General features: G+C 56.4%; 44 protein-coding genes and 1 pseudogene (2 of these 45 running past the window's edge). 23 read left to right on the forward strand and 22 right to left on the reverse strand.

What is annotated here, in order from left to right:
* Together LAC65_RS17095 and LAC65_RS17100 are read left to right on the forward strand one after the other, a co-directional pair.
* A protein-coding gene (locus LAC65_RS17095) for a phenolic acid decarboxylase (RefSeq protein WP_040113491.1) crosses the window boundary here: on the forward strand, positions 1–314 show its 3' portion. It extends 214 nt beyond the left edge of the window; the window shows 314 of its 528 coding nt (coding positions 215–528); its start codon lies off the left edge, out of view; it ends in the stop codon at positions 312–314.
* Positions 315–512: 198 nt separating this feature from the next.
* The gene (locus LAC65_RS17100) at positions 513–1,244 is read left to right on the forward strand and encodes a YoaK family protein (protein ID WP_040113492.1); all 732 of its coding nucleotides are present in this window, start codon (positions 513–515) and stop codon (positions 1,242–1,244) included.
* Between the two features lie 474 nt (positions 1,245–1,718).
* Here the strand turns inward: LAC65_RS17100 and LAC65_RS17105 are convergent, their stop codons facing one another.
* The 3 genes and pseudogenes from LAC65_RS17105 to fdhA all read right to left on the reverse strand — a co-directional run.
* Positions 1,719–2,024, reverse strand: coding sequence for a HigA family addiction module antitoxin (locus LAC65_RS17105; protein WP_040113493.1), 306 nt, complete (start codon positions 2,022–2,024; stop codon positions 1,719–1,721).
* On the reverse strand, positions 2,024–2,302 hold the full coding sequence (locus tag LAC65_RS17110) for a type II toxin-antitoxin system RelE/ParE family toxin (RefSeq protein WP_040113494.1): 279 nt from the start codon (positions 2,300–2,302) through the stop codon (positions 2,024–2,026). The genes LAC65_RS17105 and LAC65_RS17110 overlap by 1 nt, the downstream gene beginning before the upstream one ends.
* Before the next feature lie 257 nt (positions 2,303–2,559).
* Positions 2,560–3,624, reverse strand: a pseudogene (gene fdhA / locus LAC65_RS17115) (formaldehyde dehydrogenase, glutathione-independent); the annotation flags it as partial.
* Positions 3,625–3,679: 55 nt separating this feature from the next.
* On the opposite strand from fdhA, the gene LAC65_RS17120 reads away from it, so the two are divergent.
* A protein-coding gene (locus tag LAC65_RS17120; protein WP_223429336.1) for an IS1 family transposase occupies positions 3,680–4,377 on the forward strand; the annotation gives its coding sequence in 2 pieces (ribosomal slippage) (positions 3,680–3,929 and positions 3,929–4,377; 699 coding nt in all).
* A 99-nt stretch (positions 4,378–4,476) separates the two neighbouring features.
* Here the strand turns inward: LAC65_RS17120 and LAC65_RS17125 are convergent.
* From LAC65_RS17125 to LAC65_RS17145, 5 genes are all read right to left on the reverse strand, one after another.
* Positions 4,477–4,899 (reverse strand): thiol-disulfide oxidoreductase DCC family protein, encoded by a 423-nt coding sequence (locus LAC65_RS17125; protein ID WP_040113881.1) that lies wholly within the window; start codon positions 4,897–4,899, stop codon positions 4,477–4,479.
* A 53-nt stretch (positions 4,900–4,952) separates the two neighbouring features.
* Positions 4,953–7,214 (reverse strand): xanthine dehydrogenase family protein molybdopterin-binding subunit, encoded by a 2,262-nt coding sequence (locus LAC65_RS17130; protein ID WP_040113495.1) that lies wholly within the window; start codon positions 7,212–7,214, stop codon positions 4,953–4,955.
* Between the two features lie 12 nt (positions 7,215–7,226).
* Entirely contained in the window at positions 7,227–8,219 is a 993-nt protein-coding gene (locus LAC65_RS17135) for an FAD binding domain-containing protein (RefSeq protein WP_040113496.1), read from the reverse strand.
* Positions 8,216–8,704: a (2Fe-2S)-binding protein gene (locus tag LAC65_RS17140; protein WP_040113497.1), complete on the reverse strand. Its 489-nt coding sequence runs from the start codon at positions 8,702–8,704 to the stop codon at positions 8,216–8,218. Before LAC65_RS17140 ends, LAC65_RS17135 begins: the two co-directional genes overlap by 4 nt.
* A 185-nt stretch (positions 8,705–8,889) precedes the next feature.
* Entirely contained in the window at positions 8,890–9,864 is a 975-nt protein-coding gene (locus LAC65_RS17145; protein WP_040113498.1) for an XdhC family protein, read from the reverse strand.
* Between the two features lie 183 nt (positions 9,865–10,047).
* Here LAC65_RS17145 and LAC65_RS17150 point away from each other — a divergent pair, with 183 nt between their 5' ends.
* The 7 genes from LAC65_RS17150 to mqo all read left to right on the forward strand — a co-directional run bounded on the left by LAC65_RS17150 (position 10,048) and on the right by mqo (position 23,331).
* Positions 10,048–10,380, forward strand: coding sequence for a gamma-glutamylcyclotransferase family protein (locus tag LAC65_RS17150; RefSeq protein WP_040113499.1), 333 nt, complete (start codon positions 10,048–10,050; stop codon positions 10,378–10,380).
* 34 nt (positions 10,381–10,414) lie between these two features.
* Positions 10,415–11,200, forward strand: coding sequence for an MBL fold metallo-hydrolase (locus LAC65_RS17155; protein ID WP_040113500.1), 786 nt, complete (start codon positions 10,415–10,417; stop codon positions 11,198–11,200).
* 107 nt (positions 11,201–11,307) lie between these two features.
* Positions 11,308–12,108, forward strand: coding sequence for a MetQ/NlpA family ABC transporter substrate-binding protein (locus LAC65_RS17160; RefSeq protein ID WP_040113501.1), 801 nt, complete (start codon positions 11,308–11,310; stop codon positions 12,106–12,108).
* 550 nt (positions 12,109–12,658) lie between these two features.
* Positions 12,659–18,718 (forward strand): autotransporter outer membrane beta-barrel domain-containing protein, encoded by a 6,060-nt coding sequence (locus LAC65_RS17165; protein WP_040113502.1) that lies wholly within the window; start codon positions 12,659–12,661, stop codon positions 18,716–18,718.
* Between the two features lie 267 nt (positions 18,719–18,985).
* A complete protein-coding gene (kup, locus tag LAC65_RS17170) occupies positions 18,986–20,854 on the forward strand; it encodes a low affinity potassium transporter Kup (RefSeq protein WP_040113504.1) in 1,869 nt (622 codons plus the stop codon).
* A gap of 226 nt (positions 20,855–21,080) precedes the next feature.
* A complete protein-coding gene (locus LAC65_RS17175) occupies positions 21,081–21,389 on the forward strand; it encodes a YdgH/BhsA/McbA family protein (protein WP_040113505.1) in 309 nt (102 codons plus the stop codon).
* Between the two features lie 295 nt (positions 21,390–21,684).
* Positions 21,685–23,331: a malate dehydrogenase (quinone) gene (gene mqo / locus LAC65_RS17180; RefSeq protein ID WP_040113506.1), complete on the forward strand. Its 1,647-nt coding sequence runs from the start codon at positions 21,685–21,687 to the stop codon at positions 23,329–23,331.
* 45 nt (positions 23,332–23,376) lie between these two features.
* Here mqo and LAC65_RS17185 read toward each other — a convergent pair whose 3' ends face one another.
* Entirely contained in the window at positions 23,377–24,303 is a 927-nt protein-coding gene (locus LAC65_RS17185) for a LysR family transcriptional regulator (protein ID WP_040113507.1), read from the reverse strand.
* A 118-nt stretch (positions 24,304–24,421) separates the two neighbouring features.
* Between LAC65_RS17185 and LAC65_RS17190 the strand changes: the two genes are divergently transcribed.
* From LAC65_RS17190 to LAC65_RS17200, 3 genes are all read left to right on the forward strand, one after another.
* Positions 24,422–25,552: a M20 family metallopeptidase gene (locus tag LAC65_RS17190; RefSeq protein WP_040113508.1), complete on the forward strand. Its 1,131-nt coding sequence runs from the start codon at positions 24,422–24,424 to the stop codon at positions 25,550–25,552.
* Positions 25,549–26,943, forward strand: a complete 1,395-nt coding sequence (locus tag LAC65_RS17195) for a YfcC family protein (protein ID WP_040113509.1) — start codon at positions 25,549–25,551, stop codon at positions 26,941–26,943. Before LAC65_RS17190 ends, LAC65_RS17195 begins: the two co-directional genes overlap by 4 nt.
* Positions 26,944–27,197: 254 nt before the next feature.
* Entirely contained in the window at positions 27,198–29,123 is a 1,926-nt protein-coding gene (locus LAC65_RS17200) for a methyl-accepting chemotaxis protein (RefSeq protein WP_040113510.1), read from the forward strand.
* 97 nt (positions 29,124–29,220) lie between these two features.
* On the opposite strand, the gene LAC65_RS17205 is transcribed toward LAC65_RS17200, so the two are convergent.
* The 5 genes from LAC65_RS17205 to LAC65_RS17225 all read right to left on the reverse strand — a co-directional run bounded on the left by LAC65_RS17205 (position 29,221) and on the right by LAC65_RS17225 (position 38,084).
* Positions 29,221–31,338, reverse strand: a complete 2,118-nt coding sequence (locus LAC65_RS17205; protein ID WP_040113511.1) for a TonB-dependent siderophore receptor — start codon at positions 31,336–31,338, stop codon at positions 29,221–29,223.
* 213 nt (positions 31,339–31,551) lie between these two features.
* Positions 31,552–32,787 (reverse strand): MFS transporter, encoded by a 1,236-nt coding sequence (locus LAC65_RS17210; protein WP_040113513.1) that lies wholly within the window; start codon positions 32,785–32,787, stop codon positions 31,552–31,554.
* 84 nt (positions 32,788–32,871) lie between these two features.
* Positions 32,872–35,226: a GNAT family N-acetyltransferase gene (locus LAC65_RS17215; protein ID WP_040113514.1), complete on the reverse strand. Its 2,355-nt coding sequence runs from the start codon at positions 35,224–35,226 to the stop codon at positions 32,872–32,874.
* 1 nt (position 35,227) lies between these two features.
* Positions 35,228–36,520 carry a lysine N(6)-hydroxylase/L-ornithine N(5)-oxygenase family protein gene (locus tag LAC65_RS17220; RefSeq protein WP_040113515.1) on the reverse strand — a complete coding sequence of 431 codons (1,293 nt, stop codon included), beginning with the start codon at positions 36,518–36,520 and terminating at the stop codon, positions 35,228–35,230.
* Between the two features lie 10 nt (positions 36,521–36,530).
* Entirely contained in the window at positions 36,531–38,084 is a 1,554-nt protein-coding gene (locus LAC65_RS17225) for a pyridoxal phosphate-dependent decarboxylase family protein (protein WP_040113516.1), read from the reverse strand.
* 606 nt (positions 38,085–38,690) lie between these two features.
* On the opposite strand from LAC65_RS17225, the gene cspE reads away from it, so the two are divergent.
* Positions 38,691–38,903, forward strand: coding sequence for a transcription antiterminator/RNA stability regulator CspE (gene cspE / locus LAC65_RS17230; protein ID WP_040113517.1), 213 nt, complete (start codon positions 38,691–38,693; stop codon positions 38,901–38,903).
* Between the two features lie 262 nt (positions 38,904–39,165).
* Here the strand turns inward: cspE and yajD are convergent, their stop codons facing one another.
* Positions 39,166–39,513, reverse strand: a complete 348-nt coding sequence (gene yajD, locus LAC65_RS17235) for an HNH nuclease YajD (RefSeq protein ID WP_040113518.1) — start codon at positions 39,511–39,513, stop codon at positions 39,166–39,168.
* Between the two features lie 112 nt (positions 39,514–39,625).
* Between yajD and LAC65_RS17240 the strand changes: the two genes are divergently transcribed.
* The 5 genes from LAC65_RS17240 to yfiB all read left to right on the forward strand — a co-directional run bounded on the left by LAC65_RS17240 (position 39,626) and on the right by yfiB (position 44,393).
* Positions 39,626–40,323 (forward strand): IS1 family transposase gene (locus tag LAC65_RS17240; protein WP_223429336.1). Its coding sequence is split into 2 segments (ribosomal slippage): positions 39,626–39,875 and positions 39,875–40,323, totalling 699 coding nucleotides; the frame shifts between segments, so codons are not numbered across the junction.
* 81 nt (positions 40,324–40,404) lie between these two features.
* Positions 40,405–42,018, forward strand: coding sequence for a hypothetical protein (locus LAC65_RS17245; RefSeq protein WP_040113529.1), 1,614 nt, complete (start codon positions 40,405–40,407; stop codon positions 42,016–42,018).
* 212 nt (positions 42,019–42,230) lie between these two features.
* Complete coding sequence (yfiR, locus tag LAC65_RS17250) at positions 42,231–42,710, forward strand: regulatory sequestration protein YfiR (protein WP_158530711.1); 480 nt, start codon at positions 42,231–42,233, stop codon at positions 42,708–42,710.
* Between the two features lies 1 nt (position 42,711).
* Positions 42,712–43,926, forward strand: coding sequence for a diguanylate cyclase DgcN/YfiN (gene dgcN / locus LAC65_RS17255; protein WP_040113532.1), 1,215 nt, complete (start codon positions 42,712–42,714; stop codon positions 43,924–43,926).
* Positions 43,927–43,943: 17 nt separating this feature from the next.
* On the forward strand, positions 43,944–44,393 hold the full coding sequence (gene yfiB, locus LAC65_RS17260) for an outer membrane lipoprotein YfiB (RefSeq protein WP_040113887.1): 450 nt from the start codon (positions 43,944–43,946) through the stop codon (positions 44,391–44,393).
* On the opposite strand, the gene LAC65_RS17265 is transcribed toward yfiB, so the two are convergent.
* Positions 44,380–45,357, reverse strand: a complete 978-nt coding sequence (locus LAC65_RS17265) for a UV damage endonuclease UvsE (RefSeq protein ID WP_040113534.1) — start codon at positions 45,355–45,357, stop codon at positions 44,380–44,382. The genes yfiB and LAC65_RS17265 overlap by 14 nt on opposite strands.
* Before the next feature lie 105 nt (positions 45,358–45,462).
* Positions 45,463–47,493, reverse strand: coding sequence for a choline transporter (locus LAC65_RS17270; protein WP_040113536.1), 2,031 nt, complete (start codon positions 47,491–47,493; stop codon positions 45,463–45,465).
* Positions 47,494–47,742: 249 nt separating this feature from the next.
* Between LAC65_RS17270 and betI the strand changes: the two genes are divergently transcribed.
* From betI to betA, 3 genes are read left to right on the forward strand one after another with little or no spacing between them, the layout of a single operon-like run.
* A complete protein-coding gene (gene betI / locus LAC65_RS17275; RefSeq protein ID WP_040113539.1) occupies positions 47,743–48,339 on the forward strand; it encodes a transcriptional regulator BetI in 597 nt (198 codons plus the stop codon).
* Positions 48,340–48,352: 13 nt separating this feature from the next.
* Positions 48,353–49,825, forward strand: coding sequence for a betaine-aldehyde dehydrogenase (gene betB / locus LAC65_RS17280; protein ID WP_040113541.1), 1,473 nt, complete (start codon positions 48,353–48,355; stop codon positions 49,823–49,825).
* 24 nt (positions 49,826–49,849) lie between these two features.
* Positions 49,850–51,529, forward strand: a complete 1,680-nt coding sequence (gene betA / locus LAC65_RS17285) for a choline dehydrogenase (RefSeq protein ID WP_040113543.1) — start codon at positions 49,850–49,852, stop codon at positions 51,527–51,529.
* Positions 51,530–51,669: 140 nt separating this feature from the next.
* Here the strand turns inward: betA and LAC65_RS17290 are convergent, their stop codons facing one another.
* Positions 51,670–52,596 carry a LysR family transcriptional regulator gene (locus LAC65_RS17290; RefSeq protein ID WP_040113544.1) on the reverse strand — a complete coding sequence of 309 codons (927 nt, stop codon included), beginning with the start codon at positions 52,594–52,596 and terminating at the stop codon, positions 51,670–51,672.
* A gap of 98 nt (positions 52,597–52,694) precedes the next feature.
* Here LAC65_RS17290 and aptA point away from each other — a divergent pair, with 98 nt between their 5' ends.
* Positions 52,695–54,026: an omega-aminotransferase AptA gene (gene aptA, locus LAC65_RS17295; RefSeq protein ID WP_040113546.1), complete on the forward strand. Its 1,332-nt coding sequence runs from the start codon at positions 52,695–52,697 to the stop codon at positions 54,024–54,026.
* A 4-nt stretch (positions 54,027–54,030) separates the two neighbouring features.
* On the opposite strand, the gene LAC65_RS17300 is transcribed toward aptA, so the two are convergent.
* From LAC65_RS17300 to LAC65_RS17315, 4 genes are all read right to left on the reverse strand, one after another.
* Positions 54,031–54,897 carry a DMT family transporter gene (locus LAC65_RS17300; RefSeq protein WP_040113890.1) on the reverse strand — a complete coding sequence of 289 codons (867 nt, stop codon included), beginning with the start codon at positions 54,895–54,897 and terminating at the stop codon, positions 54,031–54,033.
* 31 nt (positions 54,898–54,928) lie between these two features.
* A complete protein-coding gene (leuE, locus tag LAC65_RS17305; protein ID WP_040113891.1) occupies positions 54,929–55,567 on the reverse strand; it encodes a leucine efflux protein LeuE in 639 nt (212 codons plus the stop codon).
* A gap of 223 nt (positions 55,568–55,790) precedes the next feature.
* Positions 55,791–57,188, reverse strand: coding sequence for a purine-cytosine permease family protein (locus LAC65_RS17310; protein ID WP_040113548.1), 1,398 nt, complete (start codon positions 57,186–57,188; stop codon positions 55,791–55,793).
* Between the two features lie 183 nt (positions 57,189–57,371).
* Positions 57,372–57,671, reverse strand: partial view of an aldehyde dehydrogenase gene (locus tag LAC65_RS17315; protein WP_040113550.1) — the final stretch only. It continues 1,167 nt past the right edge of the window; 300 of the gene's 1,467 nt are visible here — the last part of the coding sequence; its start codon lies off the right edge, out of view; its stop codon occupies positions 57,372–57,374.

A 57,671-nucleotide genomic window follows, 5' to 3' on the forward strand; every position in this document is an offset into this window, starting at 1 on the left:
AGGTTGACTGGCATGAACCCACCGGCACCTGCGTAAGCCTGCTGTTTGATCTCGAACGTAAACTTATTCACGGTACGATTTTTTTCCCGCAGTGGATCGCCGGGGAGGGGCAGCATCCGGAAAAAACGATCTGTTATCAGAATGAATTCATTGAAGATATGCAGCGTTTTCGTGACGAGGGACCGGCCTATCCCTATATTATTATCCCGGAATTTGCTCAGGTCACTTATATGAAAAATGAGGGGCCGGACAATGACGACGTGATCAACATGGCACCGGGACAGATGCCGGCAAATTACTTTGAAAATAAATAACGCTATAACCGGAATCTCCCACTTTAAGTGACAGCGTCACTTACTGCGGGTTGTTCCGGTTATCAATATAAGTTTTCATTTCCTGACATTATTAACTATTAAAAGCAGTTGGTTACAGGCATCCTTGCCAGACTTCGCTATGCTCAATAGTGCGCTACGCTAACATTATGTGCCTTTACGCTGCGAGGTAAGAGAAGGATGCTGCTGAGAAAAAAGAAGTTACGTTCGCACAGCGAAGATCGCCTGCTGGCGCTCACGCTGGCGACCACTGCAGGTATACTTAACGCCATGGCATTCGGTGCTTTTGGTTTTTTCCCCTCCCATATGACCGGTAACACCTCCCAAATCTCCGCTGAAGTTTCAGGCTCCGATCTGCAGGATCTGCTGTTTCTGGCCGGCTTAATTCTGGCATTTGTCACCGGCTCAATGATCGCGCGCCTGACGGTTGCCTGGGGGCTTAAACGCAATATCAGGACCATTTTTTGTCAGGTGCTTTTCATTGAGGGACTGCTTCTGCTACTGACGTCAGTGGTGGAGATCCTGTGGTACTCAGAACGTAACAACGGTGAAATCCTTGTCACGCTCGGCCTGCTGATGGGGATCCATAATTCCACCTCGACACAGCTCTCGTCTGGTCGCGTACGCTCAACGCACGTAACCGGTACGCTGACCGATGCCGGTATTGCGCTGGGCTCGTTTCTGCGGGCAACGTTCAGCAGCAGCGAAGCGGGGGAGCGCCATCTGCATCGCAAGCTTCTTTATACCCACCTTGTAACCATCTTCTCTTTTCTTACCGGCTGCGTGGCGGGCTATCTGCTGTTCCGGCACTTTGGCTTTAACGCAATGGCTATGCTGGGAATCGCGCTTTCGCTGATTGCAGCAGGCGGCATCGCCCGTACGCTGCATCTTACCGGCGTACGTTTCTGGTAACCCGACAAACTACACAGCACTCCGGTGCTGTTTTTTGCTGATAAAACCGGCAACGCTGGGTGAATTCTGCAGGGTAACCAGTGCTGCAATACCTGCAGAATTCACGTAGCGACGCCGGTTTTTTGAGCTGAAGCACCACGCCCATCATCACAATTCCCGTCAATACCCTCTTTATAAGTTCATATAAGCCCCATTATATGAACTTATGTACATAAAAGATCATTAGCAGTGACAGCCGCTGTTCTCACTGAGCACTACGCGGGGAGTAAACAAACATAATCGCTAAGGTATTGGGATATGCACGCCGTGCCCGAACAATTTTCTCTGCAGCGTTTATCCGCAGGCAGGTTGCAGCAGAAGAAAGATATCGTGTTTCACTCATTTCTGCTTAAGCTCTTGCCTTCAGTGAAACGACGCGCGTGATAACGGAGTGAATGAGCAATTAACACCAGCTGCTCACGTTGCCCACAGGCTTCAGTTGACACCCTGCAGCGGGTCAGGCTTGAAGCTGGTATTCAGAACCGAGAGGTCAACAGTTTTGGCTGCCCGCTCTAAATCATAAGCGGCCTGAATGCGCAGCCACATCGCAGGCGTACTGCCAATCACGGCCGATAATTTGATCGCCATCTCTGGCGTTACCGCTGTTGCTCCCGATACTATTCTTGAAGCAGTAGAGGGGGCTACAGCTAAAGCACGTGCCAGTTCTCTGATACCGATCTGAAGATCTTCCATAATATCGGCAATGATTTCACCCGCGTGCGGGGGGTTGTGCATAGTCATTAATGATAATCCTCATAATTCAGAATATAGGCGTCACCATCTTTGAATTCAAAAGTGATTCGCCAGTTTCCTGTCACCGTGATAGACCAGATACCTTGTCTGTCACCTTTAAGAGGATGCAACCTGTAGCCACTAAGGTTCATATCCTCAATTTTCTCAGCCAGGTCAATTACCCTCAGGCGCATACGTAGCCGCTTCTCATGAGCTGCGTTAATCTTGCGGGTAGAGCCGGTTGTATAAAATTCTTCAAGTCCTTTATGTAGCCAGGTTTTGATCATCCTTGTATCCCAGTGTTGCTTAACAGGGAACACTATAGCATGTGTTGCATGGTAAGCAACATCTCATGGCGTGTAATTTAAGAGATGAACGTTAAGATAAAAAGGGAGAATAATTGTCTGGACTAGCGGGGCTACAGATGAACTAGAAAGATAGTGCATTTAACATAATCATGATTATGCGCACTTAAACGCGTGTAAGGCACAGCGCATATTCGCGCGTGCCTTACACCTTGCCGGATAAGTTTATCTGCACCAGACTATTTTGCCGTCAGCATGCCGTGCGGATCCAGCACATATTTGGCGGCAACGCCGGCGTCAAACTGAGCGTACCCCTGCGCCGCTTCTTCAAGCGGGATCACTTTGGCATTAACGATTTTCGCAATCGGCAAACGATCGTGCAGGATGGCGTTCATCAGCTGCCGGTTGTAACGTACCACCGGGGTTTGCCCGGTATGGAACGACTGCGCTTTAGACCAGCCGAGACCAAACTTCAGGCTCAGGGAGCCTTCCTGTGCTGATTTATCGTGCGCGCCCGGATCTTCCGTCACATACAGACCCGGAATGCCGATATTACCGGCCACGCGGGTGATCTCCATCATCTGATTCAGCACCACCGCCGGCTGCTCCTTGCCGGAATGGCCGCGCGCTTCAAATCCGACGGCGTCGATAGCTGAATCGACTTCCGGCGTACCAGTGACCTGCGCAACCATCTCTCCCAGGCGGTCATGCTGACTCAGGTCGATCGGCACAAAGCCCATTTTCCTGGCGTGCTCCAGACGCTCTTTGTTGAAGTCACCTACCATTACCACCGCCGCACCGAGGATCTGTGCTGATGCCGCCGCGGCCAGACCAACCGGACCGGCGCCTGCAACATAGGTGGTTGAGCCGACGCCCACACCCGCATTGATCGCACCGTGAAACCCGGTCGGTAAAATGTCTGACAGCATGGTCAGATCCAGAATTTTCGCCAGTGCCTGGTCACGGTCAGGGAATTTCAGCAGGTTAAAGTCCGCATAGGGCACCATCACATATTTCGCCTGCCCGCCTACCCAGCCGCCCATATCAACATAGCCAAACGCGCCGCCCGCGCGTGCCGGATTGACTGTCAGGCAGACGCCGGTATCGAGTTCACGGCAGCACCGGCAGCGCCCGCAGGCAACGTTAAACGGCACAGAGACAATATCACCGACGTTAAGCATCTCAACGTCAGCGCCCTTTTCGATAATTTCACCGGTAATTTCATGGCCGAGCACCATACCCGCAGGCGCGGTGGTACGTCCGCGCACCATATGCTGATCTGAGCCACAGATATTGGTGGAGAGGGTGATGCTGCCAACTTACTGATTTAGTGTATGATGGTGTTTTTGAGGTGCTCCCGTGGCTTCTGTTTCTATCAGCTGTCCCTCCTGTTCAGCTACTGACGGGGTGGTGCGTAACGGCAAAAGCACTGCCGGACATCAGCGCTATCTCTGCTCTCACTGCCGTAAAACATGGCAACTGCAGTTCACTTACACCGCTTCTCAACCCGGTACGCACCAGAAAATCATTGATATGGCCATGAATGGTGTTGGATGCCGGGCAACCGCCCGCATTATGGGCGTTGGCCTCAACACGATTTTACGTCACTTAAAAAACTCAGGCCGCAGTCGGTAACCTCGCGCATACAGCCGGGCAGTGATGTGATTGTCTGCGCTGAAATGGACGAACAGTGGGGCTACGTCGGTGCTAAATCACGTCAGCGCTGGCTGTTTTACGCGTATGACAGGATACGGAGGACGGTTGTGGCGCACGTCTTCGGTGAACGCACTCTGGCCACACTGGAGCGTCTTCTGAGCCTGCTGTCGGCCTTTGAGGTCGTGGTATGGATGACGGATGGCTGGCCGCTGTATGAATCCCGCCTGAAGGGAAAGCTGCACGTAATCAGCAAGCGTTACACTCAGCGAATTGAGCGGCATAACCTGAATCTGAGACAACATCTGGCAAGGCTGGGACGGAAGTCACTGTCGTTCTCAAAATCGGTGGAGCTGCATGACAAGGTCATCGGGCATTATCTGAACATAAAACACTATCAGTAAGTTGGAGTCATTACCAGTGCACAAAAGGGATTGATGCAGGAAATTTATTTACCTGCATCTCTTATTTTCATTTTCTGCTATCAAAGCAATAACGCTGCTTTAGCGTGCAATAAACCTTTCGGGGAAGTCGGGAGAGAGGTGCTTAACGTCGTCATAGCGGCCAAAAAGGCGATAGCGGTTGCGGGCAATAAGGTTATATATCGCGTTGCTTACCGCGTCGGGGAAATAACGCAGCAGCGCAAAAATACGCCAGCGACTGTGAAGGTTTTTTATTACGCGACAGATTGCCTGGGCGCGCAGCCAGTGTCCGTTTTCACCAATCAGCACGATGGTGCGGATATCGTCAACGGGCATGCTGACATGACGCAGCAACGTTTTGCCCTCCTCACTCTGCACGGTGGCAAACCGTACCCGCCGATCCAGCCGGTGTCGCAGCAAAAATGCCACCCAGCCATTGCAGAGTTTGCACACGCCGTCGTAAAGCACTACCTGTTCACCAGGCCTGAGATAGGGAATAGTCATGTAAGCGCCCACGGGATGAAGCGGCGGCATCCTCCTGACGCCGCCAGCCTGCATTAATCGATCAACTTCTCCAGGGAAAGCGGCAGATCGCGAATGCGCTTGCCGGTTGCGTGATAAACAGCATTACTGATGGCCGCAGCCATACCCACAATACCCAGTTCGCCCACGGCTTTTCCGCCCATCAGCGTGGCGTGATGATCCGGCTCACCCACGTCGATAGTGATAATTTCCGGTACGTCAGCGTTAACCGCAATCAGATAATCGGCGAGATTATTGTTCACGATGCGGGCGTTACGCGGATCGACCGCTCCACCCTCCAGCAGCGCCTGCCCGAGCCCCATCACCATTCCGCCAATCCACTGGCTGCGCGCCAGTTTCGGATTATAAAGCCGTCCGCTGTCAAAGGCAGAGACCATACGTCTGACGCGCACCGTACCGAAATCCTCGTCAACGCGCACTTCAACAAACTGGGCACCCCAGCTGTGTGAAGAAAATTCTTCCGGCGTGGTCATTCTCGACATCGAGTGCACCGCTTTATCACGCTCCTCTGCACTTTCGTCCGGCTTAAAGGTACCGTCCGTTACCGCCAGCGTCTCTTCACCGCTCAGCCGCACCAGATCGCCCAGCGATACCGCCCGCTCCGGCTGACCTTTCAGGCACACGCCTCCTGCGCAGAGCGTCAGCTGCTCAGCGTCGGTCTGCGGGAACGGAGCATCGGAAGAAGCGCCTGCCAGCGCGTAGAGCCGGTCACGCAGCGCCACCGCCGTCTTATGCACGGCACCGGTCAGGTTGCCGGCCAGCTGCGAACCGCCCGCAACGCCGGCACGCGGCAGCCGGGTATCACCCAGTTCGACTTTAATGCGGGTAGAGTCAAGACAGAGCACTTCTGCCGCTGTCTGCGCCAGAATGGTGTAGGTTCCGGTGCCGATATCAGCACCTGCACTCTGCACCACCAGCTCACCCTGACTGTTGAGGATCAGGCGCGCCTCAGCCGGGGCTTTGTTTACCGGATAGGTTGCCGTTGCCATGCCCCAGCCAATCAGCTCGCGGCCTTCGCGCATTGAGCGCGGTGCCATAGTGCGATCTTTCCAGCCGAACGCTTCAGCCGCTGCGCTGTAAGCCTCTTTCAGACGGCGCGTACTCCACGGCAGATTTTCCTGCGGATCCTGTTCTGCATAGTTGCGCAGACGCAGCTCCAGCGGATCGATACCCAGCGCATAGGCAATCTCATCCATCGCCACCTCAAGTCCGAACGCGCTCGGGTTCTCGCCGGGCGCACGCATCCAGCCTGGCGTAACGGTGTTGATAGCAGCCACATAATGACGCGAATAGACGTTTGGCACATCGTAGATACGTCCGGTGACTTTATTCGTCCCTTCCGCGAACGTGTCAATGAGCGAGGTATCGCTCAGTCCTTCATGCAGGATCGCCAGCAGTTTTCCATCCTGTGCGGCACCCATCTCAATAGTCTGCTGCGTCGCCGGACGACCGCCCAGTCCGGTAAAGGTCTGCGGGCGCGACAGCGCCACTTTCACCGGACGCGTCAGCGCGCGCGATGCCACGCAGGCCAGCGCCACATGGGTATAGGGCACAGGTTTTGATCCAAAACCGCCGCCCACATAGGGAGAAATCACCCGAACCTGCTGCTGCTCAATGCCGAGCCATTCAGCTATTTCAGTCTGTGCTCCCATCACCCACTGGCTTGGCTCCCATACCGTGAGCGCATTATCCTGCCATGAGGCGATGCAGGCGTGCGGTTCCATCGGCATGTTATATTCACGCGGTGTGGCGTAGCAGCTTTTGATTTTCACTTCTGCCTGCGCCATCGCCTGCTGCGCATTACCCATTTCAACGGTAGCGCTCTCCTGGCGCTCTGCTGCCGGATCGTCCATCCAGACCAGCGGCTTCGCTTCCTCATAGCGCACTTTCACGAGGCTGGCAGCCCAGGTCGCCTGCTCAAACGTTTCTGCCACCACCAGCCCGATGTTCTGACCGTTATGAATGATTTTGTCATCCTGCAGCGGTGTGTAGGTAGACTGCGCCGCGCCGCCGTCAGCAATGGCGGTGGGCTTGTTGATCTTCAGCGGATTGAGATGGGTATAAATCGCCACTACGCCAGGCTGCTGTTCCGCCTCTGCGGTGTCAATATCCGTCATCCGGCCGCTGGCGATAGTGGACTGCACCACCACGCCATACAGCATATTCTCAGGCTGATACTCCGCCGCATAGCGCGCGGCGCCGGTGACTTTCACCACGCCGTCGCCCCGACTGCGTCCGGCACCGAGTGCCTGATAGTTCTGTTCCTGCTTGTCCATACAATTTCCCCGTTACGCCTTGCCGCCAGCCTGAAGTAGTGCACGTGCAATCACGCGCGGTGTCAGCACTTTTTTGTGCTGATTCTGCGGCAGAGTTTTCGCATCCTGCACGATACGCTCTGCGGCACGACGCAGCGTCTGTTCATCAAACGGCTGGCCGCGCAGCGCCCCTTCCACCTGCTGCGCCCGCCAGGGTTTTGTCGCCACGCCGCCGACGGCGATACGCACGTCGCGGATCCGGTCGCCATCCAGCTCAATACCGACAGCAGCGCTGGCGGCAGCAAACTCATACGAGCTGCGATCGCGCACCTTCAGGTAGTGCGAATGTTTAAGCGCGGCGGTGCGCGGCAGTTCCACCGCGATAATCATCTCATCGCTGGCGAGATCGTGCTCGAGATGCGGCGTATCGCCGGGCAGCAGATAGAACTGATCGATCGGGATACGGCGCTCCCGCTGTGCGGCATTGCGCACGATAACCACGGCATCAAAGGCGGTCAGTGCGACAGCCAGATCGCCCGGATAAACCGCAATACAGCTGTCACTGGTACCCAGAATGGCGTGGTTGCCGTTAATGCCCTCCAGCGCGGCGCAGCCCGAGCCCGGATTGCGCTTATTACAGGCGCTGAACGTATGCGGATCGCGGAAGTAAACGCAGCGGGTACGCTGCAGCAGGTTGCCGCCGATGGTGGCCATGTTACGCAGCTGCGGCGACGCCGCCTGCCACAGGCTGTGATAAATCGCCGGCGCTTCACGCTGACACTCTGCGTGATGCTCCAGTTCACTCATGCGCGTCAGCGCGCCAATGCGCAGGCTGTCAGAGCTGAACGCAATTTCACGCATCTCCTGCAGGCCGCTGATATCCACCAGCGCTGCAGGCTGTTCCACGTCACATTTCATTAAGTCAATCTGCGTGGTGCCCCCTGCCAGAAACCGGCTGCTGGCACGCTGCTTCTGCTGCAGCGCCTGTTCAGGGCTGCTCGCCGCAAGGTAGTCAAACGGATTCATCGCGCCTCCGAACTGAGATCGGCGGCGGCCTGCTGAATAGCGTCGACGATATTAGGATAAGCACCGCAGCGGCAAAGATTACCGCTCATATATTCCCGGATCTCATCGGCAGATCCGGCATGTCCTTCGGCAATGCAGGCGGCGGCAGACATGATCTGCCCCGGCGTGCAGTAGCCGCACTGAAACGCGTCATGCTCCAGAAAACGCGCCTGAACCGGATGCAGCGTGCCATCAGGTCGCGCCAGACCTTCAATAGTGGTGACCTGCTGCCCGTTGGCCTGTACAGCCAGCGTCAGGCAGCTCAGCATCCGCTTGCCATTGATATGCACGGTACAGGCGCCGCACTGGCCCTGATCGCAGCCCTTTTTTGTACCGGTCAGCGTCAGGTGTTCACGCAGCGCGTCCAGCAGCGTCACGCGCGGGTCGACGCTAAGTTCAATGGGCTGCCCATTGACTTCGAGGTGCAGTTGTATGTTTTCTGACATGGCTCATTTCCAATAGTGAAAGAATCGATCGGGATGCGCGTTTAGGATCTCTTAATAGCGTGCGCACCCGCTAAGTCTAGACGCTGAGCGCATTTCGGAAGGCGTTGTCAGAAAAAAGTACAAACTTTGTGGGGGATTAGCGCAAAAATGCCATAGCGCAAAGGGCTATGGCTGCCGGAACGGGCTTACTGGCGTGCTGCAAGGCCATTTTTATGGCGCACAATGTCCGCCATAATCGATAGTGCGATTTCTGCCGGCGTTTTGCTGCCAATATCCAGCCCCACCGGCGCGTGAATGCGCGTCAGCTGCTCAGGGGTCAGTCCGGCGATCTCCGCCAGACGCGACAGCCGCCGGCTGCTGTTGCGCTTCGAGCCCATCGCGCCGAGGTAAAATGCCGGCAGCATCACCGCTTCCATCATCGTCAGGTCATCGATTCGCGGATCGTGGGTCAGTGACAGAATCGCCGTTGCGCTGTGACACCCCTCACGCTCCAGATAACGGGCCGGAAAACAGCGTATAATCCGCACGCCAGCCTGTAACTCCGCACCCATATTCTCCAGCACCTCATCGCGATGCTCGCAGACCAGCGTCTCAAACCCCAGCGCCTGCGCAAAGTTGGCGCAGTAAATGCCTACGCTGGAGAGACCGGCGATAATCAGGCGCGGCGGCGCAGAGAGCGTCAGCGTAACCTGGTTGCCAGTAATGTGCGCTGCGGTCTGCTGCGTATAGGGGTGCGTCTCTATGCCGGCGCAGGGGTGCGGCAGCAGCAGCGTTTTACTGATGGCTTCGGCCCGAACCAGCGCATCGTGCATCTGACGCAGATAGTGAATGGATGCCGCTCCCTGCGGCAGCTTTTCCACCAGAATATCCAGCACGCCGCCGCATGGCAGTGCCCGGTCAGGCGTCAGCCCGCCATCGCCATAGCGCACAACAGCGCTCGCCTCGCTGAAAGCATCTGCTGCTATGCGCTGGCGAAAATCCTCCTCCACACAGCCGCCGGAGAGCGAGCCGCAGAAGTGTCCATCGGCGCGGATCGCCATCATGGCGCCCGGCGGACGCGGCGAGGAGCCAAAGGTGCTCAGTACGGTACAAAGCCATACCGGATGTGCTTCTGCCCAGTGCTGCGCGGTTTCAAGAACCTGCACATCAAGGTGATACATGAATTGCTCCGTCGTAATGTCCCCCTTTTTTACCTGCAGGGACCTGAATCTTCCTATGAGTAAATGTCACATTTGGCGTTTCGTCTAATCGGCGCGAAATTTTTCCCGCCCGTGACGTTTACCGGCCCCGCCCGCTGCGTCACAATAGCCGGTTCGTATAACGCAACCCTTTACAGGAGTGGTATGAAACCTCTGTTTGTCTACGGTACGCTGCAGCCCGGGCACGATAACGCCTGGCTTCTGGAGCAGATAGGCGGCGAGTGGCTGGCCGGCAGCGTCAGCGGCACCTATTATGCGCGGGGCTGGGGCGCTGCCGCGGACTTTCCCGGCGTGGTGCTCTCACCGGAGGGCGCGCGCGTACCGGGCTATCTGTTTTTCTCGCCGCATCTCGACGCGCACTGGCCGATGCTCGACGCGTTTGAAGAGGGATACGATCGCGTGCCGGTCGCCGTAACCACCGACCGGGGTGAGCAGATTAGCGCCTGGGTTTACGAGCTGCAGCCCGCGACAGAGTAACTATCCTTATCGGATCAGCTGATAAGGAGAGATTATGATTACGCTCTGTACTGCCTGCGGCACCTCTTACGCCGAACCGTCTCCCCGGCGCTGTCCCGTCTGTGAAGATGAGCGCCAGTTTATTCCGCCAGGCGGACAGCGCTGGATAGCGCAGGCGGATTTACGCGCCGCACATACCAACCGATGGCAGCAGCACCTGCCCGGACTGCTTTCGCTGCAGAGCGTGCCGGCATTTGGCATTAATCAGCGCGCCTTTCTGCTTTGCACTCCGCACGGCAATATTCTCTGGGACTGCATCGCCCATCTGGATGACGCCACCGAAACGCTGATCCATGCGCTGGGAGGATTGCAGGCGATAGCCATCTCTCATCCCCACTACTACACCACGATGCAGGACTGGGCCGCCGCATTCAGCGCACCGATCTGGCTGCATGCCAGCGACAAAGCGTGGATTATGCGCGACAGCCCGTGGATCCGTTTATGGCAGGAGGAGGAGCATGCCCTGCTGCCAGGCATCACGCTGCTGCGTCTTGGCGGCCATTTTGCCGGTGGCACGGTGCTGCACTGGCAGCGTGATTCGGGGGTAATGCTGAGTGGCGATATTTTGCAGGTAACGCCAGGCGCGGATGCCGTCTCGTTTATGTGGAGCTATCCCAATATGCTGCCGCTCTCTGCCCGGGTGGTGCGCGACATGATGCAGCGGTTGCAGAACCGGCATTTTGCCCAGCTTTACGGCGCATTTGACGGCCGTGAGATCCTGCAGGATGCCGATAGCGCCGTCGCACGTTCCGCGCAGCGCTATCTCAACTGCCTGAAGTAGCGCATAACTTATGCAGTAAAAGCATAAGCCACCTGTTAATTATGGATGTACAGACGTCTGGACGCATATTATAGTCCGGGGCTGACAAGAATAAGGATGCTGCAAACATGAAAAAACATTTACTGACCGCGCTGCTGGCCGCTTCTGTTACGCTGCTTAGCGCCTGCGACAATAATAACGACGAAAAAATCAAAGTTGCGATCAACAGCGGCCCGGATGAACAGCTCTGGCAGACAGTGAAGCAGGTCGCCCATGACAAATATAAGCTGGATGTTGAGGTGATTGCGTTTAACGATTATGTGCAGCCCAACGAGGCGCTCTACAATAAAGACGTGGATGCAAACGCCTTCCAGAGTCTGCCCTATCTTGAGATGCAGTCAAAAGAGCGCGGTTATAAATTTGCGGTAATCACCAATACCTTTGTATTCCCGATTGCCGGCTACTCCCGCAAAATTAAAAGCCTGAACGAACTGCCGGATGGCGCGACGATCACGCTGTCAAACGAAGCCACCACGCTGGGTCGCAGCCTGCTGCTGCTGCAGGCGCAGGGCCTGATTAAAGTGAAACCTGAAGCGGGTCTGCTGCCTACCACGCTGGATATCACTGCTAATCCTAAAAAGCTGAAGTTTGTTGAAGTTGATACGCCGCAGCTGGCACGCACGCTGGACGATCCGCAGGTCTATCTTTCCATCATCAATAACAACTTTGCGGCGCTGGTAAATCTCTCCGCCTCACGCGACGGTATGTTTATGGAAGGTAAAGCATCGCCATACGTCAATGCCATTGTGGCGCGTGAAGATAATAAAGAGAGTGCGAACGTGCAGAAACTGAAAGAGGCCTTCCGCTCGCAGCCGGTACTGGATAAAGCCAACGAGATTTATAAAGGCGATATTATCAAAGGCTGGTAAACGCTGCCTGCTCCACGCCTCTTCTCCGGAGAAAGAGAAGAGCGCGTCATTATTACGTTTTACTGCTCTTCTGAACTATCTGCCGTGGCGTTCCGTCCGGGCCGCCACGCTCTTTTTTAATTAGCAGGCATGATAAATGCAGCATCCGGCTTTGTGCATTGCTTCACAGTTACGGTAAATAATCCTCCGGTTAAATCCTGTAACTGTTTTTTGAATTCTGATCCAGTCAATAGTAAAGCCCGGAAATTAAATAAGTGTCATAACAGTCGGCTAACCTTTAAACCTGATAAAGAACAGGGTTATGCCTTCCTGTTTTTGATCACGCTGTTATTTTATTCTGTTAAAAATCGCCACCTCGCTTTTTTGCCTTCTGCGCCCGCAACGTCTATAAAACCAACAGAATTTGCCTTAAATATCGTCACGCCTGCCCTGCCTGAACATAAAGCCAGGCACTTAGTTCATGCTGAAAAACATTATGCGCTTCGTGCTGTCCGCTCTTTTAGCGCGGTGAATTCATCATGTTGCTGAAAAATCGTTTACCGGAGGATGTATGAGATTCACCCTGAATCCCATTGCGTTAGGAATAGTGGCAGTACAGACCGCGCTCTGCGTCCCATTTGCCAGCCAGGCTGCCGCTCTTGGTCCCTACAATCCCCGCGATAACGATCAACAAAACGGCGCGCTGATTGTCACCAGCGGCAGCCAGACCCTGACCGGCAATCAGGCATTTGAAACAGGCATTGATGGCGCAACAAATACGACGCTCGGGCAGGTCAGCATCGTCTCTGGCGCCGGATTTATCGATGGGGCGAGACTTGATACCGGCCCGCAAAATTTTGCTATTACCGTGCCGGATCTCACCACAGGCGGCAATACGACCTTTCAGGTTTTCGATTCAGCCAGTCTGGTAGCACTGGCACCGGTTAGCAGCACCACCGTGGTGCCGGACCTGCAAAACGTGAATAACAATCAGTATATTAACGCGCGCGTAGCGGATGTAACCGGCAGCGGAAGCTCGCTGGATGTCGCTATCGGGCAGAGCAATGCCAGCAGCAGTGCCAGTACCAATGCCTGGAGCATGGCGGCAAAAAACACCACGCTGTTTCAGGCCAGTAATGGCGGGGTGATTAACTGGAACAGCAATAACCGTATCACCTTCACCGGTTCAGCAGCAGATGTAGCCGGAAGTGGCGCAACTGACAGTCTGAGCGTGCAAAACCTCGCCACTTACCACGGCAGCTTCAGCGTACAAACGCTGGATGGCAGGCGCACCTCTTTTAACGTGACCAATGCCAGTCAGCTGCAGCGCTATAACAACTGGCTGGTGAGTCAGCTGCAAAACGGCAATCTCGCCACGGCCAGTTACCTCAGCGAATTTAATAAAGCCGTCACCCTCACTGATGAACAAATTGTTTACAGCGTCAGCGCCACGCCGCCGGACGAGATCACACAGCCCCTGGGTAACCGTATCGTGATCAATGCTGAGGGTGCCGGTTCACAGATTACTGTTGCCGCAGATAAAACGCTTGAGGCGGTCGGCGCGAACGGCGGTGCCGTGCGGGTTGCATCCGGTGCCAGCGCCACCATCGATGGCAAGCTGGCCAGCCGGGGTACGGCACTCTCGCTGGATGATGCCAGCGCAACTAATAGCAGCAGCGGGGTGATCAACGGCGGCTTTCTCAACCGGATTGACGGCACCGGTGTGGGCGCGGCCAGCAGCAACGCGACGGCGGTTACGGTACAAAACAACGGCAGCTTTACCAATAATGGCGTGCTGAACCTCGGCACCACCGGCAGCAATCTTGCCAATGGCGTCGCTGGTATCCGGCTGGATACCAGCGCGCAGGCGAGTAACAGCGGGAATATTAACGTTGGCGTTAATGGCTCGGCCGCACGCGGCACCACCTCTGGCGTTCTGCTCACGGCCGATAGCAGCCGCTTTACTAATAACAGCGCGGGCACCATTTACATCGGACGCGGTCCGCAAAACAGCCTGAGCGATAGCGTGGCGGAAACCGCGATGAATCAGAGCGGTCTGACCAGCGGTATTGCCCTGCTGGCGAATGGCAGCGCGATCAGTGAAGGCAGCATCGTACTGGGTTCCCGCGTGCAGAATGCGGCCGGCATGTCCGTCAGCAGTGCGAACAACGCCACGCTCATCAACAGCGGCACTATTGATGTTAACGGCAGTGCGGCGCGCGTGCCGCGCGAAAACACCGGCATGCTGGTCAGTAACAGCAGCGGTACACTGGAGAATCGCGGCACTATCAATCTCAACGGTGTTAACGGCACCGGCCTCAAAGTACTGGCTGGCAATGGCAGTACGGCGGCAGCGAGTTCCACCGGTACGATCAACGTGGCAGGCGGTGCCGATCCCGCCAGCGGCACACGCAACTTTGGCGTCTGGGTAGAGGGACAGGGTAGCGGCACAGCACAGGCTAGTGTGGATGGGCGCATCAATCTGACAGGCAACGGTGCAATTGGCGTACACGCACGCGGTAATGCCACCGTGAATGTTACCGAGGATGCGATCCCGGCTTTCAGTACCGGCAGTCAGCAAATCGGCTTCTTTGCCTATGGTCCGAATGCGCTGATTAACGTAGCGGATAACAATGCTTTTGACGTCACCACCCGTAACTCCACGCTGTTTCGTATCGAACAGGGTGCCGAATTTGATGGTTCAGATACCACGCTGACTGCCTCCGGCGCGGGAGGCGTGGCGATCAACGGCACCGGTGCTGACGGCACCACGGTTAACACCCGTAACGCCACGCTGAACGTCAGCGGGATCGGTGCGACGGGCGTAAATATTGAAGGCGGTGCGCTGGGCAATATTGATGCTGCAACCACTATTAATCTCACCGGCAGCAATGCCATCGGGGCGATCGCCGACGGACAAAAACATACGCTGACCGGTGCCAGCAGCCGCGCTCCGGTTGCCGATACGCGACTTATTTCAGCGGCAGAGCTTGATTCGGCGCAGGACGCTATTACCGGCTATCTGGCGCGTAATCGCGCCCGGCTTACCAACAGCGGCAATATCATCTTCAGTGGCGCCAGCACCACCGGGATGCGCGTGGAGAGCGGTGCCAGCGGCAGCAACAGCGGCAATATCAGTATCAGCGGAGGCGGCAGCGGCATCGTGGTTAATAGTGCGGGCAGCACGTTTGCTACCACCGCCAGCAATAGCGGTAACATTGATGTCAATGGCGGCAGCGTACGTAATCGCACGCGCGGCGTGACGGCCAGCGGCGCACTGGCCGTAGCCACGCTTGATGCCGGCACGCTTACCCTGAATGGTGTCGGTGCAATGGGTGCTGAAGCGCTCAGCGGTGCACAGGTTAATATCGCCGCGGGATCAACGCCGATCTTTAACAACAGCAATCAGATCGCTTACCATGCAGCGGGTAGCGGCTCTCGTATCACTTCGGCAACGCGTGCGCTGGACATCACGACTGCGGGCTCCACCGGCTACCGCATTGACGAGGGGGCAGCGCTCGGTTTCACCGCCGCGAGTACGCTCAACGCCAGTGCAGCAAACGCCACCGGCGTCATTGTTTCCGGCAATGGCAGCACGCTAAACAGCACGAACGCCAGCTTTACCGCCAGCGGCGCAGGCAGTACGGCGATTCGCATCGAGGGAGGCGCGACAGCCACGCTGGACCGCAGCAGCACGCTTAACCTGAGCGGCGAGAATGCCGTTGGCGTACTGGTGAATACACTGCGCAGCGACCTCAGTAATGCGCTGGATGGCAGAGCTGCCGCAACGCGGGTTACCAGCAACGCCAGTATCCGCGGTGCCGGCGTTGGTGCCACGGGTTTCGATATCACCAATGGCGCTACCCTGATCAACAATGGTGCGCTTAGTCTGAGCGGAAATAACAGTATCGGTATCCGCTCCCGTGCCGGCAGTACCTTAACCAATAACGGTGTGGTCACAATCACCCGCGGCACCGGGCTGGATGTTGCCGGTCGCGGCAGTACGCTCGCGCAGGGTGGCATCATCACTGTTGAAAACGGCGTAGCCGGTGTGCGTATCAGCGAGGGGGCCAGCCTGGCGCTGACCGGTCGTAATACCGCAATTACCGCGCGCGGTACTGCCCACGGCATTTTACTGGACGAGGGGGCCGCCGCGCTCAGCGCCCGCGATGCCAGCATCAATGTCTCCGGCAGCGGCAACGGCATAGAGAACCGGGCAGAACTCAGTAATGTCACGCTCAGCAACCTGACGCTTAACGTCAGCAACGGCAACGGCATTCGTACCGGCGTGGCGTTTGATCCCGCTTCCACCGTCACGGCAAACGTCAGCGGCAACGGCAACGGTCTGAACATTGCGAATGCCGACGGCAGCACGACGCGTGGCGATCTGACGCTGGGTTCGGGCTACGTGTTCAACGTCACCGGCGCAGGCGGTAGCGGGATTCGGGCCAATACCACCGGTGATATTTTCACCGCTGCCAGCGTGAACATTAATAATGCCGCAGGCGGATCGGCGCTGATCTCCAGTACGGCTGGCACCATTGTGAACACCGGAACGCTCCGCTCCGCCAGCCTGAGTGCACCGGTTGTGGATTTACGCGGTGGTAAGACGGTGTTCGAAAACTTCGGCACGATTATTACCGCCACGCCGCAAACTCAGGCGGTGGCTGGCAGCAATGCCGATGACGTTATTTTGCTGACCGAAGGCGAAGTGCGCGGCGATATCAATCCCGGCGGCGGATCTGACACCTTTCGCTGGAGCGGCGGCTCGCTCAACGGCAGCCTGACAATGGGCGATGGTAACAACAATCAGGCCAGCGTCAGCGGCGTCAGCCTCAGCACCACTTACCATCTCACCAGCGGCAGCGGAGCCGGCAACAGTCTCACATTCAGCCAGATCGACGGGCGTGGCGGCAGCTTTAGCGCCGACGATCGCAGCAAGGGCGTCAATCTCGGCACCGGCTGGAGCACCATTAACTTTGCGGATGCGCGCTGGACTCTGACCGATAATCTGCAGCTGGCACGCAGCACCATCAACATTGACAGGGCATCCACCTTGTACGCGGGTAATAATGTACATCCGCTGCTGGCTGGCGGTACGGCCAGCTCGCTGGTGGTTAATAACAGCGGTACGCTGGACCTCACCAACGGTGCCGGTTCACCGGGCAATACGCTGGACATCAACGGCTCGCTGGTGTCGGCGGGCGGTCAGGCCAACCTGATCACCCGACTGAACGAAGGGGGAGCGCCTGGCAATCAATTTACCGATCGCATTAACGTGACCGGCAACGCCAGCGGTACCACGCTGCTGAATGTGCAGCCGGACGCAGCCAGCAGCGGTGCGCTGACCGATTTCAATCGCAACGGTGGCGTGGAAGGCAATGAAGGTATTTCGCTGGCGCAGGTAGCTGGTAACGCGGCTGCCGGCAGCTTTGCGCTGGCGGACGGCTATCTTGGGGCCGGACCGTGGCAGTATCGTTTATACACTTTCGCACCGGGCAGCAGCGATCCGGCGCAGCGCCTGGTCAGCGGCAGCGGGAACCGCTACTGGGATTATCGCCTGGCAAACTATCTCATTTGCGAGAACAGCAGCAGCTGCCAGCCTGCGCTGATTACCGATGCCTTTGGTAGCGAACAAACTTATGACGCGCGTCCGGCCGTGGTACCACAGGTGCCCTCTTATGTTTCAGCGCCCGTGGGGCTGGCTTATTATACCGCTGCCATTGTTGATGACCTGCATAAACGTCTGGGTGAGCTGCGCCACGGAGAGCGGCGCGCTGACGACAACGGCGGCGAGATGTTTCTCCGCTACATTGGTTCTGACCTGAAATACCAGAGCGATCGCAGCTTCCGCAATTACGGATACGATTTTGATCTCGATTACAGCGCAGTCCAGCTCGGTGGCAATCTGCTGCGGCTTGATGGCGATAGCGACTCCCTGCGCGGCGGTATAGCGTATACGCGCGGCAATACGCGCCTGCGCCCGAAGGCAGCGGATGGCTACAGCAGCACCACCTTTAACAGCGACAGCCTGGCGCTCTACAGCACCTGGCAACGTGATAACGGCTTTTATCTGGATGGGGTGTTGTCATTTGACCGGCATCGTGGTGACACCAACATCGCGCGGCAAAAACAGGTGGCTAAGCTGAAAGGAGACGGCTGGACCGCTTCACTGGAGAGCGGCTATCCGTTTGCTCTGGGTGACGGCTATCAGCTGGAACCGCAGGCGCAGCTGCTCTATATGCAGCTAAACATGAATGATTTTACCGACAAGGATGGCAGCAAAGTGCGCTACGGCGATTATGACCAGACGATTGGCCGGCTGGGCGCACGCCTCGATCGCACCTGGAGTGATGAGCATCAGCGCCAGTATACGCCCTGGCTGCGGGCAAATTATTACAAAGGCTGGGGCGGCGCGGCGCGGACATCGGTCGCTGCTGCAGATAATCCGGCGCTGGGCGCGACGTTTACCAGCGGGCGTTTTGGTCAGATGTGGGAAGCGGGCGCAGGCGGCACGGTGACGCTGCGCAATAACGTTTCGCTCTATGCCGAAGCGGATTACCGTAAAGCGCTCGACGGGAACGGTGCCAAAGGATGGCGCTACAATGCTGGCGTACGCTGGCAGTTCTGAACCGGCCGGAGACACAGGACGCTCCTGACAGGTCGTCCCGTGCCTCCCTGTACCTGCTCTCCAGGCTGACTGAGTCAGCACGCTGTTTATCTGGCTGTTAAACGCGCAGCGATATAAAAAACGCGTAAAAATTTGCGCTCCCGGCGTAAAAATGGTGTGTGAATATTCGCCACCCTCTCCCTGCCTGCGCCGAAAACCGCTATCTTCGCCGCTATAACTCCGGCGCTGAAGAGACCGCGCCTCTCTGTTAACCTGAGCAGGAAATTCATGAAACACCCGCACAAAGCCTCGCTGCCTGCCGGCATGCTGGCTGCTGCCGGTATCGTCTTTGGTGATATCGGGACCAGCCCGCTTTATACCCTGAAAGAGTGCCTGTCGATTCTGCCCGACGGCAGCGTCACACCGGCTGCCGTCATGGGCTTTTTATCGCTCATCTTCTGGGCGCTGACGCTGATTGTTACCCTGAAGTATGTCTGTTTCGTCATGCGCGCGGATGATGACGGAGAGGGAGGCATCCTGACGCTGATGGCGCTGGCGCGACGCGGCGTCAGCAGCAAAGTGGGGCACGCTGTGATGCTGGCCGGTCTCATCGGCGGCGCGTTCTTTTATGGTGACGGGGTGATCACCCCGGCGATTTCGGTGCTCTCCGCCATTGAAGGCATTGAAGTGGTTTCACCGGCGCTGGAGCGGATTGTGGTCCCGCTGGCGCTGGTTATTCTGACGCTGCTGTTTGTCATTCAGCGCCAGGGCACTGAAAAGGTCAGCCGCATATTCGGGCCGGTAATGTTTGTCTGGTTTGCCGCCATTGCGCTGCTCGGCGTACGCGGCATTTTGCTTAACCCGCAGGTGCTTCAGGCGCTGAGTCCGCACTATGCGCTCGACTTTTTGCTGAGCCACTCTGCGCTGTCGCTGGCGGCGCTCGGCATGGTGGTGCTGGCCGTCACCGGTGCCGAGGCGCTCTATGCTGACATGGGGCATCTGGGTAAAACCCCTATCCGCCTCGCCTGGCTGGTTGTCGCTATGCCGGCGCTGGTGCTTAACTATTTTGGTCAGGGCGCACTGGTGATGGCGAACAGCGCCGCGATCAGTAATCCCTTTTACCTGCTGGCGCCGGCGTGGGGGCAGATCCCGCTGATCGTGCTCTCTACGCTGGCAACGGTTATCGCCGCGCAGGCAGTTATCTCGGGTGTCTATACGCTGACGCATCAGGCGATACGGCAGGATTTTCTGCCGCCGATGCGCGTTATCTTCACGTCGCATACCGAGTCAGGTCAGATCTATATTCCGGTAGTGAACTGGCTGCTGTTTACCGCAGTGATGCTGGTAGTAATAACCTTCCGTGAGTCGTCGGCGCTCTCCTCTGCTTACGGCATTGTCGTAACCGGAACGATGGTGATCACCGCCGGGCTGGCAGGCGTGGTGGCGCAACGCAACTGGCGCTGGCCGCTGCCGCTGGCGGGGCTGTTCCTGCTGATGATGCTGTGCATCGACGTGCCGCTGTTTATCGCAAACCTGATGAAGCTGCTGTCAGGCGGCTGGATCCCGGTGCTGCTGGCGCTGACCATGATGGCGCTGATGCTTATCTGGAGCAGCGAGCGCAACCGGCTGATCCGGCGTCTCGACAGCAGTCAGGCCAGCCTGCTGGCGCTGGTCAGCTCGCTGGAAAAAAGCCCGCCCAGCCGCGTGGAGGGCACCGCCGTGTTTCTGGCGCGTAAAGAGTTTGAGATCCCGCAGGCGCTGCTGCACAACCTTAAACATAACCGCGTGCTGCACCGTCGCGTCGTGCTGCTGCATATCCGCACCGTCGACACGCCGCGCGTGCATAACCAGCAGCGTATAACGCTGACGCCGCTTTCCGCCTCCTTCTGGCAGGTCACTGCCGCCTATGGCTGGCGTGAAACGCCGTCGATGGCTGAGATCCTGCACCTGTGCGGGCTGGAGGGCTTTGGCTGCTCGGTCAATGAAGCATCTTTCTTTACTTCCCACGACACGCTGGTGATGAAACAGCGTCGTGGTCTGGCGCGCCTGCGCGGCGGCATTTTTCACTTTTGCCAGCGCAATGCGCTGCGCGCTCATGAACAGTTTCATATCCCGCCCAACCGCGTCATTGAACTGGGTGGTCAGCGCGAGTTTTGATCGGGTAAGTGCACCAAAACACAGCATAAACCTGTAAGCAGATGCAACCAGGTTGCTGTAAGAGTGACAAAGTTGTGGCAGAATTTTTCTTAACAACTTATTAGCAATTAAAGCTAAACCAGACGGCGCGGCAGAGTGTTTAGTCACTCTGTCGCCCGCGCTTTTTAAGCCGGGCAGAAAAATGCATAACGAACCCATACCGTGCAATTCTCTCAGGAGCAGGCCTATGAAAGCGTTAATCAATGATGTTATCTCTATTTTTACCCCGCAGGATATTCAGCCGGTGCTGGTGCGTGCCGATCTGACGCCACAGCAGATCGCTTCGCTGCGCCCCACCAGCGTAACCAGCGTGAGCTGGGCAACCTCAATGGAAGATCTGACCGATGCGGTGGTTAAAAAGACGCTGGCCGCCGGGGCGGCGGGATATCATATCAGTGATGTGGAGTCGCATGAGCCGGCGCATGACGGGCACCCGGTGCTGGCGGCGAAAGCGACGCTCTATCACACCGGTGATGAGATTGCGCTAAACGGCTAACGCTCTGCGCCTGCTGAATAACCGGCGGGCGCAATTAACCGCACTTTTATTTGCTTTAAGTTCAGGCTGTGGTTATAAAGAATAACCGCGCAACAGAAGCGGTTATCCTGCTGATATTGACATCGCCTCTCCCGCCTTATTTGCTGCTTATTTAACCTGAATATAATTATGTAACTTAATTAATCCGCGTAAATAGTTAAATAACTAAAAACAGGTTAATCTTTCCGTAACAATATTTTAATTTGCCATCCGAATTTTTAACGTTCATCTGCATTGAATAAAGAACAGGACTGGCATGAATCAGACCAAAAAAATTGTGTCCGCGCTTTCGCTGACCGCACTGCTTGTTTCTTCAGCGGTTCACGCTGAGAACGCACCAGAAAAAACCGACGTGCTGCTGATTGGCGGCGGGATCATGAGTGCCTCTCTGGGCACCTGGCTGCAGGAGCTGCAACCGGGCTGGAAACAGCTGATGGTTGAGCGTCTCGACGGCGTGGCGATGGAGTCGTCCAATGGCTGGAACAATGCCGGTACCGGTCACTCTGCTAACATGGAGCTGAACTACACGCCAGAGCGTGCAGACGGTTCAATCGACGTTAGCAAAGCGCTGGAGATCAACGAATCATTCATGATCACCCGCCAGTTCCTGACCAGCCAGGTTGAGCGCGGTGTGCTGCACGATCCGCGTTCGTTCATCAACTCTACGCCGCACATGAGCTTTGTCTGGGGTGATAAGAACGTTGAGTATCTGACTAAACGTTACGCCGCGCTGCAGAAAACCACCCTGTTCCAGGGCATGAAGTTCTCAACCGACCACAAGCAGATTGAGCAGTGGGCACCGCTGGTGATGGAAGGCCGCGATCCGGCACAGAAAGTTGCTGCGACCTGGACACCGGTCGGTACTGACGTCAACTACGGTGAAATTACCCGTCAGCTGATCGGCAGCCTGAAAAAAGATCAGAACTTCACGCTGGAAACGTCGTCTGAAGTCACCGATTTCAAACGTAACGGTGATAACTCCTGGCACGTTACCATTAAAGATGTGAAGAGCGGTAAAGATCGCAGCGTTGATGCGAAGTATGTCTTTATCGGTGCCGGCGGCGCGGCCATCAAGCTGCTGCAGAAAACCGGCATTCCGGAAGCGGATAATTACGGCGGTTTCCCGGTAGGCGGCTCATTCCTGATGACCGAAAACCCGGAGATCACCAGCCGTCACCTGCAGAAAGTGTATGGTCAGGCTTCCGTAGGTGCACCGCCAATGTCGGTTCCGCATATCGATGCGCGTAACCTCGACGGTAAAAAAGTGGTGCTGTTCGGGCCGTTCGCCACCTTCTCAACCAAATACCTGAAAAATGGTTCGCTGTTCGATCTGCTGAGCGCGACCACCACCAGCAACGTTATGCCGATGACCCACGTGGGTATCGATAACTTTGACCTGGTGAAATATCTGATTGGTCAGGTAATGCTGAACGATGACGACCGCTTTGCCGCGCTGAAAGAGTACTATCCGAACGCGCGTAAAGAGGACTGGAAACTGATCCAGGCGGGTCAGCGCGTACAGATCATCAAGAAAGATGCGGACAAAGGCGGCGTGCTGAAACTCGGTACAGAAATTGTCACCGATCAGCAGAAAACCGTTGCGGCCCTGCTGGGCGCGTCACCGGGTGCTTCAACCGCTGCGCCTATCACTCTGAACGTAATGAAATCGCTGTTCCCGCAGCAGTTTGCTTCACCGGAGTGGCAGGAAAAAATCCGTACTATCGTGCCGAGCTTTGGCCAGAAACTGAATGGCAATACCGCGCTGACGCAGCAGGTGTGGGATAACACCGCGTCTGTACTCCAGCTGACCAAACCACCTGTCATCAATATGAGCGAACAGCAGGCCGCGCCGATGCAGGCTAAGCCGCGCGAAGAATCTGCTAAACAGGATATGGCGCTCTAATCGCGACCAGCCCTGAATCCCGAGCCGGACACTGTCCGGCTTTTTTTATGCCGGTAATCCGTTAGCGGAGCGCGCAAAATAGCTGTTGAGCAGTCGCCAGAGATAGTGCGCAGCGGGCGTCATGCGGTGATCGGCGCTGTGCAGCAGTTGACACTGACTCTCGCGCGCAATGCGGTGATCGAGCGGTATCGCGACCAGCCGATCGCAATCGTGAATGCTTCTCAGCGTCTGCGGCGTCATAAACGCCACGCCCTGCCCGGCCAGCGCCAGAGAAACGGCGCTGGTAAACAGGTTACAGCTACAGGCGGGCGTAAAGATGAGTCCTTCACTCCTGAACATGGCATTCAGATAGCGCTGGAGACCAAACTGCTCATCCATGCCGATGAGCCGGTGCTCAGCCAGCTGTGACAGCGTAACTTTATCCAGCGCGGCCAGCGGATGTGAGGGGGGCACGACCGCACAGATCGGACCGCGCCTGAAGCTGTTACAGCGAAGTCCGGGCGGGCCGGAGGGGCCAAAACTCACCGCCATATCCACCTCACCTTTTGCCAGCAGCGTCAGCGTGGTCTGCATATCTCCCGACTGAATATTCACAAAAACCGCCGGGTAAGCCTGAGAGAACTCGGCAATAACGTGACGGATCACTTCGTCTGCCATCCCCTGGCCCACGCGCAGCGTAACGCTGCCGCCGCGCATATGGCGCATATCCTGCAGCTGCCGCTCCAGCTGACGGCGGCGCTGACTGGTCAGCGCATAATCCTCTGCCAGCAGTTTACCCGCATCGGTCAGGACCACATTTCTGCCGCGTCGTTCCAGCAGCGGCAGCTGCAGCGCGCGCTCCAGCTGCGCCAGCTGGCGGCTGATGGCGGAAGCATTGACGCCCAGCGCATCTGCAGCGCGGCGGATCCCGCCGTGCATTCCGACCTCATACAGGTAGCTTATCGATTTTTCGGGATAGCTGGATAATGTCATACTTTCCGCTTATCTGTTGATCTGAGAGCAACAATAATAGCCAGCGCAGCTTATTTTTCTACCGTGTTTTTTCTGCGCATACTGCCTGTGCAAACCCGACAGACAGGAAAACTATAAAATGAAAGCGATTACTCTTTATCTGGAACAGCATGCCGCAGATATTCTGGCGGACATAAAAACGCTGGTGGCGGCTGAATCTCCCTCTGATGACAAATCTGCCGTTGACGCCTGCGGTGAAGTGCTGCAGCAGCTATTTCAGCAGCGTCTTAACGTGCGTGCGGAAATAACACCGCAGCAGCACTATGGTAATAACCTGAAATTTTCGCTGGGCGGACAAACGCCGCAGAGCACCATTATTGGCCATTTCGATACCGTCTGGAATAAAGGCGAGCTTACGCTGCGTGAAGAAGAGGGACGCCTGTACGGCCCCGGCATTCTCGATATGAAAGCGGGCCTGGTGCAGGCGATCTGGGCAGTACGCGCACTGCAGCAGCTTGATCTGCCAGGCTGGCAAAATGTGGTGTTTCTCTGCAACAGTGATGAGGAGCTGGGCAGCCCCGGTTCGCAGCAGTGGATTGAAACCCACGCCCGGGGCTCCGCCCAGGTATTTGTTGTCGAGCCAGCGGTAGCGGGCAGCGGCGCGCTGAAGGTCGCCCGCAAAGGCACCGGCCGCTATGACCTTACGCTGACCGGCCTGGCGGCGCACGCCGGCAACAATCCGGAAGAAGGTGCCAGCGCGGTGCTGGAGATGGCGCAGCAGATTCTGGCGCTGCACGCGCTCAACGCGCCCGAACGTGGCACTACGGTCAACGTCGGCGTTGCCAGCGGCGGCAGCCGGGCGAACGTGGTGGCGGATCGCGCGCGTCTGGAAGTGGATACGCGCGTCACCTCTGAAGAGGAGGCGGCCCGCCTGCACGCGGCAATTATGCAGCTCCAGCCGCATGACCCGCGCGTGACCCTGCATATCAGCGGTGAACAGGGGCGCCCGCCCATGCGCCAGAGCGCGGCATCACGCGCACTGTTTGCCCGCGCGGCGCACATCGGTCGTCAGCTGGGCCTGACGCTGGAAGGCGCCTCCGTGGGCGGCGGCAGCGACGGCAACTTTACCGCCGCACTCGGGCTGCCCACGCTGGATGGGCTGGGCGCCACCGGTGCCGGTATTCACGCGCGGCATGAGCATATTATTGTTGCGGAGGTGGTGCAGCGTACGGCGCTGCTGGCTGGCCTGCTGAGCGGAGAGACGCCATGACACAGATATCGCTGGAAAAACCGGACAGGGCTGTGCGCCAGCGGGAGGGCCTCAGCCCCTACCTGCTGCTGTTTATTATTCTGGCGCTGGCCGCCGTGGCGACCTGGATTATACCGGCGGGCGTCTACGATTATGAGACGCGCGACGGCATTAAGTTTGCCGTCAAAGAGAGTCTGCATGCGGTGCCGCAGAGCGGTGTGCTGCCGCTGGAGATCTTTATGGCGATCGCTGCGGGCATGGTTAAACAGGCCCCCATTATCTTTCTGATCCTGTTTACCGGAGGCGTACTGGCGGTAATCGAGAAAACCGGGGCGATAGCGACGGCTCTGCAGGCGCTGTCGCGCAGCAGCACGCTGAGTGATACGCGCATCATCATTATTTTCGCCGTGATTTTCTCGCTGCTCGGCACCACCGGCGTGGTCGTCAATGCGGTGGTCGCCTTTGTGCCGATCGGACTGCTGGTGGGGCGCTCACTCGGACTCTCCCCTATGCTTGGGGCCTCGCTGGTCTATCTGACCTGCGCCGCCGGATATAACGTCGCGATCCTGAATCCGGCCACCACCGGGCTGACGCAGCATCTGGCGCAGCTGCCGCTGTTCTCCGGCATGCTGCTGCGCGCCCTGACCTGCCTGCTGTTTGTGGTCAGCGCCGCGCTTTATCTGATCCACGCCGTGCGCCGTGCGCGTAAAAACGGTGAGTGCCGGCCCGCTATGTCTGCCGCTGCGGAGAGTATTGCTCCGGTAACCGGACGACATAAGCTGATTCTGGCGACCACGGCGCTGGCGCTGCTGCTCTTTATTGCCGGTACGGTGCGCTATCACTGGGGCACCCGTGAGATGTCAGCGATGTTTATTCTGCTGACTATTATCGTCGGACTGATGGGCCGTCTCTCAGGATCGGACATTGCCAACACCTTCCTGGCAGGCTGCGCCACGCTGGTCAAAGGGGCGTTTATCGTGGGGATGGCCGCTGCCATTTCACTGGTGCTGCAGCAGGGCAATGTCCTCGACCCGATCGTCGGATTTCTTTCCGATCTGCTGGAGCCGGTGCCCGCCTGGCTGGCAACGATCGGCATGTTTATCAGCGCCGCGCTGATCCACTTTGGTATCTCATCCGGCTCGGGAGAATCGGCGCTTCTGATCCCTATTTTCTCACCGCTGGGCGATAACCTTGGCCTGACGCGCCAGGTGATGGTGCAGTCGGTACTGCTGGGTGAAGGGATCGTCAACTGTATGAGCCCGACGTCCGGCGTGCTGATGGCGGTGCTCGCCACGGCAGGCGTTTCATTCGGTCAGTGGCTGCGCTTTGTTGCCCCGGTCATCGCAATCTGGTTTGTGATCTGTGTGGTGATGCTGCTGACAGGGGTCGCTATCAACTGGGGGCCGTTCTGACCCGACGCTTTTCAGGCAGCGCCGCCTGATACCAGGCGCTGCCGTATCCGGTGGCGGGGATCCGCTTATTTAGCGCGATCCTGTTTTCCCCGACGCCATATTGTTCTGGATCATCATTTATTTATTTATAAAAAGACGAACGTTAAAAATAGATATCAAGCTTCTGTGAGCCGTGACGATAGTAAATTGACGGCAGAGCACGCGTTCCGCCTCCCTCTGACCTGCATTTCATTATCTCACTAAAGGTGAATTTTATGGGCCTTGCTCACTCCCTCTCAAATATTAAAATCGGAAAGAAACTGGGAGCCGGTTTTATTATTGTGATAGCCGCCTCACTGGCAATCACTGTTATCGCATTTGATTGTTTTCGCAGCATTAAAGATAACTCAGCCCGGCGCACCGTGACGGTTGAGATGGTGAATACGCTCAGTAAAGCACGGCTGAATCGCACTCTGTATCAGTACACGAAAGATGAGCAGTTTGCCGTGCGGAACGTTGAGGCGCTGAAAGAATTTACCGCGCTTTATCAGCGTCTGGAAAGCTTTAGCTGGAACGCAGAGGGGCTGCAGAAAGTGAACCAGCTGGGTGAACTGATGCACAGCTATCAGGATCAGCGCGAAAAATTTATTGCCGCCGCTAAAGAAACCACCACGGCCTTCAGTGCAATTACGCCTGCCGCGCTGATTAAGCTGGCACATCAGCTGGAGTCGCTGAATCGCGGCCTGACGCCAGAGACCGCGCCGCCGGTTATGCAGCTTACGGCGACCCTCTACGATACCGCTAATATTGAAGAGAACTTCCTGAAAAATCCCGGCGAAACCAGCAGAGACGCCATCGCGGATAAATTTATCACCATCACCACCCTCACCGAACTGCTCGACAGTTTTAATCAGGGGGATATCACTACCGCAACGCAGGCCGTGCTGGCCACGGTCAATCAGCAGCGCCCCGCCCTGGCGCCCTACCTGAACGCTTTTAACAGCGAGAAAAGTGAATCCATCATCCTGACGGGCGCGGCGGAGCGGCTGAATGCGGGCGTGGCAGATATGTTCAGCTATCAGTCGCAGCTTTCTGCCTCGTTTATCAAAGGCGCTGAGTGGCGCATCGCTATCGCCGCCGCGATCTGCGTGGTGCTGAGCCTGCTGATTGCCTGGCGCATTACGCGCAGCATTACGCACCCGCTGCGTGAAACGCTCAGCGCGGCGCAGCGCATTGCCGCAGGCGATCTGACCACGTCGCTGAAAACCACCCGTGGCGATGAGCTGGGAGAGCTGATGCAGGCGGTTGACAGCATGAACCATAGCCTGCAGACGATTATCGCTAACGTGCGCAGCGGCGTCAGCAGCGTGGCGCGCGCCTCCGCAGAGATTGCCGCCGGCAATACCGATCTCTCTTCCCGCACCGAGCAGCAGAGTGCTGCCGTGGTGCAGACCGCCGCGAGTATGGAACAGCTGACCTCTACGGTGAAGCAGAACGCTGAGAATGCGCATCACGCCAGCCAGCTGGCGGCCGACGCCTCCGGCAATGCTGGCCGCGGCGGCGAGATTGTTCGCGACGTGATCGCTACCATGAGCGGTATCAGTCAGAGCTCCGGTAAAATTGGTGAAATCATCAATGTCATCAACAGTATCTCGTTCCAGACCAATATCCTGGCGCTGAACGCAGCGGTTGAAGCGGCGCGGGCCGGAGAACAGGGACGCGGTTTTGCCGTGGTAGCGGGCGAAGTCAGAAACCTGGCGCAGCGCAGCTCTGTGGCGGCAAAAGAGATTGAGACGCTGATCCGCGAATCACTGGATCGCGTCAGCGACGGCTCAGCGCTGGTGGATCGTGCCGGTACGACAATGAATGATATTGTGCAGTCGGTGACGCAGGTGCGCGACATTATGGGTGAGATTGCCGCCGCCTCTGATGAACAGAACCGGGGCATCTCGCAGATTGCGCAGGCGATGTCGGAGATGGATACCACCACCCAGCAGAATGCGGCTCTCGTTGAGGAGTCTTCTGCCGCAGCAAGCTCGCTGGAGTCGCAGGCGATTGAACTGGAGAAAACCGTGGCCATCTTCCGTCTTTCCGCGGAACAGGAAAATGCCGCCCGGGTTGCTCCGAAGCCCGTGCTGACGCCGTCGCCGGCTAAACCCCGGCCTGTGTCCACAGCGGACGCCAGCTGGGAAAGCTTTTAACCTGCGCCGACCAGAAAAAAGCCCGTAAGCGGATAAACCAGCTTACGGGCTGTATGTTTGCCGGCGTCAGGCTGTACGCCGGCCACCTATTATCCGATCAGAAATCGTAACCCACGGTCGCAACAATTGAGCGCTCAGCGCCCCAGTAGCAGTAGCCCGTGCCGTAGCAGGCGGCGACATATTCCCGGTCGGTGAGGTTATTGGCATTAACCTGTACATAAGCCCCTTTCAGCTGGCTGTTCCAGGCACCGAGATCGGCGCGGACCGACGCGTCAAACAGAGTGGCGGAAGGCAGGCGCCGGGTATTTTCATTATCAGCCCACTGTTTGCCGATGTAACGCACGCCGGCACCCACGCTCAGACCATAGTCAAACTGATATTTACTCCAGAGCGAAGCCATAGAGTTGGGGGTGACATATGGCGTGTGGCCATCGTTGCCATCCACCGAATCTTTATACCGTACGTGACTGAGGGTGTAGTTAGCGATGGTGCTGAGACGCGGCGTCAGCTGGGTATGCGCCTCCAGCTCCAGCCCCTGTGAATGCACTTTACCGGCAGGCACAAAATAAGAACCCTGCACAATACGGTTGCCGACATCTTTCTGCGTAAGATCGTACACCGCTGCGGTGTAGAGATCGGAGGTCCCCGGCGGCTGATATTTCACGCCCGCTTCATACTGCTCTGCGGTAGTGGGTTTCAGCAGGTTGCCGTTCTGGCCCGAGAGCGACTGCGGCGTAATAGCCTGGCTATAACTCACATAAGGTGAGACACCGTTGTCAAACGCATAAAGCAGCGCGGCACGACCGCCCACGTGGTCATCCTGACGCCGGTTTTTGGTCGCCTGATCGTAGTTCTCAGTCTGCGACACAATGCGGTCATAGCGGCCCGACAGGTCAAGATGCCACTTATCCCAGACCATCTCATCCTGCAGGTAGACGCCGGTCTGATAGTAGTAGCGCTGCGAGCGTTCGAAGGTATACACGTCGTTGGCACCCACGGAGGCCCCGGTCCGCGCATTCAGCTGACTGGCGTTGCCGCTTGCGTCATGCAGGTCGTTTTTATACTGATGGTATTCCGCGCCCAGCACCACTTTATGGTCTACTGCGCCGGTGGCGAAATCTGCTTCCAGCTGATTATCGATCGCGTACGCTTTCAGCGATGAGCGCGAGCCGGAGTAGTAGCGGTTCAGCAGATCTGAACTGTTCCCTGTCCAGCCGATTTGATACACCTGGTCGAGATCGACGTTTGAGTGAGAGTAGCTGGCATTAGAGCGGAACGCCCAGGTGTCATTAAAGCGGTGCGCAAATTCGGCGCTGTAGATCTGCTCGCGGCGTTTGAACTGGTCGAGTGAGCTCTGGCCGTCGTAGAAGCCATTGCTCAGCTTATAGCCGTTATGTTCGGTGATGCTGCCCTCACCCGGTACCGCGCTGTGGTAGCCGCCTGAGGGATCTTTCTGCAGATAGGCGCGCAGCAGCAACGAGGTATCTTCTGACGGCTGCCAGAGCAGCGAGGGTGAAATCGCATATTTCTCTTCCCGCGTGTGTTCGTACTGGGTGTCGCTGTTGCGGGTAATACCGGTCAGGCGGAACGCCAGCTGATCGTTCAGCGCATCGGTGTAGTCAAAGGCGGCTGAAGTGGTGTTGTTGTTACCCGCCGAGAGACGGAAATGCCCTTCCTGCCGGAACTGCGGACGTTTTGACGTCTCCATCACCAGCCCGCCCGGCACCGTCTGACCATAAAGCGCAGATGAAGGACCTTTAATCACATCGATACGCTCCAGGAACCAGGGATCAACCTGCAGCACGTTATAGCTGCCGGGATCGCTCATGAGTCGCAGGCCATCCAGGAAGACATTGTCGACATCGCCACCGTGGAAACCGCGCAGTGATACCGTATCGTAACGCGACGCCGCACCGGCGAAGTTTGTAAAGGCGCCTGCGGTATAATTCAGCGCCTGATTTACGCTCATCGCGCCCTGATCTTCCATCTGCTGACGCGTCACCACTGAAACGGCCTGACCGGTAGTGATCAGCGGGCGATCGGTTTTAGTCGCGCCCTGGCTGGTTTTCGCCGTATAGCCGGTGGTGGGAGTCGTAGCCGTTTCAGCCGGCTGCGCGGTGACAACCAGAGTCTCAGCTGCATACAGCAGCGGTGATGCAGATAATGCGACGGAGCAGAACAGAACAGAACGCTTCAGAGTAAAAGGCACTCGCATGGTTAATTCCCTTAAAAACACGCAGTTCTCTCCGGTGCAGCCGGAGAGCCGATGGATGCCAGAGGCAATGGTAATGCTAATATTAATGAGAATTATTATCTTTTTGATAGTGGCATTTCAAGATGTGTCTGCAGTTAAATTTTCTGCCGGAAACCGGTTAAAAAGTGGGGGAATGGCTGAAAAGCGAGCCGCAGCTCGCTTTAGATAAATGCGTCAGGCCTGCTGCAGCGCGGGCTGCCGCCGCCGGTTTTCACGCAGAAATGCGCGGATCAGCCCCAGCCAGAGCAATCCGCAGGTCAGATTAATCAGGCTAAAGCCGGTACTGTAAAAGCTGAAATAGGCGTATTTTGCCGCTTCAATGCCGAGTGCAAAAATCAGAATTGTTACCATACCCACCATCGCTGCCACGCTGCCCTTGCCCGCCTGGCTGGAAAAAAGCGTCATACGATAGAGTCCGGCATTAACCAGTCCGGTGCCAAAACCGTAAAGGCTGAGGCCGGCGGTCAGCCACAGATAGCTGTGCCGATCGGCTATGGTCGCGACTGCCGCCAGCGCAAGACCGGCTACCACCGGCCAGGCTCCCAGCTGCAGCGGTCGCTGGATCGGCAGCCGGCTGCTGAGGCGCCCCAGCGTCAGGTTACCGGCGATCATCGCCAGAAACACCGGCAGCTGCAGCAGCGCATACTCCATACGGCTCAGGCCGGCATCGTGCATCAGAATAACCGGCGACAGCGCTACCCAGGCGAGGCAGGGAATGGTCACCAGGCCGATTGCCAGCGAGCCGCGCATAACCTGGCGATCGCGCAGCAGCTGCCAGTAACCCCTGCCCAGCGCGCCGGGTGAGATCGAGCGCGTACGATCCCCTGCGGTTTCCGGCATAGTGCACCACAGGCCCAGCAGGGCCAGCGCCGTCACGCCGCCGAAGAGCCAGAACAGGGTGCGCCAGTCGCTTATAGTCAGAAAAGCGGCCCCGGCCAGCGGCCCGGCCAGCGGAGCCAGCAGCGCGACGTTTGCCATCAGCGCCATGATCTTCACGCTCAGCGCTTCACTGAACGCCTCCTGAATAGCGGCGTAGCCTACAGAGCCGATAAAGCACAGGCTGACTCCCTGCAGAAAGCGCAGCAGTACGAACTGCTCAATGCTCTGCACCCAGTGAGTGGCAATGCAGGTCAGCATAAAAAAAGCGACGCCGCTAAGCAGCACCGGACGCCGCCCGATGCGATCGGAAAGCGGCCCCAGCAGCCACTGCAGCATCATACCGCCGATCAGATAGGCGGTTAGCGAAGCGGAAACCCACTCAGGTCCGGCACCAAACTCCTCAGTGACCAGCAGCATGCCGGGCTGGATCATGTCATGCGCGATATAGGTGGCGAATTCAAACAGTACCAGCGAGAGCGGAAAAATTATGCGGCGGCGCGTGAGCTGCGACACCGGTTCATACAGGGCCATTACCGATCCTTACCCGTTGCAGAATGATAAAAAACGCGGTTGCCGGAGCAACCGCGTCACAGATGTCAGCCAGCGAACGCCTTATCAGCGCCAGCGGGCAATCGGGTTATCCAGCGTACCGGCAAACTTGAGATTTTCCGCCGGGTCGGTGAGGTTAATCATCTGCTGATTATTCGCCAGCTGCAGCCGGTTAAGGCAGGAGCGGGTAAACGCCGGGGTAAACATATCAAAGCGTGCAAATTTAGCTGCCAGCTGCGGATGCGCCTGCTGATACTCTTTCACGCACTGCGCTACCGCCTGCCAGAACTGAGCCTGCGACAGCGTACCGGCGTCGTGCAGAATGGCGCTGATAAAGCGGAAAATGCAGTCGAATACGTCGGTAAAAATCGACAGTAACTTGAGATCGTCCGGCACATCCACTGCCAGTCGGCTCACTTTTTCCGGCAGTTGCGCGTCCGGATCCATGACGGCAATCTCTTCACCAATATCTTTCATGTAGGCGCTGACCGGCACATTGTTCTCCAGCAGCACGATCAGGTTTTCGCCGTGGGGCATAAACACTAAATCGTGCTGGTAGAAGCAGTGCAGCAGCGGGCTGAGATAGCAGTTCAGATAGCGCGCCACCCACTCTTTTGCCGGCAGGCCTGAGTCAGCGATCAGCGCTGGTAACAGCGCCTGCTGGTGGTGATCAACATGCAGGAGTGCGGCCATCGTCATCAGGCGCTGACCCGGCTGCAGGCGGGCTGCCGGATTATCCCGCCACAGCGCAGCAAACATCTTTTTATAGGCGGAATCGCCGCTGATAGCCTGCTCGTAGTAACGGTTGTGATAGCCCACCGCCGCAACCTCCCGCAAAATACGGAAATCACAGCGCTGCAGCCACGCATCCCTGCTGACCAGCTGTTCCAGCCACTCGTTAATCGCGGGCGTGGTCGCCATATAATAGGGTGAGAGACCGCGCATAAAGCCCATGTTAAGCACCGACAGCGCGGTTTTGACGTAGCGCTTCGCGGGCTGACTGCGGTTAAAGAAGGTGCGGATCGATTGCTGCGCCTGATAGCGATCGTCGCCCTCGCCGAGCCAGACGATATCCTGCTGAGCAATATCGGCCGCGAATACCGTCAGCAGTTTGTTTTGCCACTGCCACGGATGCACCGGCATCAGGATATACTCATCCGCATTCAGCCCGCGCGCGCTCAGCTGCTCTGTAAACCGCGCCAGAGTCTCCGCGCCCAGCTCATCACGCATCAGCTGCTCATAACTCAGCGTACTCAGACTGGAAAAATGGGCGTTGCGCTGATGTACCGCAACCCAGATAAGCTGGACCGGTGCGGCGGCCTCTGGCGCAAAAGCGAGATAATCGCGGGCGTCAAAACCAATGCGGCCATTATTGGCGACAAAACAGGGGTGCCCCTCGGTCATTGCCGCCTCAATGGTCTGGAAATCAGCGTGCACCAGAGCCTGCGCATCCGGATTCTGCTTCTGCAGCTTATAGACGCTGCTGCTGAGCGTGCTGCTGATCTCTTCCATATAGGTTGCCAGCAGCGCCTGCGGAATGCCGATTTGCTGATTAAACTCCACGATAAACTGCAGCGCATCCAGCGTCAGCGGCCGGCCATTTTCCTGCTTCAGCAGTGACGCGGCGTCAATATTCCAGTGGTCCAGCGCCAGACGTTCTGCGCGGAACTGATAATGTGCTTCGCCGCCCGGTACGGCCAGCGTATAGCAGCCTGCGCCGTTTTCAACGGGCGTAACCAGCTTTTCGTGGGCAAACTCGCTTATCGCTTTGCGGATCAGCATCCGGTTTGCCTGTGCCCAGTTATCGCCCGTAAGGTGGGATCCTGTCAGCAGCGCAGAGGGTGTGTTCATGGTCAAAATATCCTGCTCCAGAGCCTGTTGATAATCTTCCCGCTGGCAAAACGCCAGCCAGGCGGTTTTATGCCCGAGATCGAGCGTGTGCTGATAGCGAAAGCCGGCCCGTTTATTCAGCCGGTGAATTTTCTCATTGCGTACGTCAGGCTCCACCACCACGCGTCCGACCTGCGGCAGACTGAACAGGTATCCCATGGCAACGGTAAAGACCTGCCAGCTGAACTGCGGAATGGGTGTGCTGGCGGGCGCAATCAGAATATGCATCCCGTAATCATCGGGCGCGGCCGGATAGAACCGTCCGATTTCATCCTCGGTGGCGCGGTAGCACTCCATCAGAAACACCGGCTGCCCTTCACAGCAGCCAATCAGGGCGGCGTGGGGATTATTTGCGGTCAGCCCGTGATAAAAAGCGGCGACCTGCTCCAGGGTGTCGTTCTGCATGCCCCAGAAGCGGGCGTAGTCGCGCGTTACCCAGCTGTGGATCAGTGCGGCATCGGCGGCCTGCATCGGGCGCAGGCTAAAGGTGCCTGCCGGTCGCTGAACGCGGTAAATCATCTCTGTGCTCATGTCAGCGCTCCGTCTGTGCCGGGAAAGTCTGAAACGCGATCTGCCGCTCTACCGGATAAACTTCGCGTCCGGTAATTTCGCGTAAAATAACGGAGTTGCGATAGCAGGCCATGCCGAGATCCGGCGTCACAAAACCGTGCGTATGCAGCTCTGCGTTTTGCACAAAGATTTGATTGTGATGATCGATGCTGTAATTACGCTGCACATCGTAGCGCCCCTGCTCGTCCCAGCGCAGCCGCTGACTGATGCCTTCGATAAACATCGGCGGACGGTAGTGATAGCCGGTTGCCATCACCAGCCCTTCGGTACGACGGGTAAAGGCGCACTCCTGCTCCTGCTGCCAGAGCGAGAGTTCAAACTCCCCTGCCGGCAGCCAGCGCAGATCGGTCAGCGCTGAGTGTGTGAAGAGATTGACGTCGAGCGGGCCGTCGAGCTGTTTGACGTACATCAGATCATAAATATCGTTGATCAGGCTGCTGTTGATACCTTTATAGAGATTCTTGTGGTCTGCATTCAGCCGGTCGCGCTTCGCCGGCGGCAGCGCATGAAAATAGTCCACCCACTCCGGTGAGGTCATCTCCAGCGTCAGCTTGGTGTACTCCAGCGGATAGAAGCGCGGCGCACGGGTGATCCAGTTCAGCTGATAATCAAACCGGTCGATATCGCTGAGCAGGTCATAGTAAATTTCAGCCGCGCTCTGACCGCTGCCCAGCACGGTGACAGACCGCTTCTGCTGCAGCTCTGCTTTGTTTTTCAGATAGTCGCTGGAGTGCGTAATACGCTGACGATGCGGCTGACTGCACTCCGGGAGCCAGGCCACCGGACCGGTGCCGAGGATCAGATGACGCGTCAGCCACTCTTCGGTCGCGCCGCTCTGATTATTCACCGCCTGAACGCGATAAACCGCCCGCTCCGCATCATAACTTACGTACTCAACGTGACGGTTCCAGCGCAGGTTACTGAGGCGCTCGCAGGCCCACTGGCAATACTGGTTATACTCTTTACGCATCAGGAAAAAATCTTCCCGGATGTAGAATGAGTAGAGTTTTCCTTTCTCTTTCATGTAATTCAGCAGGCTGTAAGGGCTGGTGGGGTCAGCCAGCGTCACCAGGTCGGCCATAAACGGCGTCTGCAGGTGTGCGCTTTCCAGCATCATGCCGGTGTGCCAGTCAAAACCCGCATTCTGATCGAGAAATACGCCGTTGAGTCCCTCTACCGGTTCGCTGAGACAGGCCAGTCCAAGGTTGAACGGGCCGATACCGATGCCTATAAAATCGTAAACGGTGTTATTCATAACAGAGTTCTCACTGATTTGCCGCGTGGAGCGCGGTCGTGCGCAGCTGTTCGCGCCCGTAATGCGCAACCAGGTTAATCACCTCTTCCAGATCTGCCGCGGTGGTGGCAGGATTTAACAGGGTGAATTTCAGATACTGCCGGCCGTCGACTTTCGTGCCTGCCACAATTGCATTGCCGGAACGGAACAGCGCTTTACGGATCGCAGCGTTGATATCGTCTAGCTGCGGGCCGCTGAGCGACTGGCGCGGCACAAAGCGGAAGATTTGCGTGGTGAGTTCTGGTGCGTGCAGCACCTCGATTGCCGGATGCGCGCGCAGCAGCTGATGCGCACGCTGTGCAAGGTCAATCAGCGAGTCAAACGCTTCACCCAGCGCGGCCGGGCCCATGACGCGCAGCGTCAGCCACATCTTCAGTGCATCAAAGCGACGCGTGGTCTGAATACTTTTGTTGACCAGGTTTGGCGTCCCTTCCTGCTGCGCGCTCAGTGGATTGAGGTAGTCAGCATGGTGCGTAACATGTTTCAGATGGTCTTTGTTACGGACAAAGAACGCCCCGCAGCTTACCGTCTGGAAGAACGATTTGTGGTAATCAACGGTGACTGAGTCTGCCTGTTCAATACCGCGCAGACGCTGGCGGTGCTGTTCTGAAACCAGCAGACCACAGCCATAGGCGGCATCAACGTGCATCCATAATCCATTGCGCTGACACAGCGCGGCGATCTTTTCCAGCGGATCGATGCTGCCAAAATCGGTGGTGCCGCTGGTTGCTACCACCGCAATCGGGATCAGCCCCTCTTCGCGGCAGCGCTGGATTTCGTGCTCCAGCATACCCGCATCCATACGGTAATCGGCATCATGGTCAACCGGCACAACGGCATCGTAGCCCAGGCCGAGGATCGCCATCGATTTCTGGATACTGAAATGACTCAATTTAGACGTGAATACGCGCCACTTACCGGCGGTTTCAGGCAGACCGCGATATTTGATCAGATGCCCCGGATAATGCGCCTCGCACCAGCTGTCGCGAGCCAGCAGCATCGCCATCAGGTTTGACTGCGTGCCACCACTGGTGAAAATACCATCCGCGGCGGCGGGCAGGCCGATACGCTCCAGCGTCCAGTCGATAACTTTTTGCTCAATCAGCGTACCGCCGGCGCTCTGGTCCCAGGTATCGACAGAACTGTTGACGGCGGCCATCACCTGCTCTGCCATCAACGACGGCAGGACGACCGGGCAATTCAGATGCGCAACATATTTAGGATGGTGAAACCAGACCGCATCGCGCAGATAGAGCTGAGACAGCTCGGCCAGTGCAGCTTCGTTATTGCCCAGCGGAGAATTAAGATCCACACTGCGGAACTCGTCTGCCAGCTCGTGCGGCAGAATACCGCTAAACGGCTTTTCTACGCCCTGCACCGTCTGGGTCAGCAGCTTAAGCACCTCCTGCGTCTGTCCGGCCCAGGCGTCAAGTTGACGTTCGTTAAAAAGCCAGCTCTCCGGCTCGCCTGACTGTGGCTCAGAGGTTACGATTGGTAATGATTGCGCAGATGAACGTGTAAACATAATCCTTTCCTGTTACTGAAACTCTTCAAATCCTGCTGACAAATAAGACAACAGGTGTCATAGGCTCTGTTGCTTCTGCAAAAAACCAAAAAACAATAAGTTATAAAAATCATCAACGTACGCCATTGAACGGCATACATGTGCAAAACAGCATTAGTCAGCCTTAAAATTTGAATGCGATTATAAATGATAATTATTATCATTCAATAGGGTAATTTCAGTAAATTTTACATCAACGTTTCTGAAGGATGATTTTGTGATCTTTGTCACAATTCCACTTAAGGCACGGGAAAATATCCTTTCACTGTGTGGTTTTACGCCTCACAGATGATCAACGGGATGCAAAACGTTGCACAGGGCTTATCTGAAGGAGGCATTAAAGAGGATGTAATATAAGTGTTGCTAAACCGGAACAGGTGTGGCTTAATAGCGTCATCGGTTTGGAATACAGACCTTATGAAGCAGTTTTAGTAAAGCAGTCCTCAGTTCAAGTGTTATCCACAGATACCCCTTCTTCATGAGCCTCCTCCTAAGTGCCCAATAAGTAACGCTCTGATACAGGCCACCATCGCCATAGTTTATGGCTCATCAATTAAGGAAGTATCTATGTCTAACAAAATGACTGGTTTAGTAAAATGGTTCAACGCAGATAAAGGTTTCGGCTTTATCACTCCTGAAGATGGCAGCAAAGACGTGTTCGTACACTTCTCTGCAATCCAGAGTGACAGCTTTAAAACCCTGGACGAAGGCCAGAAGGTCTCTTTCACCATCGAGAATGGTGCTAAAGGTCCGGCTGCTGGTAACGTTACCGCACTGTAATCTGCGCTGACAATCGGCAGCGCTTACGATAGCGATGAAGACAGTAGTCTGAGCAGTTAAATGCTGCTGATAAAAAAACCCGCCTTGTGCGGGTTTTTTTGTGCGCGTAACCGGACTAAAAAGATCCCGACACCCGGCTGGGCGTATCGGGCAGGCACAAGCGCCAGTGAAATTCGCGACTTAGAAAAGTACGCAAACGCACTATAACACAGCTTACCCGCCGTCTCGCTTTACTTAGCTGTAAATGTATGTGGCAGCGCTGCTACTTCTTCTTGCTGATAAGCGATTTCAGATCGGCAAACGGGTTATATGTCGCGGTACCAACCTCATCCTGTGCATCCTCTCCTGCCACCACTCGCGTACCATACTGATCGGCTTCGGTATATTTTGAGTGTTCATGATCGTGGCAGTAGAGGCAAAGCAGCTCCCAGTTGCTGCCATCTTCCGGGTTATTGGTATGATCGTGATCGATATGGTGTACCGTCAGCTCGCGCAGGTTTGAGTAAACGAACTCGCGCGCACAGCGCCCGCACACCCATGGATAAATTTTAAGTGCTTTCTCACGGTAGCCGCTCTCCAGCCGCGAGTAGTTTTTCGGAATAACTGCCATTAATGTATGCCTGTACTTAGCGTGATTATTTCAACGATCAGCAGGCTAGCCCGATTGGGTGATGCTGCCAACTTACTGATTTAGTGTATGATGGTGTTTTTGAGGTGCTCCCGTGGCTTCTGTTTCTATCAGCTGTCCCTCCTGTTCAGCTACTGACGGGGTGGTGCGTAACGGCAAAAGCACTGCCGGACATCAGCGCTATCTCTGCTCTCACTGCCGTAAAACATGGCAACTGCAGTTCACTTACACCGCTTCTCAACCCGGTACGCACCAGAAAATCATTGATATGGCCATGAATGGTGTTGGATGCCGGGCAACCGCCCGCATTATGGGCGTTGGCCTCAACACGATTTTACGTCACTTAAAAAACTCAGGCCGCAGTCGGTAACCTCGCGCATACAGCCGGGCAGTGATGTGATTGTCTGCGCTGAAATGGACGAACAGTGGGGCTACGTCGGTGCTAAATCACGTCAGCGCTGGCTGTTTTACGCGTATGACAGGATACGGAGGACGGTTGTGGCGCACGTCTTCGGTGAACGCACTCTGGCCACACTGGAGCGTCTTCTGAGCCTGCTGTCGGCCTTTGAGGTCGTGGTATGGATGACGGATGGCTGGCCGCTGTATGAATCCCGCCTGAAGGGAAAGCTGCACGTAATCAGCAAGCGTTACACTCAGCGAATTGAGCGGCATAACCTGAATCTGAGACAACATCTGGCAAGGCTGGGACGGAAGTCACTGTCGTTCTCAAAATCGGTGGAGCTGCATGACAAGGTCATCGGGCATTATCTGAACATAAAACACTATCAGTAAGTTGGAGTCATTACCGATGAAGCCGTTAATTTATTTAACGCCGGTGGAACACCAGATTTCAGACGAAATAGCTATGAAGAATTGTGCAGCTTCAGAATCACGCTCGATCAGCGAGCGCGTCTTCTGCGCGAGCATAAAAAACTCCCGGCAACCGACTCTCTTTTAACTGAAGATAAGCATATCAATTTTCGCAAGCTGAAATTGGATAACATATATATTCCCAAAGATATGTTCGAAAAGGCTGATTTTAGCTACAGCTCACTTGGGAAACGAGATATTACAGGGCATAATCTTTCTTGGGCCATATTTAAAAATAGTTCAATGCAGCTTGATTTTTCCAGACTCTCTGACGAAGAGAGAGATATCGATTTATTCTTTAATCATCATAATAACCCAGAAGGAACGCCATTAACGGCATTACAGAGTATCGATAATCGCTTTGCTGATTTTAAAAAACAGCTGGCGCGAGAAATTATCAATGAGTTATCGCGTCAGGATATCACTTTGCAACAGCTGATTAGCACAGCCATACCGATACTTGAGGTTTTTGGCAAAGAACCTTTCTGTTCAGATCCCAGTATCAGGCAATGGCACGACAGGCTGACGGAAGAGTGGTTTTATTCTAATAGACATATCTCAGGCAGCAATCTGAACCTCTTATCTCATGCAACAATTGAAAATTTCCTTCGCCTTATAACGCATGACTCATCTTTATTGTCGCAAAAAAATGCATTATTTCATCAAATAATTGATCTTACAGTTTCTGAGAACCATGAAAATTCCAGTATTGCCGCTCGCGCTCAGGAAAGCTATGACCGCTATCTTCAGAGCAGAGAAGTTACGCCTTATACGCGCTTTGAACACTTCAGCCGCACCAGTGCCCTCTCTGAACCTACACAAGTTAATCTGCAGGGGAGTGATGCGGTAAATCTCGTGTTGATGCCTGCGAATCCAGGCGGCCCGGTTCTGTTAATGAGTCTTGATACCATGCGCGGCATGTTGAGGCCCGATCCGCTGAACCCCGTCTGGAACCATTTTTATCAAATGGATACGCCGCAAAACTGCTTAAAAATGGTTGAAATGAACCCGGAAAACCTGTTTCGCCGCAACTTTCCTCAGTTTCTTACTCCATTTCTGGCAGAACAGCAGAAAAATACGTTAAGCAAATTGCTGGACCTGCTCAAACTGGGAAAGTTCCGTAAAGCTTTTGACAACGCAACCGAAGCAAAGTCCTCAACTGAAAAAATGATCGATAAAGCCACCGAATTTAAGCTGGAAGCGCACTTTCGCCCTATGCTGTACCCTGACGAGTACTGGAGTCAACTGACGCAACAACATGCGCGGGCAGTTACAGAAGCTTATGGGATAGCAGATGCATCGCCGCGAAACAAAGCAGAGTATTTTCTCTGCATATCTGCAGTATTTACGCGCCTCTCTTCCAGTTTTTACTTTGGAACAGAAACAGAATCGCCTTTGCCACTGCGCGCCTACGCTCATGCTTTAATGCTTCAGGCGGCAAAATTTGACCCAACAATTTTTGACTCGCCTTCTTTGCTTATCAAGTGGCAGAATCAATTTCAGGGAAGTAACGGATTACTTGAATGCACGGCGGCTTTGTCCCAGGGCATGTTTGACTATTTGAACAGAGTCTGTCCGCAAACCCTGGCCGCGGTTCGCCCGCTGGCGTGGAGTTAACGTCGCGGCTCGCACAACCTGTGGCTACAAATGAGCGGTGGCAATAGACCGGTTTAAAAGCTTCATCCCGTACTGGTTACGCATTTCATGGCGTAAATGGTACTATCCCGGCTTTACTGACCAGGAAGAGTGCCATGCAGATAAAAGGATTTCCTGCCCCGTATTCAAAAGGATCCTGCCTTTGGCTGTGCTGCGCACTGCCTGCGCTGCTGGTGCTGCTTAGCTGGCCGATGGCATACGCCGCTGAGCATACTGCCGCTGACAATCGCGCTAACCGCATTGTCAGCGGTATCCTGAGTTTTACCCGCTGGCCACCTCCGGTGCAGGTGCCGCAGCTCTGCATCCTGGCCTCCGCCCGACACCTCACGCTTTCATCAGCCGACGCGCCGCCTGCCACGCCGTTCAGCGTCGTGCGCGCTGACAGCGCTGGCAGGTTATCCGCGCTGCACTGCGACGCGGTCTATTTCGGCACGGAAACTCCGGCTCAGCAGCACGCTGCTCTGGCAGCAATGCCTGATAAAGCGGTGCTCAGCATGGCGGAAAATAACCCTGACTGCGCAACCGGCGCCACTTTCTGTATGATTTTTGGTGAGGAACGTACCCGTTTTTCGGTGAATCTCGATTCACTGGCACGCAGCGGCGTCAAAGTCAGTCCCGATGTGCTGATGCTGTCGCGTAAAGAGAACCAATAAGATGAAATTTTTACTGAGAAAACGTCAGGGTTCATCACTGCGCGGTCGCCTGCGCCGCATCAGCACCATAAATGCGGCGGTGATCCTGCTGCTGTGCTGGCTGCTGATGACCTCGACCTCTCTCTACTTTATTAAGCGTTACGAAAACCGCAATCTGGCGCTGACGGCAACCACGCTGAGCACCAGTCTTACTGCGGCAACGGTATTTGAAGACAGCTATGATGCGCACAGTAAGATTGCCATGCTGGGTGACAAAGAGATGTTTGCGTCGGCGCAGCTGGTCACCGCCAGCCATACCGTACTGGTTGACTGGGTCAACCGCCGCGAGCACAACGGCTTCTATGAAAAACAGCTGCGGCAGTGGATCTACGCCAGTCCGGTCACTGTTGATATACAGCACGCGGGTACCCGGGCCGGCAGCCTGACGCTGGCCGGAACGGTGAATGGCGCCAGCGAGTTTATCCACTACTCCATCCTGATCCTGACCTGCGGCATGCTATGCGTGCTGGTGATCTCTTTTATGCTGAGCGAGTTTCTCCATCGCGGCATTCTGCTCTCCATGCGCACTATCACGCGCGCCATTCACTATGTGATCCGCACCGGTGATTTTACCCAGCGCGTGCCGCCTGAGCCGATCAATGAGTTTCAGCTGCTCTCCAGCGATCTGAACGCGCTGCTGAGTGAGATGCAGACGCTGAAAGCATCGCTGCTGCGTGATAACCGTTCGCTGGCAGAAAAAGCGCTGACCGACCCGCTTACCGGTCTGGCGAACCGTTCTGCTTTTGTGGCGCGGCTGGCGCAATTGCTCGATCGTCCGTTAACGCCGCCGCGCTTTGCGCTGCTGTTTCTGGATGGTGACCGCTTTAAATGCATTAACGACAGCTGGGGACACGCTGCCGGGGATGAAGTGCTGAAAGCCACCGCTGAACGCCTGGCTGGCCTGATCTCAGAGGGCGATCTGGTTGCACGCATGGGGGGCGATGAGTTCGCAATGGTCCTGACCAGCCGCACCACCCCTGCCCGGCTGCAGGAACTTCGGGATGCCATACAGCATGCGGTACGCCAGCCTATCGCGCTCAGTGAAGACCGCACTATTACCACCTCAGTCACCATCGGCTACGCCTGGGCGCAGTCTGGCGACAGCGTGGCCTCACTGCTGGAGCGGGCAGATTTGCATATGTATAAAAACAAAAAACTGAATAAGGATCGGCTGTGAAAATCTATGGTTGCCTGATGGCGCTGATACTCACCTGCGCGGGCTGCCAGTCCGGCGGCTTTACCCGTGCCCAGGTTGCAGCGCTGCAGCAGGAGGGCTTTAGTCAGAACAGCGAAGGCTGGGGGCTGGGATTACCCAACCGCATCCTGTTTGGCATTAATGAGTCAGACCTTACCGCGGCCAGTAAACAGCGCATCGCCTCCACGGCAAGCCTGCTGGCAGCCACCGGCATTACGCATCTGCGTATCGACGGTCACACCGATAACTACGGCGAAGCGGGCTATAATCAGCAGCTTTCACTTAAACGCGCCAATGCCGTCGCGCAGCAGTGGGCCGCCGGCAGCGGCGTCCCGCGCGCGAATATTGTGACGCGCGGGCTGGGTATGCGGGTGCCGGTTGCCAGCAACAGTACCTCGCAGGGGCGTGCGCAGAACCGCCGCGTCGCTATTGTGATCACGGCGCCGTAGCGTGACCACCGCGCTCCAGCGCATAGAAATAGAGCCGGTCGCGGGCGAGGTTTTTCATTTTGACTTCGCACATGATATCGAACCGGTCAAACGAGAGCGCCCAGTCGTTTAGCGTCTGATTAAAGAAGTAGTCCGAATGCGCGCGCAGCTTCATTTTGGAGGCTGCCAGTGCGTTCTGATCGGGAAAACCGCTATCGGGGATCAATCCTTCCTGCGCAATCGAGTAGTGCAGCACCGGACGCACGCCGCGCCAGGAGTCGATAATCTGTGCAATCCGGCCATCGTCAGGTTTGATAAAGGCATTCTCTTTTACCCAGTGATGGTGAATATCCAGCACCACCGCGCACAGCTCGCGCGCCTGAAGCACATCATCCAGCGCGCAGGAAACCTCATCATTCTCTACCGTGAGCATATTACGCGCCTCAGGGCTGAGCTGCATAAACGCATCGCGAAAACCAGCAAACCCCTTTTTGCCGTTCATATGGATATTGATTTTAAAATCCTGAAAACGCTGTCCATAGCCCATCAGAACGGCACAGGTGGCATGATATTCAACATCCTCAATTGCACGCTCCACCACCCCCTCATTATCAGACGCCAGCACGGTATATTGTCCGGGATGAAACGAGAGCCGAATATTGCTGGCGCGCGCCAGTTCGCCACAGCGGGCAAAGAGCGGCGCCAGCTCCGGCATCGCCTCGCGGTAGAGTGGCGTAGCCTGCGGAACGGTATAGAGCGGCAGCAGATCGCTGCCGATACGCATCATGCGCAGTGCATCAGGCAGCGTGGCGAGCTGTTCCAGCAGAGCATAAAGATTGGTGAGGTTAGTACGGGCCAGCCCAATTAGCAGCGTGGCGGCCGCATCACCCTGCATGCCCAGAAAGCGGGTACGGGTGGTGCTTTTGAATGGAAAAGGCTGCTTCGCCTCATGATCGAAATACTTACACGCAAAACCCAGTTTCATAGAATTCCCCTTAACAGCAGCTAGTGAGTCTAGCTCTCAGACAGGAATGCGCGAGGCGGAGAGAAAAGAAAACGGGCAGCTGCATGGTCGCAGCTGCCCGGAGGGTTACATCTCGGGGAAGGTCAGATTACTGCCCGGTGCTTCACGATGCAGATGGATAAAGTTCAGGTGACGCTCATAGTGATCGAGAATATCGATAATCACCTGCTCCTTGTTGTAGTCCATCAAATCGTTGCCCTGGCTTCCTTCCAGTAAAAAGGTCTCCAGCCGGTAGTAGTGCGATTTACCGCTGCGGGCGCGGTAGGTAAAGCCGGGAATTGAATATTGCTGTGGCCAGACCTGATACATAAAGCTCTGCTCTTCACCCAGATCAACGCGCAGCTCAAGGTGCCCCAGCGCCTGCCCCTCTTCAGCCGGCATTTTCTCCAGCATTACGTGCGCCCCGCGCAGCTCCAGCTCTTTCGCCACATCTTCCATCGCCGGATAGATAACCGTTTCCATCATCCGCTGCGTGTAGCGCGTACCCGGATAGTTCATCAGGCGTGACAGCCGCTTCTTCCAGCTCAGGCGATCGCTGCTTGAGGGAATATAGGGCGCGGTTTCACGCACGGCACTGGCGCGGCGATGATCTTCTACCTTCAGCGATTTCCACAGGCCGGCCATCACAAAGAAGATCACAAAGCTAAACGGCAGCCCCATGATGACCGTGGTGTTCTGCAGTGCAGAAATCCCGTTGGTCATCAGCATGCCCATGGTCAGCACCCCAATCGCAATTGACCAGAAGATGCGCAGCCAGTTAGGCGCATCGCTGTTGATATCCTTGAGCTTTGAAGTGAAATTGCCCAGTACCAGTGAACCGGAATCCGCTGAGGTAACGTAGAACAGCATCCCGGTAATGGTGGCAACGGACGCGCTGAGTTTAAACGCCGGATATTGCGCCAGCAGACTGTAGAAACCGCGTTCGGCATGCGCCATCACTTCCTGCGCAAAGCCGGCATCGCCGTGAATAATTTCATACAGCGAGGCGTTACCGAATACAGAGAGCCACAGCAGCGTAAACGTAAAGGGAATGATCAGCGTGCCGAGCACAAACTGGCGAATGGTGCGGCCGCGTGAGATACGCGCCAGAAACAGGCCAACAAACGGCGACCAGGCGACCCACCATGCCCAGAAAAACAGCGTCCAGCTGTTCATCCACTGGGTCGGACGATCGAACGCAAAGGTATTCAGCGTCATCCCCATAAAGCGGTTGATATAGTCGCCAACGTTCAGCACCAGCGCGTTCAGCAGGAAGTCCGTTTTGCCCATAAACAGCACAAACAGGATCAAGCCGAGCGCCAGCGCCACGTTCAGCTCAGACAGGATCCGGATACCTTTGTCGACGCCCGATGTGACGGAGATCGTCGCAATGATCACCGACAGGACAATCAGCGCCATCTGCGCGGTCAGTCCTTCAGGGACGTCAAACAGCACCTTCAGGCCATAGTTCAGCTGCACTACCCCGATACCCAGCGTGGTAGCGATACCAAAAATGGTGCCGACTACCGCAGCGATATCCACGGTATGGCCAATCGGTCCATTGATGCGTTTACCAAAGATCGGATAGAGCGCTGAGCGAATGGTGAGCGGCAGATTATAGCGGTAGCTGAAGTAACCGAGCGCGATCCCCATCAATGCGTACATTGACCAGCCGGTCAGCCCGTAGTGAAACAGCGTCCAGACCATCGCCTGACGCGCCGCTTCCATGGTTTGTCCGGCCCCCTCCGGCGGCTGCATATATTGCGACACCGGCTCTGCAACGGAGAAAAACATCAAATCGATTCCGATACCGGCGGCAAACAGCATCGCCGACCAGCTCAGCAGGCTGAACTCCGGTTTGGATTGCTCCGGCCCGAGCTTAATCGCGCCATAGCGCGAGCAGGCCATATAGACCACAAAAACGATATAGAGCGTGGCGGCCAGCATGTAATACCAGCCAAACGTGGTTGAGACCCAGTTTACCGCTGTCTGGATCCAGGCGCCCGCAAGGTCGCTATAGAGAATGGTGACAAGTGAAAATGTCAGAATCAGTCCGGCCGAGGTGAAGAACACCACGGGATTAATTCTGTCCTTTTCACTGGCAGGTGGATTAATCATCGATAACCTCTGGTTAATTTCCTGTAACTACTCAATAAATTGATGCGATCAGTGTGGCTGATCTTGTTGTTGTACTCCCTGCTTTACCTCCGTTAGTTGGGCACGGTGATAAATCGCTACCAAGCGTAGCTCACCGTTTGGCTTTTGTAACAAACGAAGCACACCATCCTAACAACTTTCTTTTTTATATTGAACGTGCAATCAAAAAAAGTTTTAATAGGGGTCTCGATTTGAGGTGGAGCGGTAGTGATGCCAAAGGTAGGAATGCAGCCGATACGTCGCCGGCAACTGATTGATGCGACGCTTGATACCATCAACGACGTAGGGATTAACTACGCCACCATCGCGCAAATTGCCCGACGGGCTGGCGTCTCTACCGGCATCATCAGTCACTATTTCAAAGATAAAAATGGCCTGCTCGAAGCCACCATGCGTGATGTCACGCGCCAGCTGCGCGAAGCCGTTTCCATGCGGCTTAAACCGCTGGCAGACGCCAGCACCGAAGCGCGCCTGCTGGCCATTGTGGAAGGTAACTTTGATGATACCCAGCTGCACAGTGCCGCCATGAAAGCGTGGCTCGACTTCTGGGCAAGCAGCATGCATCAGCCGCAGCTGGGCCGGTTAGAGCGGGTCAGCAGTCGCCGCCTGTTCTCCAGCCTGGCTGCAGAGTTTCGCCGGGAAATGCCGCGCGAGCAGGCCCGACTGGCAGCTTACGGTTTGGCTTCTATGATTGATGGCTTGTGGCTGCGTGCCGCATTGAGTGGCAAGCCCTTTGATTTAGCGATTGCCAGAACGCTTACCACCCAATTTATTCGTCAGCAACTGGCTGACTCACCGAATCACTGAGGAAGGAGAAACCATGTCCCGATTCACCGAACAGCACCTCTACATTGATGGCAAATTTGTCCCCTCTGCAGCAGGTAACACCTTCCAGAGTATCAACCCTGCTAATGGCGATGTGCTGGCAGAAGTCCATGAAGCTGAGCGTGCGGATGTCGATCGCGCCGTTGAAGCCGCGAAAAAAGGCCAGAAAATCTGGGCTGCGATGACGGCGATGGAGCGCTCGCGCATCTTACGGCGTGCGGTGGAGATCCTGCGTGAACGTAATGACGAACTGGCGGAACTCGAAACGCTGGACACCGGTAAACCGTTCAGCGAAACCCAGGCGGTAGATATTGTCACCGGTGCTGATGTACTGGAGTACTATGCCGGGCTGATCCCTTCACTGGAAGGCCAGCAGATCCCGCTGCGCGACACCTCTTTTGTCTATACCCGCCGCGAACCGCTCGGCGTGGTGGCCGGGATCGGCGCGTGGAACTATCCCATCCAGATTGCGCTGTGGAAATCGGCACCGGCACTGGCTGCGGGTAACGCCATGATTTTCAAACCCAGTGAAGTCACTCCGCTGACCGCGCTGAAGCTGGCTGAGATCTACACCGCGGCCGGCGTGCCGGATGGTGTTTTCAACGTGCTGAACGGACGCGGTGCGGTGACCGGTCAGCTGCTGACCGATCATCCTGGTATCGACAAAGTTTCCTTCACCGGCGGCGTGGCCAGCGGTAAGAAAGTGATGGCAAACGCTGCCGGCTCGACACTGAAAGATGTCACGATGGAGCTGGGCGGTAAATCTCCGCTGATTATCTTTGATGATGCCGATCTCGACCTCGCTGCTGACATCGCCATGATGGCAAACTTCTACAGCTCCGGTCAGGTCTGCACCAACGGCACCCGCGTCTTTATTCCTACAGCGGTAAAAGCGGAATTCGAGGCCAAAATCAGCGAACGCGTGGCGCGTATCAAAGCGGGCGACCTCGCCGATCCGGCCACGAACTTTGGTCCGCTGGTGAGCTTTGCCCATCGCGACAACGTAATGCGCTATATCGAATCGGGCATCAGCGAAGGGGCTACGTTGCTGTGCGGCGGTAAGCGCATGAGCGGCGCTGAATTTGATCAGGGCGCGTGGGTTGAACCAACCGTCTTTACCGACTGCCGCGACGAAATGACCATCGTACAGGAAGAGATTTTTGGCCCGGTAATGTCCATTCTCACCTATGAGAGCGAAGAAGAGGTCGTGCGTCGCGCTAATGCCACCGAATATGGTCTGGCCGCGGGCGTGGTCACGCAGGATCTTAACCGCGCGCACCGCGTTATTCACCAGATTGAAGCCGGTATTTGCTGGATCAACACCTGGGGTGAATCCGCCGCTGAAATGCCGGTAGGCGGCTATAAGCACTCCGGCATCGGCCGTGAAAACGGCGTGATGACGCTGCAGAATTACACCCAGGTTAAATCGGTGCAGATCGAAATGACCCGTTTTCAGTCAGTATTTTAATTGAGCTTACCTGAGGAGCGACTAATGGAATTTGATTACGTCATTATCGGAGCCGGATCCGCAGGAAACGTACTGGCTACCCGTCTGACCGAAGATAGCAATGTCAACGTACTGCTGCTGGAGGCGGGTGGTCCCGATTACCGCTTTGACTTCCGCACTCAGATGCCTGCGGCCCTGGCTTACCCGCTGCAGGGTAAGCGCTACAACTGGGCGTATGAGACCGAGCCGGAACCTTATATGAATAACCGCCGCATGGAGTGCGGGCGCGGTAAAGGGCTGGGTGGCTCTTCGCTGATCAACGGCATGTGCTATATCCGCGGCAATGCGATGGATCTCGACAACTGGGCCAAAGCGCCCGGTCTTGAGCAGTGGAGCTATCTCGACTGCCTGCCCTACTATCGCAAGTCAGAAACGCGTGATATCGGCGCAAATGACTATCACGGCGGCGAAGGTCCGGTCAGCATCACCACCTGTAAGCCGGATAACAACGTCCTGTTTGCGGCAATGATTGAAGCAGGCGTGCAGGCGGGTTATCCGCGCACCGACGATCTGAACGGCTATCAGCAGGAAGGCTTTGGCCCGATGGATCGCTTTGTTACGCCAAAAGGCCGCCGTTCCAGCACGGCACGCGGCTATCTTGATACCGCGAAGAAACGTCCGAACCTGAAGATCATTACCCATGCGACCACCGATCGCATTCTGTTTGACGGCAAGCGCGCGACCGGCGTTGAATACCTTGAGGGCGGCAGTAACACCCCGAAAACGGTCTATGCGCGACGTGAAGTACTGCTGTGCGCTGGCGCCATCGCCTCGCCGCAGATCCTGCAGCGTTCAGGCGTCGGTCCGGCAGAGCTGTTGCAGCAGTTTGATATTCCGGTCGTGCACGACCTGCCCGGCGTGGGTGAGAATCTGCAGGACCACCTGGAGATGTATCTGCAGTATGAGTGCAAAGAGCCGGTCTCTCTTTATCCGGCGCTGAAGTGGTGGAACCAGCCGAAAATCGGCGCCGAATGGCTGTTCAACGGTACCGGCGTCGGCGCCAGCAACCAGTTTGAAGGCGGCGGCTTTATTCGCAGCCGGGAAGAGTTCGACTGGCCTAACATCCAGTATCACTTCCTGCCGGTTGCCATTAACTACAACGGCTCTAACGCGGTTGAAGCGCACGGCTTCCAGTGCCATGTTGGCTCTATGCGTTCGCCAAGCCGGGGTCACGTGCGGATCAAATCACGCGATCCGCGCCGCCATCCGGCCATTCTGTTCAACTACATGTCGCATGAACAGGACTGGCATGAGTTCCGCGATGCGATTCGCATTACGCGTCAAATCATCAACCAGCCGGCGCTGGATAAATATCGCGGTCGCGAAATCAGTCCGGGAATCGACTGCCAGACCGATGAGCAGCTGGATGAGTTTGTGCGTAACCACGGTGAAACCGCTTACCACCCTTGCGGCACCTGTAAAATGGGCAGCGATGAGATGACCGTGGTCGATGGTGAAGGTCGCGTGCATGGCCTGCAGGGGCTGCGCGTGGTCGATGCCTCCATCATGCCGCTGATCATCACCGGCAACCTGAATGCGACAACCATTATGATTGGCGAGAAGATTGCGGATAACATTCGCGGTCGCGATCCGCTGCCACGCAGCACTGCCGACTACTATGTTGCCGGCGAGCGCCCGGTGCGCGGTGAGCCTGTACGGGCATAACCTCTCTGCAAGGCAGCGCAATGCTGCCCTGCTTCATACCGTCTTATCCTCGCTGTGAAACATGCCACGACGAATGCCCGATCGGACCAGCCGACACTGAAGCTGAACGAGTTAGTTGATCAACTAATAGTATGTTGTAATTATGATAGTGTGGCAGCTTCATTTTCCGCGCCTGCTGCTGCCAGAAAATGCTGCAGAATGGCATTCCGGCGCTCTCCCTGCCGGGTCACAATCGCGATTTGGCTGCCGAAGCGCAGCCGCGAAGGCGCAATTGCACGCATCTGCTGCAGCTCACACCAGCGTGCCGCATAGTGATCGGGCAGAAAGCCGATATAGCGTCCGGTTAAGATCAGAAAAGCGATACCTTCCCGGTCAGAGGCTGTGGCCGTACAGTTAAGTGACCGATGCAGGGCAGCGGCTTCCGCGCTCAGACGGTAGCCAGGCGCTATCGCTTCATAGCGATGCAGCACCGCTGGATCCGCCTCATGCGCCTGGCTGAAAAGCGGGTGCGTACTGCTGCAGTAAAGACAGGAGATCTCTTCATAGAGCGGCGTATAGACCAGGCCCGACACCGGCGCGGTATAGGGCAGCGCGCCCACGTGCAGACGTCCGTCAAGCAAACCCTGCTCAATATCAGCGGCCGTAAGCATACTGATATTAATGCGGACTTCCGCACCCTTTTCGCGTAACGCTTCCAGCGCCTGCGTAATCTGCATACGCGGCTGCGTCACCAGATTATTGATAATGCCGATATTAAGTTCACCGCGCAGCTGTTTATGCATCTGATTTATTTGCTGGCGAAAATCCTCAACCGCCGCCATCAGGCTGGCGCTGTGGCGCAGGATCTCGCGCCCCTCATCCGTCAGGGCAAATCCCGCCCTTCCGCGCTGACAGAGCCGCATCCCGAGACGCTTCTCCAGATCGCTCATATGCAGGCTGATCGCCGAACGGGTAATGCCCAGCCTGCTCTCGGCAGCCGTAAAGCTGCCGCATTCGCTAACGACTTTAAACAGCCGCAGCAGACGCAGATCGAAATCGGTAACCTGCGCCAGGGTTTTAGGTTTCATTCAGGTGAGTTTTCCGCTGACTAAACTTAAGTTAATTAGCATTTAACTTAACCGATGCCTGATTGCAAACTCTGGCTATACACTCTGGAGAACCCGCCATGTCCGAACGCATAGATACCGCTTCCCTGAACCTGCAGTCGCACTGGATGCCCTCCAGCGCCAATCGTAATTTCCAGCGCGATCCGCGCTTTATCGTGGCAGCGGAGGGACGCTGGCTTACCGATGATCAAGGGCGACACATTTATGACAGTCTGTCAGGGCTGTGGACCTGTGGCGCTGGCCACACGCGCAGTGAGATCCAGCAGGCGGTAAGCCGGCAGCTCGGCGTGCTTGATTACTCCCCCGGCTTTCAGTATGGCCATCCGCTCTCGTTTCAGCTGGCAGAACGTATCACGCAGTACATGCCGGGCGATCTCAACCATATCTTTTTCACCGGCTCCGGTTCTGAAGCGGCAGACACCGCGGTAAAAATGGCGCGCGGCTACTGGCGCGCCAAAGGCCAGCCGGCTAAAACCAAACTGATCGGTCGCGCCCGCGGTTATCACGGTGTGAACATCGCCGGCACCAGCCTCGGCGGCATTGGCGGCAACCGCAAAATGTTTGGTCAGTTTATGGATGTGGATCACCTGCCGCATACGCTGCAAAGCGACCTCGCCTTCACGCCGGGTCAGGCTGAAACCGGCGGCGAGGCGCTGGCCAATGAGATGCTGAAACTGATTGAGCTGCACGATGCGTCAAACATCGCCGCGCTGATTGTTGAGCCGCTTTCCGGCTCCGCCGGAGCCATCATTCCGCCACGGGGTTATCTGCAGCGCCTGCGTGAGATCTGCACGCAGCACAACATCCTGCTGATTTTTGATGAGGTGATCACCGGCTTTGGCCGCATGGGACGCTGGACCGGCGCAGAGTACTTTGGCGTGACGCCGGATCTGCTTAACTTTGCCAAGCAGATCACCAACGGCGCCATCCCGCTGGGGGGCGTGGCCGCCAGCAGCGAAATCTATCACGCCTATATGTCACAGCCGCTGCCAGAGCATGCGGTGGAGTTTGCGCATGGCTATACCTATTCCGCCCATCCGGTCGCCTGCGCAGCGGCTATCGCCACGCTTGACCTGCTGGAAAAGGAGTCGCTGATAGCGCAGTCGGCTGAGCTGGCACCGCTGTTTGAACAGCAGCTCCACGCGCTGCGCGGTTGTCCGCACGTGGTGGATATTCGCAACTGCGGGCTGGTCGGGGCGATTCAGCTGGCGCCGCGTGAAGGTGATGCCACGCTGCGCCCTTTTGAAGCGGGCATGCTGTTATGGAAGGCGGGATTCTATGTTCGCTTTGGCGGCGACACGCTGCAGTTTGGTCCGATGTTTTCTGCTCAGCCTGACGAACTTGACAGGCTGTTTAATGCGGTAAGCGATGCGCTGTATCGCCTTGCTTAAGCGATTACGCCAGCGCTTTCGCCTGCTGCAGACGGTAATAGAGCAGCGACAGTAATATCAGCAGGCAGCCGAGCATCTGCCGGGCCGACATCGCTTCGCCATACCAGAGGGCCGCCGCCAGCACCGTCAGCAGCGGTTCCAGGATCATGATCAGTGCGGCATTTGCCGCGCTGGTCATGCTCTGTCCTTTCAGCTGCAGCCAGAAGCGCAGACTGGTCGCCAGCAGCGCGCTGGCCGCCAGCCAGCTCCAGGAAGCCAGCGTGATCTCCTGCGGCCAGTTTACAGAGAACAGCGACAGCACGCCCGCCACCGCACCGGTGCAGGCGAGCTGTACCGTGGCCAGCGGACAGACAGGAACCGTCGCGGCAAAGCGGGTGGTGAAACAGAAGTAGACCGCCTGAACCAGCGCGGCGCCGAGGAACAGGAGCTGGCTCAGTTCAAAATGGAGATCCTGCCTGAGCGTCAGCAGCGCCAGCCCCGCGATGCCCACCGGCAGGGAGAGCCAGAACGCACGCGCCGGCCGGCTGCGCAGAATAACCCAGGCAAAAAGCGGCACAAACAGCATTGAGAGGCTCATAATAAAAGCCCCCTCACCCAGCGAGCGCGTGGTGGCGACGGCATAAATCCACAGCAGCATATAAGCAGACTGCAGCAGCCCGCTCATCAGAACCGGCCTGATATTCCGCAGCGTATGGCGCAGCTCGGCGGCACGGCACAGCAGCAGCAGTACCGCGCTGGCGGAGAGAAAGCGCAGCGCAACAAAGGCCAGCGCGGGCATACCAGCTATCGCTTCGCGTGAGCAGATCCAGCCAAATGCCGCGATGAGCGTGGTGCTCACCAGCAGGGCATCCGCCTGACGTTGTCTGGCTATCATTTATCTCTCCGCACGTGCGTAGTTGCCATCAGCTCTGGGCGCTCACCAGCCGGACGGCAAAACCAAAGAACAGCATACCGGTCAGCATGTTGGCAAATTTAACCAGCCGCGTGCGGCTGCGCAGGAAGCGGACCATCACCGCGCCCGCCACCAGCAGCACGGAGTAGTAGCTGAAGCTGATAAGCTGGATCAGCGCACCCAGCGTGGCGAACGCCGGCGCGGTATGAGTGACTTTGGGGTCGATAAACTGAATAAAGAAAGAGACGTAGAACAGGATAGCTTTAGGGTTAGTCACCCCCAGCAGTACCGCACGCAGAAAGTAGTTTTCTGCTTTGACCGGCTCAGCAGGCTGCGCATCCGCGCGCTGGCGCAGTGCGCCCATGATGATTTTGATACCCAGATAAAGTAAAAACATCGCGCCCAGATAGCGCACCATCATAAAAATGTGCGGGCTGGTGCGGATCAGCGTAGCAACCCCCGCCCAGGCAAGAAAAATCAGGATCAGATCGCCTGCCATGACGCCCGCAATCGCTTTAGACGCAGCTTTCATGCCGCGGCCCATGCCGGTGCGTAAAACATAGAGGCTGTTCGGGCCGGGTAACAGAATAATCACCAGCGCACCTGCCAGAAACGTCCATAAATCGATAATGCCTAAATCTTGCAACATCAGTGCCATAGCTCCATTCGCCGCGCGTTATTCGCACGGCGTAATCATAATATTTATACCGGGTTAACCAGACGACAGCGCGCCGCTGCCGCGCGCTATGTTAGCAGGTATCCCGCATAAATCGCACCTCTGTTGCGTGCGGTTGCCGTGCATGAGAAGGTCGCAGACAGCAGCACGTTCGTTGCTAAAGCGGGAAGCAGACCGGGGCATCCCTGCCCGGTTATTACACTTTGCTTTCAGGCAGTACGGTCAATACCGGCTGATGCCTGCGATGAAACAGCGGATAGGCGATGCTGGTTACAACCAGACTGATAATCCATGAGATATCCACGCCCGGGATCAGTTTTGCATAGGGACCGGAGAAAAACGCATTTTCGATGAAAGGAACCTGCACCAGGATCCCGGCAAAATAGACCAGCAGCGCCTGTGTATTAAGCCGCCCATAGCGTCCTCCGTCCGCCTGAAATATGGCTGCCACGTCGTAGTGCTGTTTATTGACGTAGTAGAAGTCGAGCAGGTTGATCACAATCCACGGGATCAGTACGGCGATCAGCGCCAGAATCAGGTTGATAAAAAATGCGACAAAGTTCTGCGACGCCGCCAGCGCAATCAAAATGCTGCCTGTCAATACCAGAGCGGACACCACCAGCCGCACCGCCGCCCCCGGCGTCCAGTGCGGACGGAAGGTCTGCACGGCCGTTATCAGCGATAACACCGCCCCGTACAGGTTCATGGAGTTATGACAGATGATATTCACCAGAAACAGGATGATCAGCAGCGGTCCCAGCCAGCCGGTGGCATGACGCACCGCCATCATGGCGTCATCCGCCGGAGCAATACTGACGGCCATCATGCCAAAGACAAACGCCAGGATAGTTCCGCCGCAGGCGCCGAGGTAAGTCGCCCAGAAAGGACGGGCGATCCCCACATCCGCAGGCAGATAGCGCGAATAATCTGAGGTATAAGGTGAAAAGCTGATTTGCCACACCGCACCAATGCAAAAGGTCCCGAACCAGCCTGCCGCGCTCAGCGATCCGCGCTGCCAGAAGTCTGCCGGTAGTGGCTGCGATAGCATCAGCGTCAGTCCCAGCAGCAGGGCCGCGCCCATGATCCATGCGCCAATTTTATTGATCCGGTGAATAAAGCGGTAACCTATCACGCCGATCGCTGTTGCCAGCACGGCGCCTAAAATCGTTGCGCTCGCCACCGGCAGCGCCGGAATGACATTGTTAATTACCCGGCCCGAAAGCGAGATATTGGAGATAAAGAACCCCAGATAGATCACGGTAGTAAAACTGATTACCAGCAGCGAACCATAGCGCCCGAACTGCGCGCGGCTCTGTACCATCTGCGGAATGCCGGTTTTCGGCCCCTGCGCTGAGGTCAGCGCAAGAAAGATGCCACCAAAGAGATGGCCGGCGATAATCGCAGAGAGCGCGGAAATTACATTAAGGTGAAACGTTTCGGTTGCGATCGCCCCGCTGACCACCGCCAGCGGAGCAATATTGGTACAGAACCAGAGCGTGAACAGGCTGTGCGATTTGCCGTGCCGCTCAGACACCGGCACATAATCCACCGACTTGTTCTCGATAAACGGCCCCTGACGTGATGATTTTTCCACCTTACCCTCCAGTTGAGATGCAGAATTATTATGTGTTGCAGATACATCACTGGCGTTGTCATGCCATAGCCATCCCGACGATGTGCGTCTCGTCTTCTCGCAGGAGAAACTGCTGGCGGTAAGACTCCTGATACTTAGCGATCCGGCGGGCGAGGATGTGAATGGCCAGCGCCGGAAAGGGAATTAACGCATGATAAATGGGTCGTCGATGGGCTCATCGCTGGTGCGCAGCCATACCGTTTTGGTTGTGGTGTACTCCAGCGCGGCGTCAGTGCCGCCCTCGCGCCCGAATCCTGATTTGCCATAGCCCCCAAAGGGTGCCAGCGGTGAGACCGCCCGATAGGTGTTCAGCCAGACCACACCGCTGCGCAGCTGGCGCGTGATGCGATGCGCGCGCGTCAGATTTTGCGTAAAGACGCCGGCGGCAAGACCATATTCGGTGCCGTTAGCCAGCCGCAGCGCGTCCGCTTCCCCGCTGAAAGT

Origin of the sequence: Pantoea eucrina (genome assembly GCF_020079945.1) — a bacterium.
Lineage (GTDB): Bacteria > Pseudomonadota > Gammaproteobacteria > Enterobacterales > Enterobacteriaceae > Pantoea > Pantoea eucrina.

Excerpts from the sequence above, each read along its gene's own strand:
- LAC65_RS17100 (WP_040113492.1), top strand. The coding sequence starts at position 513 with ATGCTGCTGAGAAAAAAGAAGTTACGTTCGCACAGCGAAGATCGCCTG.
- LAC65_RS17105 (WP_040113493.1), bottom strand. The coding sequence starts at position 2,024 with ATGACTATGCACAACCCCCCGCACGCGGGTGAAATCATTGCCGATATT.
- LAC65_RS17110 (WP_040113494.1), bottom strand. The coding sequence starts at position 2,302 with ATGATCAAAACCTGGCTACATAAAGGACTTGAAGAATTTTATACAACC.
- LAC65_RS17125 (WP_040113881.1), bottom strand. The coding sequence starts at position 4,899 with ATGACTATTCCCTATCTCAGGCCTGGTGAACAGGTAGTGCTTTACGAC.
- LAC65_RS17130 (WP_040113495.1), bottom strand. The coding sequence starts at position 7,214 with ATGGACAAGCAGGAACAGAACTATCAGGCACTCGGTGCCGGACGCAGT.
- LAC65_RS17135 (WP_040113496.1), bottom strand. The coding sequence starts at position 8,219 with ATGAATCCGTTTGACTACCTTGCGGCGAGCAGCCCTGAACAGGCGCTG.
- LAC65_RS17140 (WP_040113497.1), bottom strand. The coding sequence starts at position 8,704 with ATGTCAGAAAACATACAACTGCACCTCGAAGTCAATGGGCAGCCCATT.
- LAC65_RS17145 (WP_040113498.1), bottom strand. The coding sequence starts at position 9,864 with ATGTATCACCTTGATGTGCAGGTTCTTGAAACCGCGCAGCACTGGGCA.
- LAC65_RS17150 (WP_040113499.1), top strand. The coding sequence starts at position 10,048 with ATGAAACCTCTGTTTGTCTACGGTACGCTGCAGCCCGGGCACGATAAC.
- LAC65_RS17155 (WP_040113500.1), top strand. The coding sequence starts at position 10,415 with ATGATTACGCTCTGTACTGCCTGCGGCACCTCTTACGCCGAACCGTCT.
- LAC65_RS17160 (WP_040113501.1), top strand. The coding sequence starts at position 11,308 with ATGAAAAAACATTTACTGACCGCGCTGCTGGCCGCTTCTGTTACGCTG.
- LAC65_RS17165 (WP_040113502.1), top strand. The coding sequence starts at position 12,659 with ATGAGATTCACCCTGAATCCCATTGCGTTAGGAATAGTGGCAGTACAG.
- kup (WP_040113504.1), top strand. The coding sequence starts at position 18,986 with ATGAAACACCCGCACAAAGCCTCGCTGCCTGCCGGCATGCTGGCTGCT.
- LAC65_RS17175 (WP_040113505.1), top strand. The coding sequence starts at position 21,081 with ATGAAAGCGTTAATCAATGATGTTATCTCTATTTTTACCCCGCAGGAT.
- mqo (WP_040113506.1), top strand. The coding sequence starts at position 21,685 with ATGAATCAGACCAAAAAAATTGTGTCCGCGCTTTCGCTGACCGCACTG.
- LAC65_RS17185 (WP_040113507.1), bottom strand. The coding sequence starts at position 24,303 with ATGACATTATCCAGCTATCCCGAAAAATCGATAAGCTACCTGTATGAG.
- LAC65_RS17190 (WP_040113508.1), top strand. The coding sequence starts at position 24,422 with ATGAAAGCGATTACTCTTTATCTGGAACAGCATGCCGCAGATATTCTG.
- LAC65_RS17195 (WP_040113509.1), top strand. The coding sequence starts at position 25,549 with ATGACACAGATATCGCTGGAAAAACCGGACAGGGCTGTGCGCCAGCGG.
- LAC65_RS17200 (WP_040113510.1), top strand. The coding sequence starts at position 27,198 with ATGGGCCTTGCTCACTCCCTCTCAAATATTAAAATCGGAAAGAAACTG.
- LAC65_RS17205 (WP_040113511.1), bottom strand. The coding sequence starts at position 31,338 with ATGCGAGTGCCTTTTACTCTGAAGCGTTCTGTTCTGTTCTGCTCCGTC.
- LAC65_RS17210 (WP_040113513.1), bottom strand. The coding sequence starts at position 32,787 with ATGGCCCTGTATGAACCGGTGTCGCAGCTCACGCGCCGCCGCATAATT.
- LAC65_RS17215 (WP_040113514.1), bottom strand. The coding sequence starts at position 35,226 with ATGAGCACAGAGATGATTTACCGCGTTCAGCGACCGGCAGGCACCTTT.
- LAC65_RS17220 (WP_040113515.1), bottom strand. The coding sequence starts at position 36,520 with ATGAATAACACCGTTTACGATTTTATAGGCATCGGTATCGGCCCGTTC.
- LAC65_RS17225 (WP_040113516.1), bottom strand. The coding sequence starts at position 38,084 with ATGTTTACACGTTCATCTGCGCAATCATTACCAATCGTAACCTCTGAG.
- cspE (WP_040113517.1), top strand. The coding sequence starts at position 38,691 with ATGTCTAACAAAATGACTGGTTTAGTAAAATGGTTCAACGCAGATAAA.
- yajD (WP_040113518.1), bottom strand. The coding sequence starts at position 39,513 with ATGGCAGTTATTCCGAAAAACTACTCGCGGCTGGAGAGCGGCTACCGT.
- dgcN (WP_040113532.1), top strand. The coding sequence starts at position 42,712 with ATGAAATTTTTACTGAGAAAACGTCAGGGTTCATCACTGCGCGGTCGC.
- yfiB (WP_040113887.1), top strand. The coding sequence starts at position 43,944 with ATGGCGCTGATACTCACCTGCGCGGGCTGCCAGTCCGGCGGCTTTACC.
- LAC65_RS17265 (WP_040113534.1), bottom strand. The coding sequence starts at position 45,357 with ATGAAACTGGGTTTTGCGTGTAAGTATTTCGATCATGAGGCGAAGCAG.
- LAC65_RS17270 (WP_040113536.1), bottom strand. The coding sequence starts at position 47,493 with ATGATTAATCCACCTGCCAGTGAAAAGGACAGAATTAATCCCGTGGTG.
- betI (WP_040113539.1), top strand. The coding sequence starts at position 47,743 with ATGCCAAAGGTAGGAATGCAGCCGATACGTCGCCGGCAACTGATTGAT.
- betB (WP_040113541.1), top strand. The coding sequence starts at position 48,353 with ATGTCCCGATTCACCGAACAGCACCTCTACATTGATGGCAAATTTGTC.
- betA (WP_040113543.1), top strand. The coding sequence starts at position 49,850 with ATGGAATTTGATTACGTCATTATCGGAGCCGGATCCGCAGGAAACGTA.
- LAC65_RS17290 (WP_040113544.1), bottom strand. The coding sequence starts at position 52,596 with ATGAAACCTAAAACCCTGGCGCAGGTTACCGATTTCGATCTGCGTCTG.
- aptA (WP_040113546.1), top strand. The coding sequence starts at position 52,695 with ATGTCCGAACGCATAGATACCGCTTCCCTGAACCTGCAGTCGCACTGG.
- leuE (WP_040113891.1), bottom strand. The coding sequence starts at position 55,567 with ATGTTGCAAGATTTAGGCATTATCGATTTATGGACGTTTCTGGCAGGT.